The 55,989-nt window shown below is 67.6% G+C and carries 51 protein-coding genes and 1 tRNA gene (2 of these 52 running past the window's edge); 27 read left to right on the top strand and 25 right to left on the bottom strand.

What is annotated here, in order from left to right; all coding sequences use genetic code 11:
- Window positions 1-381, bottom strand: partial view of a ribosome biogenesis factor YjgA gene (gene yjgA, locus AC07UK_RS05980; RefSeq protein WP_316150873.1) — the 5' portion only. 231 nt of this gene lie to the left of the window's left edge; the window shows 381 of its 612 coding nt (coding positions 1-381); its start codon is at window positions 379-381; the stop codon falls past the left edge of the window.
- Between the two features lie 58 nt (window positions 382-439).
- On the opposite strand from yjgA, the gene pmbA reads away from it, so the two are divergent.
- The gene (gene pmbA, locus AC07UK_RS05975; RefSeq protein ID WP_013957507.1) at window positions 440-1,807 is read left to right on the top strand and encodes a metalloprotease PmbA; all 1,368 of its coding nucleotides are present in this window, start codon (window positions 440-442) and stop codon (window positions 1,805-1,807) included.
- A gap of 66 nt (window positions 1,808-1,873) precedes the next feature.
- On the opposite strand, the gene AC07UK_RS05970 is transcribed toward pmbA, so the two are convergent.
- The 3 genes from AC07UK_RS05970 to AC07UK_RS05960 all read right to left on the bottom strand — a co-directional run bounded on the left by AC07UK_RS05970 (window position 1,874) and on the right by AC07UK_RS05960 (window position 4,010).
- On the bottom strand, window positions 1,874-2,374 hold the full coding sequence (locus AC07UK_RS05970; RefSeq protein WP_494685952.1) for a dihydrofolate reductase: 501 nt from the start codon (window positions 2,372-2,374) through the stop codon (window positions 1,874-1,876).
- Window positions 2,371-3,165, bottom strand: coding sequence for a thymidylate synthase (locus tag AC07UK_RS05965; protein WP_494685951.1), 795 nt, complete (start codon window positions 3,163-3,165; stop codon window positions 2,371-2,373). Before AC07UK_RS05965 ends, AC07UK_RS05970 begins: the two co-directional genes overlap by 4 nt.
- A gap of 143 nt (window positions 3,166-3,308) precedes the next feature.
- Window positions 3,309-4,010: a TerC family protein gene (locus AC07UK_RS05960; protein WP_013957504.1), complete on the bottom strand. Its 702-nt coding sequence runs from the start codon at window positions 4,008-4,010 to the stop codon at window positions 3,309-3,311.
- A gap of 520 nt (window positions 4,011-4,530) precedes the next feature.
- Here AC07UK_RS05960 and egtD point away from each other — a divergent pair.
- Together egtD and AC07UK_RS05950 are read left to right on the top strand one after the other, a co-directional pair.
- Window positions 4,531-5,628 carry an L-histidine N(alpha)-methyltransferase gene (gene egtD, locus AC07UK_RS05955; protein WP_494685950.1) on the top strand — a complete coding sequence of 366 codons (1,098 nt, stop codon included), beginning with the start codon at window positions 4,531-4,533 and terminating at the stop codon, window positions 5,626-5,628.
- A gap of 143 nt (window positions 5,629-5,771) precedes the next feature.
- Window positions 5,772-7,028, top strand: coding sequence for an SUMF1/EgtB/PvdO family nonheme iron enzyme (locus AC07UK_RS05950; RefSeq protein WP_494685949.1), 1,257 nt, complete (start codon window positions 5,772-5,774; stop codon window positions 7,026-7,028).
- Between the two features lie 82 nt (window positions 7,029-7,110).
- Here the strand turns inward: AC07UK_RS05950 and AC07UK_RS05945 are convergent, their stop codons facing one another.
- Window positions 7,111-9,054 carry a DEAD/DEAH box helicase gene (locus AC07UK_RS05945; protein WP_494685948.1) on the bottom strand — a complete coding sequence of 648 codons (1,944 nt, stop codon included), beginning with the start codon at window positions 9,052-9,054 and terminating at the stop codon, window positions 7,111-7,113.
- 832 nt (window positions 9,055-9,886) lie between these two features.
- Window positions 9,887-10,129: a hypothetical protein gene (locus AC07UK_RS05940; protein ID WP_494685947.1), complete on the bottom strand. Its 243-nt coding sequence runs from the start codon at window positions 10,127-10,129 to the stop codon at window positions 9,887-9,889.
- Window positions 10,130-10,602: 473 nt separating this feature from the next.
- On the opposite strand from AC07UK_RS05940, the gene AC07UK_RS05935 reads away from it, so the two are divergent.
- Window positions 10,603-12,657, top strand: coding sequence for a serine/threonine protein kinase (locus AC07UK_RS05935; RefSeq protein WP_436223096.1), 2,055 nt, complete (start codon window positions 10,603-10,605; stop codon window positions 12,655-12,657).
- A 38-nt stretch (window positions 12,658-12,695) separates the two neighbouring features.
- On the opposite strand, the gene AC07UK_RS05930 is transcribed toward AC07UK_RS05935, so the two are convergent.
- Window positions 12,696-13,448 (bottom strand): formylglycine-generating enzyme family protein, encoded by a 753-nt coding sequence (locus tag AC07UK_RS05930; RefSeq protein WP_436223095.1) that lies wholly within the window; start codon window positions 13,446-13,448, stop codon window positions 12,696-12,698.
- Between the two features lie 770 nt (window positions 13,449-14,218).
- Between AC07UK_RS05930 and AC07UK_RS05925 the strand changes: the two genes are divergently transcribed.
- The 8 genes from AC07UK_RS05925 to AC07UK_RS05890 all read left to right on the top strand — a co-directional run bounded on the left by AC07UK_RS05925 (window position 14,219) and on the right by AC07UK_RS05890 (window position 26,475).
- Window positions 14,219-14,644, top strand: coding sequence for a DUF4399 domain-containing protein (locus tag AC07UK_RS05925; protein WP_114131787.1), 426 nt, complete (start codon window positions 14,219-14,221; stop codon window positions 14,642-14,644).
- Between the two features lie 59 nt (window positions 14,645-14,703).
- Complete coding sequence (locus tag AC07UK_RS05920) at window positions 14,704-15,132, top strand: DUF4399 domain-containing protein (protein ID WP_013957496.1); 429 nt, start codon at window positions 14,704-14,706, stop codon at window positions 15,130-15,132.
- 357 nt (window positions 15,133-15,489) lie between these two features.
- The gene (locus tag AC07UK_RS05915; RefSeq protein WP_494685946.1) at window positions 15,490-17,010 is read left to right on the top strand and encodes an efflux transporter outer membrane subunit; all 1,521 of its coding nucleotides are present in this window, start codon (window positions 15,490-15,492) and stop codon (window positions 17,008-17,010) included.
- Window positions 17,011-17,237: 227 nt separating this feature from the next.
- On the top strand, window positions 17,238-19,850 hold the full coding sequence (locus tag AC07UK_RS05910) for an FHA domain-containing protein (RefSeq protein ID WP_494685945.1): 2,613 nt from the start codon (window positions 17,238-17,240) through the stop codon (window positions 19,848-19,850).
- Window positions 19,847-21,229, top strand: a complete 1,383-nt coding sequence (locus AC07UK_RS05905; RefSeq protein ID WP_013957493.1) for a beta-barrel domain-containing protein — start codon at window positions 19,847-19,849, stop codon at window positions 21,227-21,229. The genes AC07UK_RS05910 and AC07UK_RS05905 overlap by 4 nt, the downstream gene beginning before the upstream one ends.
- 80 nt (window positions 21,230-21,309) lie before the next feature.
- The gene (locus AC07UK_RS05900; protein WP_013957492.1) at window positions 21,310-22,062 is read left to right on the top strand and encodes a peptidylprolyl isomerase; all 753 of its coding nucleotides are present in this window, start codon (window positions 21,310-21,312) and stop codon (window positions 22,060-22,062) included.
- Window positions 22,043-25,162, top strand: coding sequence for a peptidase domain-containing ABC transporter (locus tag AC07UK_RS05895; protein WP_494685944.1), 3,120 nt, complete (start codon window positions 22,043-22,045; stop codon window positions 25,160-25,162). Before AC07UK_RS05900 ends, AC07UK_RS05895 begins: the two co-directional genes overlap by 20 nt.
- Window positions 25,159-26,475, top strand: coding sequence for a sigma-54 interaction domain-containing protein (locus tag AC07UK_RS05890; RefSeq protein WP_436222284.1), 1,317 nt, complete (start codon window positions 25,159-25,161; stop codon window positions 26,473-26,475). The genes AC07UK_RS05895 and AC07UK_RS05890 overlap by 4 nt, the downstream gene beginning before the upstream one ends.
- Window positions 26,476-26,513: 38 nt before the next feature.
- On the opposite strand, the gene AC07UK_RS05885 is transcribed toward AC07UK_RS05890, so the two are convergent.
- Window positions 26,514-27,290: a PP2C family protein-serine/threonine phosphatase gene (locus AC07UK_RS05885; protein ID WP_494685943.1), complete on the bottom strand. Its 777-nt coding sequence runs from the start codon at window positions 27,288-27,290 to the stop codon at window positions 26,514-26,516.
- Between the two features lie 76 nt (window positions 27,291-27,366).
- Window positions 27,367-27,783, bottom strand: a complete 417-nt coding sequence (locus tag AC07UK_RS05880) for a hypothetical protein (RefSeq protein ID WP_494685942.1) — start codon at window positions 27,781-27,783, stop codon at window positions 27,367-27,369.
- 33 nt (window positions 27,784-27,816) lie between these two features.
- Between AC07UK_RS05880 and AC07UK_RS05875 the strand changes: the two genes are divergently transcribed.
- The 6 genes from AC07UK_RS05875 to AC07UK_RS05850 all read left to right on the top strand — a co-directional run bounded on the left by AC07UK_RS05875 (window position 27,817) and on the right by AC07UK_RS05850 (window position 31,611).
- Window positions 27,817-28,308 carry a lecithin retinol acyltransferase family protein gene (locus AC07UK_RS05875; protein ID WP_494685941.1) on the top strand — a complete coding sequence of 164 codons (492 nt, stop codon included), beginning with the start codon at window positions 27,817-27,819 and terminating at the stop codon, window positions 28,306-28,308.
- Window positions 28,309-28,635: 327 nt separating this feature from the next.
- Window positions 28,636-28,710, top strand: a tRNA-Arg gene (locus AC07UK_RS05870).
- 435 nt (window positions 28,711-29,145) lie between these two features.
- Window positions 29,146-30,327: a glycosyltransferase family 4 protein gene (locus AC07UK_RS05865; RefSeq protein WP_494685940.1), complete on the top strand. Its 1,182-nt coding sequence runs from the start codon at window positions 29,146-29,148 to the stop codon at window positions 30,325-30,327.
- Between the two features lie 18 nt (window positions 30,328-30,345).
- Complete coding sequence (locus AC07UK_RS05860; protein ID WP_013957474.1) at window positions 30,346-31,071, top strand: polysaccharide deacetylase family protein; 726 nt, start codon at window positions 30,346-30,348, stop codon at window positions 31,069-31,071.
- Window positions 31,072-31,127: 56 nt separating this feature from the next.
- Window positions 31,128-31,337: a hypothetical protein gene (locus tag AC07UK_RS05855; RefSeq protein ID WP_018313432.1), complete on the top strand. Its 210-nt coding sequence runs from the start codon at window positions 31,128-31,130 to the stop codon at window positions 31,335-31,337.
- A gap of 37 nt (window positions 31,338-31,374) precedes the next feature.
- Window positions 31,375-31,611, top strand: coding sequence for a hypothetical protein (locus AC07UK_RS05850; RefSeq protein ID WP_494685939.1), 237 nt, complete (start codon window positions 31,375-31,377; stop codon window positions 31,609-31,611).
- 27 nt (window positions 31,612-31,638) lie between these two features.
- Here AC07UK_RS05850 and AC07UK_RS05845 read toward each other — a convergent pair whose 3' ends face one another.
- The 3 genes from AC07UK_RS05845 to AC07UK_RS05835 form a co-directional block, all read right to left on the bottom strand.
- Entirely contained in the window at window positions 31,639-32,010 is a 372-nt protein-coding gene (locus tag AC07UK_RS05845; protein WP_494685938.1) for a helix-turn-helix domain-containing protein, read from the bottom strand.
- Between the two features lie 5 nt (window positions 32,011-32,015).
- Window positions 32,016-32,318 carry a type II toxin-antitoxin system HigB family toxin gene (locus tag AC07UK_RS05840; RefSeq protein WP_494685937.1) on the bottom strand — a complete coding sequence of 101 codons (303 nt, stop codon included), beginning with the start codon at window positions 32,316-32,318 and terminating at the stop codon, window positions 32,016-32,018.
- Window positions 32,319-32,393: 75 nt separating this feature from the next.
- A complete protein-coding gene (locus AC07UK_RS05835; RefSeq protein ID WP_010813574.1) occupies window positions 32,394-32,726 on the bottom strand; it encodes a DMT family transporter in 333 nt (110 codons plus the stop codon).
- A 265-nt stretch (window positions 32,727-32,991) separates the two neighbouring features.
- Here AC07UK_RS05835 and AC07UK_RS05830 point away from each other — a divergent pair, with 265 nt between their 5' ends.
- On the top strand, window positions 32,992-33,501 hold the full coding sequence (locus AC07UK_RS05830; protein WP_494685936.1) for a hypothetical protein: 510 nt from the start codon (window positions 32,992-32,994) through the stop codon (window positions 33,499-33,501).
- Window positions 33,502-33,518: 17 nt separating this feature from the next.
- On the opposite strand, the gene AC07UK_RS05825 is transcribed toward AC07UK_RS05830, so the two are convergent.
- A complete protein-coding gene (locus AC07UK_RS05825; RefSeq protein WP_494685935.1) occupies window positions 33,519-34,697 on the bottom strand; it encodes a benzoate/H(+) symporter BenE family transporter in 1,179 nt (392 codons plus the stop codon).
- A gap of 337 nt (window positions 34,698-35,034) precedes the next feature.
- Between AC07UK_RS05825 and AC07UK_RS05820 the strand changes: the two genes are divergently transcribed.
- Window positions 35,035-36,966, top strand: a complete 1,932-nt coding sequence (locus AC07UK_RS05820; RefSeq protein WP_436222274.1) for an ATP-binding cassette domain-containing protein — start codon at window positions 35,035-35,037, stop codon at window positions 36,964-36,966.
- Window positions 36,967-36,979: 13 nt separating this feature from the next.
- On the opposite strand, the gene AC07UK_RS05815 is transcribed toward AC07UK_RS05820, so the two are convergent.
- Complete coding sequence (locus tag AC07UK_RS05815; RefSeq protein ID WP_153953659.1) at window positions 36,980-37,123, bottom strand: hypothetical protein; 144 nt, start codon at window positions 37,121-37,123, stop codon at window positions 36,980-36,982.
- Window positions 37,120-38,331, bottom strand: a complete 1,212-nt coding sequence (locus tag AC07UK_RS05810) for an MFS transporter (RefSeq protein WP_114131774.1) — start codon at window positions 38,329-38,331, stop codon at window positions 37,120-37,122. The genes AC07UK_RS05815 and AC07UK_RS05810 overlap by 4 nt, the downstream gene beginning before the upstream one ends.
- Window positions 38,332-38,686: 355 nt before the next feature.
- Between AC07UK_RS05810 and AC07UK_RS05805 the strand changes: the two genes are divergently transcribed.
- The 5 genes from AC07UK_RS05805 to AC07UK_RS05785 all read left to right on the top strand — a co-directional run bounded on the left by AC07UK_RS05805 (window position 38,687) and on the right by AC07UK_RS05785 (window position 45,255).
- Window positions 38,687-40,690 carry a DNA topoisomerase IV subunit B gene (locus tag AC07UK_RS05805; RefSeq protein ID WP_494685934.1) on the top strand — a complete coding sequence of 668 codons (2,004 nt, stop codon included), beginning with the start codon at window positions 38,687-38,689 and terminating at the stop codon, window positions 40,688-40,690.
- Between the two features lie 115 nt (window positions 40,691-40,805).
- Window positions 40,806-41,603 (top strand): lytic transglycosylase domain-containing protein, encoded by a 798-nt coding sequence (locus AC07UK_RS05800; protein ID WP_436222271.1) that lies wholly within the window; start codon window positions 40,806-40,808, stop codon window positions 41,601-41,603.
- 72 nt (window positions 41,604-41,675) lie between these two features.
- Complete coding sequence (gene parC, locus AC07UK_RS05795; protein WP_494685933.1) at window positions 41,676-44,015, top strand: DNA topoisomerase IV subunit A; 2,340 nt, start codon at window positions 41,676-41,678, stop codon at window positions 44,013-44,015.
- 140 nt (window positions 44,016-44,155) lie between these two features.
- A complete protein-coding gene (locus AC07UK_RS05790; RefSeq protein WP_494685932.1) occupies window positions 44,156-44,728 on the top strand; it encodes a chromate transporter in 573 nt (190 codons plus the stop codon).
- Window positions 44,725-45,255 carry a chromate transporter gene (locus AC07UK_RS05785; RefSeq protein ID WP_494685931.1) on the top strand — a complete coding sequence of 177 codons (531 nt, stop codon included), beginning with the start codon at window positions 44,725-44,727 and terminating at the stop codon, window positions 45,253-45,255. The genes AC07UK_RS05790 and AC07UK_RS05785 overlap by 4 nt, the downstream gene beginning before the upstream one ends.
- 13 nt (window positions 45,256-45,268) lie before the next feature.
- On the opposite strand, the gene AC07UK_RS05780 is transcribed toward AC07UK_RS05785, so the two are convergent.
- Both AC07UK_RS05780 and AC07UK_RS05775 read right to left on the bottom strand, forming a co-directional pair.
- Window positions 45,269-47,098, bottom strand: coding sequence for an ABC transporter ATP-binding protein (locus tag AC07UK_RS05780; RefSeq protein WP_494685930.1), 1,830 nt, complete (start codon window positions 47,096-47,098; stop codon window positions 45,269-45,271).
- 161 nt (window positions 47,099-47,259) lie between these two features.
- Window positions 47,260-48,942 carry an L-lactate permease gene (locus tag AC07UK_RS05775; protein WP_494685929.1) on the bottom strand — a complete coding sequence of 561 codons (1,683 nt, stop codon included), beginning with the start codon at window positions 48,940-48,942 and terminating at the stop codon, window positions 47,260-47,262.
- Between the two features lie 410 nt (window positions 48,943-49,352).
- On the opposite strand from AC07UK_RS05775, the gene AC07UK_RS05770 reads away from it, so the two are divergent.
- Window positions 49,353-50,006 (top strand): LysE family translocator, encoded by a 654-nt coding sequence (locus AC07UK_RS05770; RefSeq protein WP_494685928.1) that lies wholly within the window; start codon window positions 49,353-49,355, stop codon window positions 50,004-50,006.
- A 34-nt stretch (window positions 50,007-50,040) separates the two neighbouring features.
- On the opposite strand, the gene AC07UK_RS05765 is transcribed toward AC07UK_RS05770, so the two are convergent.
- From AC07UK_RS05765 to AC07UK_RS05730, 8 genes are read right to left on the bottom strand one after another with little or no spacing between them, the layout of a single operon-like run.
- Window positions 50,041-50,685 carry a glutathione S-transferase family protein gene (locus AC07UK_RS05765; protein ID WP_436222265.1) on the bottom strand — a complete coding sequence of 215 codons (645 nt, stop codon included), beginning with the start codon at window positions 50,683-50,685 and terminating at the stop codon, window positions 50,041-50,043.
- A gap of 31 nt (window positions 50,686-50,716) precedes the next feature.
- On the bottom strand, window positions 50,717-51,907 hold the full coding sequence (locus AC07UK_RS05760) for an aminotransferase-like domain-containing protein (RefSeq protein ID WP_013957457.1): 1,191 nt from the start codon (window positions 51,905-51,907) through the stop codon (window positions 50,717-50,719).
- Between the two features lie 53 nt (window positions 51,908-51,960).
- A complete protein-coding gene (locus AC07UK_RS05755) occupies window positions 51,961-52,290 on the bottom strand; it encodes a DHCW motif cupin fold protein (RefSeq protein WP_494685927.1) in 330 nt (109 codons plus the stop codon).
- Window positions 52,291-52,297: 7 nt separating this feature from the next.
- On the bottom strand, window positions 52,298-52,768 hold the full coding sequence (locus AC07UK_RS05750; RefSeq protein ID WP_436222264.1) for a RidA family protein: 471 nt from the start codon (window positions 52,766-52,768) through the stop codon (window positions 52,298-52,300).
- Window positions 52,769-52,779: 11 nt separating this feature from the next.
- Window positions 52,780-53,757 carry a DMT family transporter gene (locus AC07UK_RS05745; RefSeq protein WP_494686007.1) on the bottom strand — a complete coding sequence of 326 codons (978 nt, stop codon included), beginning with the start codon at window positions 53,755-53,757 and terminating at the stop codon, window positions 52,780-52,782.
- A gap of 47 nt (window positions 53,758-53,804) precedes the next feature.
- Window positions 53,805-54,443, bottom strand: coding sequence for a LysE family translocator (locus AC07UK_RS05740; RefSeq protein WP_494685926.1), 639 nt, complete (start codon window positions 54,441-54,443; stop codon window positions 53,805-53,807).
- A complete protein-coding gene (locus AC07UK_RS05735) occupies window positions 54,443-55,156 on the bottom strand; it encodes an alanyl-tRNA editing protein (protein ID WP_436222262.1) in 714 nt (237 codons plus the stop codon). The genes AC07UK_RS05740 and AC07UK_RS05735 overlap by 1 nt, the downstream gene beginning before the upstream one ends.
- Before the next feature lie 34 nt (window positions 55,157-55,190).
- Entirely contained in the window at window positions 55,191-55,868 is a 678-nt protein-coding gene (locus tag AC07UK_RS05730; protein ID WP_494685925.1) for a VOC family protein, read from the bottom strand.
- An 84-nt stretch (window positions 55,869-55,952) separates the two neighbouring features.
- Here AC07UK_RS05730 and AC07UK_RS05725 point away from each other — a divergent pair, with 84 nt between their 5' ends.
- On the top strand, window positions 55,953-55,989 hold the 5' end (the start) of the coding sequence (locus AC07UK_RS05725; protein ID WP_494685924.1) for an aminotransferase-like domain-containing protein. It continues 1,514 nt past the right edge of the window; 37 of the gene's 1,551 nt are visible here — the first part of the coding sequence; it begins with the start codon at window positions 55,953-55,955; its stop codon lies off the right edge, out of view.

The raw sequence follows: 55,989 nt of genomic DNA, 5'->3' as shown, positions 1-55,989 counted from the left end.
CTCGCGCCAGCGCTCGATCAGGTGCATGCGGGCGGTCTCGGCCTTGCTGGTGCCCTTGAAGCCCTCCAGCGCTTGCCGGATCACCTCGACCTCTTCGTCCTCGAGGCCGCGCATGATCTTGCCCACGAACTGCATCTGGCGGCGCTTGCCTTCGTGGCTGTTGATGCGGCGGGCCTGGTGGATGGCGTCGGCCAGTGCTTCGGGCATGGGCACGCGCGCCAGGCGGTCCTTGGCCAGCGCTTCCAGCTCGGCGCCAAGGTCCTGCAGGGCGGTCATGTCGCGCTTGCGCTGCGACTTGCTTTTCGGTTCGTCGTCTTCCGGTTCGGGCGCAAAGCCTCCGGGAAAGCGCGAGCCATTCGGATTACGGGAATTTCGCGTCATGCCCGGCATTTTATCTTGCTATGATTGCCGCTTGGACTTTTGATGACACCCGCCCAGCATGGACCAGATCGCAGAACAGACCGCGCACTTCACCTACACCCAGGCCCAGCTCAGCGAGATGGCCGCCGATGTGCTGCGCGTTGCACGCGAACTTGGGGCGACCGACGCCGCCACCGAGATCTCCGAAGGCAGCGGCCTGTCGGTATCGGTACGCAAGGGGCAGGTGGAAACCATCGAGCAGAACCGCGACAAGGTGGTCGGGGTCACGGTCATGATCGGCAAGCGCCGCGGCAATGCCAGCACCTCGGACTTCTCGCCGGCCGCGCTGCGCGCCACTGCCGAGGCCGCCTACAACATCGCCCGCTTCACGGCCGAGGACGATTGCGCCGGCCTGGCCGAGGAAGAACTGCTGGAACGCGCGCCACAGGACCTGGAACTGTTCCACCCGTGGGCGCTGGACGCCGAGCGCGCCATCGACATCGCCACCCGGGCCGAGGCCGCCGCCTTCGCGGTGTCGCCGCGCATCCGCAACAGCGACGGCGCCAGCGTGTCGGCGCAGCATTCGCAGTTCGTGCTGGCGACCACGCGCGGCTTCTCGGGCGGCTACCCGTATTCGCGCCATTTCATCTCGTGCGCTCCGATCGCCGGCAGCGGCAGCGGCATGCAGCGCGATGACTGGTACTCGTCCAAGCGCTCGCCGCTGGCGCTGGCCGCGCCCGAGGATATCGGCCGCTATGCCGCCGAGCGCGCGCTGGCGCGGCTGCAGGCGCGCCAGCTGTCCACGCGCCGCTGCCCGGTGCTGTTCGAGGCGCCGCTGGCCGCGGGGCTGCTGGGTGCCTTCGTGCAGGCGGTGTCGGGCGGCGCGCTGTACCGTAAATCCACGTTCCTGTGCGATTCGCTGGGCCAGGCCGTGTTTGCGCCGCATATCCAGATCCACGAGCAGCCGCATACCCCCGGCGCCATGGGCAGCGCCCCGTTCGACGAGGAAGGCGTGCGCACCCGTGCCCGCGACGTGGTGCGCGATGGTGTGGTGCAGGGCTATTTCCTGTCGACCTATTCCGCGCGCAAGCTCGGCATGCAGACCACCGGCAATGCCGGCGGCTCGCACAACCTGACGCTGACCAGCTCGCTGACCGAGCCCGGCGACGACTTCCCGGCGATGCTGCGCAAGCTCGGCACCGGCCTGCTGGTGACCGAACTGATGGGGCAGGGCGTCAACTACGTGACCGGCGACTATTCGCGCGGCGCCTCGGGCTACTGGGTCGAGAACGGCGTGATCCAGTACCCGGTGGAGGAAATCACCATCGCCGGCAATATGGCCGAGATGTTCCAGCAGATCGTCGCCATCGGCGCGGATGCGCTGGTGCGCGGCACCAAGGAAACCGGCTCGATCCTGCTTGAGCAGATGACGATTGCCGGCACCTGAGCGGCGCGCGCCGCCCAAAGAAAAAGCAGGCCGGCTGGCCTGCTTTTTTATTGCCCGCGCAACGCCTTACGATTCGTCCGACGGCGGCCGCTCATACGTGACGAAGGCATAGTCGAAGCCATTCGCTTCCGAATGATGCGTTTCGCGCGCGGTTTCAATCCATTGGGTGCGGTCGATCGCCGGGAAGAAGGCATCGCCTTCCACATCCGCGTCGATCTCGGTCACCACCAGCCGGTCCGCGCACGGCATGGCCTCGGCGTAGAGCTGCGCGCCGCCGATCAGGAAGATCTGCTCCGCGCCCACGCACAGGCGCTGGGCGTCTTCCAGCGAGGCCGCCACCTCGGCGCCGTCGATGCGCAGGTCCGGGTTGCGGCTGACCACGATATTGCGGCGCCCCGGCAGCGGGCGGCCGATCGAGTCCCAGGTCTTGCGGCCCATGATCACGGGCGCGCCCATGGTGGTGCGCTTGAAGTGGGCCAGGTCTTCCGGCAGGCGCCACGGCAGCGTGTTGTCGCGGCCGATGGTGTTGTTGCGGGCGCGGGCGACGACCAGTGTCAGCAGTGTCATACGGCCACCGGTGCCTTGATGGCGGCGTGCGACTGGTAGCCAACCAGTTCAAAGTCTTCGTAGCGGTAGTCGAAGATGCTGTCGGGCTTGCGCAGGATCTTCAGCTGCGGAAGCGCCAGCGGCTCGCGCGCCAGCTGGGTCTGCACCTGCTCGAAATGGTTGTTGTACAGATGGCAGTCGCCGCCGGTCCAGACGAAGTCGCCCACTTCCAGCCCGGTCTGCTGCGCCATCATGTGGGTCAGCAGCGCATAGCTGGCAATATTGAACGGCACGCCCAGGAAGATATCGGCGCTGCGCTGGTAGAGCTGGCACGACAGCCGGCCATCGGCCACGTAGAACTGGAAGAACGCGTGGCACGGCGGCAGCTTCATGCGCGGGATGTCGGCCACGTTCCAGGCCGATACGATCAGGCGGCGCGAATCCGGGTTGGCGCGGATCTGCGCCACCAGGTCGGTGATCTGGTCGATATGGCGGCCGTCCGGCGCCGGCCACGAGCGCCACTGCGAGCCGTAGACCGGGCCCAGTTCGCCGTTCTCGTCGGCCCACTCGTCCCAGATGGTGACACCGTGCTCCTGCAGCCAGCGCACGTTGGTCGAGCCCTGCAGGAACCACAGCAGCTCCAGGATGATGGACTTCAGGTGCAGCTTCTTGGTGGTCACCACCGGGAAGCCTTCGCGCAGGTCGAAGCGCATCTGGTAGCCGAACACCGAGCGCGTGCCGGTGCCGGTGCGGTCGGCCTTGTCGGTGCCATGCTCGTACACATGGCGCATGAAGTCGAGGTACTGTTTCATCGGCGCGGGGCGGGATCGGAAGTGACGCGGGCGCTGGTCCCGCAAAGCTGGCATTTTAATGCAAAAGGGCCATCCCTCAGGATGGCCCTTTACCGGCATGGCAGGAGCGGGCGCCCCGGCCATGCCGGGCACGGCTTGCCGCCTTAGTGGCTGCTGGCCGGTTGCTGCACGCGGCGCTTCTGCACCAGGTAGCCTGCGCCCAGCACGCCGCCGACGATCAGCACGTACAGGCCCCAGTTGACCACCGGGTTGGCTTCGAAGAAGGCCTTGATCATCGGCTCGTGCACGATCATCTTGACCGCGGTGAACGCCAGCACGCCCGCGCCCAGGTAGATGATGACCGGGAAGCGGCTCATCAGCTTGAGCACCAGGCTCGAGCCCCATACCACGATGGGGATGCTGATCAGCAGGCCCAGCACCACCAGCAGGAAGCTGCCGTGCGCGGCACCGGCCACGGCCAGCACGTTGTCCACGCCCATCACCGCGTCGGCGATGATGATGGTCTTCATTGCGCCCCACAGGGTCGAGGCGCCCGAGCCGTGCCCTTCGCCATCGCCTTCATCGGACAGCAGCTTGTAGGCAATCCACACCAGCGCCAGGCCGCCAACCAGCATCAGCCCCGGAATCTTCAGCAGCCAGACCACGCCGATCGTCATGGCCGAACGCACCACCACGGCACCGACGGTACCCCAGATGATGGCCTTCTTCTGCAGGTGGGGGGGCAGGTTGCGCGCCGCCAGGGCGATCACGATGGCATTGTCGCCAGCCAGCACCAGGTCAATGACGACGATGGACAGCAGTGCCGTCAGGAACTGCATCGTGAACAGATCGGTAAACCACTCCATGAACTCTCCTCAGGGTACGAATCCGCGCGGGGCGCGTATTGGGTTCGCCTGGATTCCTGGAGCATGGGAGGGTTGGGGCCGCCTTTGCAAACCATGAAAACCAGGTTGCAAAGGTCTTGCTCGACCATAGGCGCGGTATGCGCACCGTTGGTCAGCACAACCGGGGACACAGGTCCCGGAATGACGATTGTGCTAAGGGCATGGGCCCCGGAGCTACTCCCCTTTGAGGGACACGACCCGTTGGGGTCGCGTTGGGCCGCATTATAAACGAACTGCAGCGAATATGGCTCATCAGGAAAGATACTGACTCAAGGTTCTTGATGTGTTGCATACGGCGCAAATGAGGATCGGGCGGTGCGCGAACCCCCGGATGGGCCTATCCTTTAAGCTCGGCTTCGCCCGACGCGTCCCGGACGGCACAGGGAGGTGTTGCGGAGACCGGCGCGCACGACATGCACAGCGCGGCCTTGGGGAATACGCAGTGAAGCAGTGACCATTCGCGACCACACAAGGAAACGACATGCCGGCTGTCCCGAATCCGCCGAATACCCCCTTCCAGAATAAAGCCCCGCAGACACCTCTCCCACCCCTGAACCACCACAACGGCCATGCGGCCGCACCGCCCGCCCTGGTCGCGCTGGCCAATGGCCGCGCGCACCGGCCGCCGCCCCAGCCGGAGTTCGTGCAGCAGTACCGCGAGGACAGCGGCGCGCTGCGCGAGCAGGTGCTGGCCGGACTGCGCGCCGGGCAGGCCGCCATCAGCCCCAAGTTCTTCTACGACGTGCTGGGCTCGCGCCTGTTCGAGGCCATCACCGACCTGCCTGAGTACTATCCGACCCGCACCGAGGCCGCGATCTTTGCCAGCGCGGCGCCGGCCATCGCCGCGCGTGCCGGCAGCGGCTGCGTGCTGGTGGACCTGGGGGCGGGCAATTGCGAAAAGGCTGCCAGGCTCTTCGGCAGCCTGCGCCCGGCGCAGTACGTGGCGCTGGATATCTCGGTGGAGTTCCTGCGCGCGACGCTGTCGTCGCTGCAGCAGCAGCATCCCGAGATTCCGATGCTGGGCCTGGGCGCCGACCTGTGCGCGCCGTTCGATCTGCCCGTCAACGTCAGGCGCGGCAGGCGGCTGTTCTTCTATCCGGGCTCGAGCATCGGCAATTTCGCCCCGGTCGAGGCCCTGGCATTGCTGCAGCGCATGCGCGGCGCGGCCGGGCGCGGCGACGGCGTGCTGATCGGGGTCGACCTGCACAAGGACGAAGCCACGCTGGTGTCGGCCTATGACGATGCGCTGGGCGTCACCGCCGCGTTCAACCGCAACGTGCTGCGCAACGTGAACCGCATCGTCGGCACGGATTTCTCGCTGGACGACTGGCGCCATGTGGCGAGCTTCGACCGCGCGGCATCGCGCATCCAGATGCACCTGCAGGCGTGCCGCGACGTGCGCGTGCAGTGGCAGGGCGGCGCGCGCGAGTTTGCCGCCGGCGAACGGATCCATACCGAGGACTCCTACAAATACCGCCCGGAGGATTTCACGCTCTTGCTGGAAGCCGCCGGGTTTGACGACCCGGTGTACTGGACCGACCCGAGCGGCTGGTTCGCCGTGTTCCACGCGCGCGGCTGATCCGCCCGCGCGGGCGCCATCCGGCAGGGATGGCAGGTGGTGTCATAATGGCCGCAGCCGGCCTGGCGTGCGAGCGCCAGGCCAGCAGTTGCCTGCTTCGGTCACTGCCTGTCCACTGTTCACTCCCTGCCCGGACTTTCCCGATGAGCGGCTTTCCCATGCTTCCCGATCTCTACTTCACCGGCGGCAAGGCGGCCTGGTCCGACCCGCGCCGGCTGCCGCGCGAAGGGCTGGCGCAGGCGCTGGTCGATGCGCGCAACCGCACGCTGGCGTGGCTGGCACCGTTCGGGCAGACGCGCCGCGCGTGGGACGTGCCGCATCAGTACGATGCCGATCCGCCGTTGTGGACGCTCGGGCACGTGGCCTGGCATGCGGAGTGGTGGTGCCTGCGCGGCGTGCGCCAGGTGGACCGCGGCGGCGTGCCGGTGCCGGTGGCGACCGAACCATCGCTGCTGGACGGCGCCGACGAGTGGTTCGACCCGGACCGCATCGGCCCCGACGAGCGCTGGGAAATCGCGCTGCCAGATGTCGCGGTGGTCAAGCGCTATGCCGCCGACGTGCTCGACGGCGTGCTGCGCCGGATTGCGCTGCTGCCCGACGACAACGACCTGACCCTGTACCCATACCGCCGCGCGCTGCTGCATGAGGATGCCCAGGGCGAAGGCGTGGCCGCGCTGTTGCAGGCGCTGGGCATGGCGCCCACGGAGGCCATCGGCGCCGGTCCGGTGCAGCCTGCGGGGCATGGCGGCACCCTGCATTTCCCGGGCGGTCGCTTCACCCTCGGCTGGAGCGATCCCGACGGTTTTGCCTGGCCGGATGAGCTGCCGCCGCAGCCCACCTATGTCCCCGCATTTGAAATGGACATGGCACCGGTCAGCAACGCGCAGTTCCTGGAATTCGTCGAGGACGGCGGCTATGAACACCCGGCGTGGTGGTCGGCAGCGGGGCGCCAGTGGCTGATGACGCAGGAACGCTCGGCACCGCGCTACTGGTCGCGCCATCCGGAATCGCGCGCCTGGATGGTGGAGCGCTTCGGCACGCTGCGCACGCTCAATCCGGACGAGGCGGTGCGCCACGTCACGCTGTACGAGGCGCAGGCGTGGTGCGTGTGGGCGGGGCGGCGTCTGCCGGCGGAATCGGAATGGGAACTCGCCGCGACGCAGAACCGCGGCCTGCAGTGGGGGGTGCTGCGCGAGTGGACTGCCACGCCCTACGAGCCATACGCGGGATTTGCCGCCGCGACGTCCGACAGCGAGGTGGTGGGGCGCTTCGGCACGCACCAGGCGGTGCGCGGTGTGTCGTTCGCCAGCCCCGCGCGGCTGCGCCATGTGCGGGCAAGGTGGGCGCGGTTGCCGGAGGATGATCTTTCCTTTATCGGCTTTCGCACCTGCGCGCTGTAGCGGGCTGTAGGCGATAACAAAAAAAGGGCACCCGAGGGTGCCCTTTCTTCTGCCTGGCAGGTGCGCTTAGCGCACCACCGCATCAACGCTCGTAGCGCGAGCGGCTGTTGCGGTTGCCGTTGCCGCCGCCATTGCCGCCGAAACCGCCGCCAAAGCTGCGATTGCCGTCACGGTTGCCGTCGCGGTTGCCGAAGCTGCGGCCTTCGCCGTTGCCACCGGTGCTGGCACCGGTGTTGCCACGATAGCCGCCGCCGGTGCGGTCGCCGAAGCCACCACGGTTGTTGTCGCCAAAGCTGCGGGGGGCGGCGCCGTCGCGGTTGCCGAAACCACCGCGGTTGTCGTCACCGAAGCTGCGGCCGCCTTCGCGGTTGCCGAAGCCACGCGCACCGTCGCTGGCGCCGCGGTAGCCGGCGCCCTGGCCCTGGCCCTGGCCACGGTAGCCGCCTTCGCGATTGCCGAAGCCGCCGCGGTTGTCGTCACCGAACGGGCGTGCGCCTTCCGGGCGGTTGCCGAAGCCACGGCTTTCGCCGCTGAACTTGCGCTCGCCGAAGCCGGTGCGGCTTTCGCCGCCGCCGAACTTGCGGTCGCCGAAGCTGCGTTCGCCGCCACGGTAGCCGCCGCCATTGCCGCGGAAGTCACCACGGCCGCCACCCGGCTTGCCGCCGAAGTTGGAACGCGGCTTGGGCGAACGGCGCGGCTCCAGGCCTTCGATCACCGAAGCGTCGATGCGCTGGTTGGTGAAGCGCTCGATGCGCTTCCACTGGAACATGTCGTTGTGGTTCACCAGGTTGATGGCGGTGCCCGAGCGGCCCGCGCGGCCGGTACGGCCGATGCGGTGCACGTAGTCCTCGGCCTGCTTGGGCAGGTCGAAGTTGACCACGTGGGTGATATCGGGCACGTCGATGCCGCGCGCGGCCACGTCGGTGGCCACCAGCACGCGCAGGTTGCCGCGGCGCAGCGCGGTCAGGGTGCGGTTGCGCGCGCCCTGGGTCATGTCGCCGTGCAGTGCGCCGGCCGAGAAGCCGGTGTCGGACAGGCGCTCGGCCAGCGAATCGGCATCGCGCTTGGTCGCGGTGAAGACGATGGCTTGCTTGAGCGTCGCGTCGCGCAGCAGGTGGTCCAGCAGGCGTTCCTTGTGCGACATGTCGTCGGTGAAGTGCAGGCGCTGCTCGATATGGCTCTGGTCGGCGCGGGCCGCGGCGATCTCGATGCGTTGCGGGTCGCGCAGCTGGCGCGAGGCCAGTTGGGCAATGCGCGCATCCAGCGTGGCCGAGAACATCAGCGTCTGGCGCGAAGCCGGCGTGGCATTGACGATGGCGTCGATGTCGTCGGCAAAGCCCATGTCGAGCATGCGGTCGGCTTCGTCGAACACCAGCATCTGCAGGGCCGACAGGTCGATGCGGCCAGCGTCGATATGGTCGAGCAGGCGGCCCGGCGTGGCCACCAGGATGTCAGGCATCTTGGCCAGCGCGGCCAGCTGCTTGGGGTAGGGCATGCCGCCCAGGATGCTGGCGCAGACGATGCGGCGCAGGTTGCGGCCGTACTTGGCGGCGGCTTCGGTCACCTGCAGGGCCAGTTCGCGCGTCGGGGTCAGCACCAGCAGTGCGGGCTGGGCCGGCGACGGGCGCGGGCGCTTGCCCTTCATGCGCTTGGCGGGCTCGGTCGCGCGCTGCGGTGCCGGCATTTCGCTGATGCGCTGGATCGCGGGCAGCATGAACGCGGCGGTCTTGCCCGAGCCGGTCTGGCTCGAGACCAGCAGGTCGCGGCCGGCCAGGAAGGCCGGGATAGCCTGGGCCTGCACCGGCGTGGGCGTGTTGTAGTTCAGTTCGGAGAGGGCGCGCAGGATGGCCGCATCGAGGCCAAGCGTGGCGAAACCGCTTTCCACGGCCGGGGCTTCTTCAACTGCCGGGCTGGGGTTGAGCAGGGCGTCGAGCTTGTCGAGCGGGCTCTGGGCAGCGTCGAAAGTGATCGAAGCGTCGGTCGCGGAGGCAATAGCTTGCTCCGCACGAATGTCGTGCTGGGTCATGTCGGAATGGTCAAATAAATGCATGGCACCCCGGCAAAGCAAAATGGGGTGGGCGCAGTGCAAAGTCTTAAAAAGGCTTCGGCGCCAATCGGTGAGGCCGTTACGACAGACACAGCTGGCAGTACGGCGGCAGGCAGGGTGGTGGCTGGTCCCGCTAGGCGGTCCGGCCGTATCCCTGGCAGGCAAACAGCTCAGGTTTCAGGCTGTTCAACAGGATCGGAGACGAGGCGACGTCAGGTGAGCGGTGCGTTCTGCTGGGCGGCTGGGGCCATGAAGTGATGACTAGGCGTCCGGCAGCGAGGAAACAGAGCTTGGGAGGGCAGCGGATTCGCCGCGGCAGGAAGCCGGGCGTTTGGCGGATCTCACAGTTGCGAAACTCACGGCGCGGATTATAGCAGAGTACGGAATTTTTGTTGCACTGCGAAAACGTAACCGGATATGTCAGGCGCCAGTCACCTTCCCGGCAGGCCCGCGCCGCCCCGGCCCCGGCCGGGTTGCAAGGCTGAAACCCCCGCCTATACTGGAGGCGCGAGCTCACAGGATGCCCGCACGGGGCGGACGAAAAACGCTCCCGCTTGACCTCCTACAGCGGCATTGCGCCGCTGTTCGCGGCGAGCACTGCGGTCATTGACTCCACGCGCCAGTCTTCCTGCGACTATCCGGGTGGTCCGGATGGGCGTCCGCGTCATGCTTCATGGGCGGAATCATGGGAAGCCTGCCTGGAACAGAATGACCGAACTGCTGACCGCGTGACCCAGGTGGTCCGGGCCCGTCCGCATCCAAAGCCCGCCAGCGATGGCGGGCTTTTCATTTGGGCGGTTGTGGTTGCCGCTCAGTCGTCTGCATCCTTGCCAGCGGCCTTGCGCGGCAGCCGGCCGAGTGGCTGTTCCCGCGGCATCACGTAGCGGTTGCCCGGCAATCCGCCCGGGTAGTCGACGATGCGCGCGGCGCCCTGGCGCCGCAAGCCATGCCATGTCTGGCCGCCGGCGGTGCGCCCGCCGCCCAGGATGGCGGTCATGGCCTGCCGGTCGAGATCCATGCTGTCGGGCAAATCCTTGATGACGATCACTGCCATGGCTGTCTCCGGTCAAGCGGCGCCACGGCCATGCGGCCGCGGGACGCTTCAGTATAGGCGAGGCGGTCCGCGTTCTTGCCCGCGGGGCCGCCGCGCGGTGCGCTCAGACGGCGGCGAAATTGCCGGCCATCGGGAGGGACTAACGCAGGGAGTGTGCCAATGTCGTTGCCGACCGCGTCCGGGCACGTGCAACTGCCTGAAAACACGGGGCATTTATTTTCGATGCCGGCTCGCGCGCACCGGCTGCGGGGCCTGCCGCCTGCCGCGGGTGACGGGCAGCGGCCAACAGGCGGCGTGCTGGTGTTGGCGCGGCGGCGACAGTGGCGCGCTGCAGGCGATGCGATTGGCAGAGGGCGCCCGCGCGCGCCGATGCACGCCGGCCTCGCATGGTTTGCGCATGCCATGGGTGCGCACTAGTATCCATCTCGAAGGCAGGGCATATCCGCATCGCGGGATGCGCCGTGCCAGCAACCATGTCGGGGCATCCCGTGGCCAGTCTCAAAGAACTGATCCGCAAGTTCCAGAACGGCGGTCTCTCCGACGACGAGTTTGTTGCGTCGTTCGAAACGGCGCTGGCGCAGGACCCCACCACGCCCAGCCAGGCCGCGCGCGTGGTCATCGAAGAGAACACTCGCTTCCCGTTCCCGCCCGCGGTCTATGCCGAAGTCATGCGGCGCATCGAGCGCCGTGGCGCCACGCAGTACGACGGCGCCACCGAAGCCACGCGCCTGGCCGGCGCGACGCAAACGGGCTCGCTGTATGCGACCTCGCCCGAGCCGGGCACGCTGCCGCAGGCGGCGCATACCAAGGGCGTGGGCGATACGCTGAACGGCCGCTTCGTGCTGGAAGAATGCCTGGGCGTAGGCGGCATGGGCACGGTCTACAAGGCGCTCGACCTGCGCAAGCTGGAAGCCTCGGACCGCAAGCCCTATATCGCCATCAAGGTGCTGAACCTGCAGTTCAGCGGGCACCCCAAGTCGCTGATGGCACTGCAGCGCGAGGCGCGCAAGGCGCAGACGCTGGCGCACCGGAACATCGTCACAGTCTATGACTTCGACCGCGACGGGCCGGTGGTCTTCCTGACCATGGAATACCTGTCCGGCTCGTCGCTCAACCATGTGCTCAAGGCCCCGGGCTTCACCGGCATGCCGATGGCGCGCGCCATGTCGATCGTCAACGGCATGGGCAATGCGCTGGCGTATGCACACGAGCGCGGCTTCGTGCACTGCGACTTCAAGCCCGCCAACGTCTTCCTGACCGCCAACGGCGAGGTCAAGGTGATCGACTTCGGCATCGCGCGCGGCTTCCTGCCGCCGGCCGACGAATCCGACCGGACGGTGTTCGATGCCGGCTCGCTGGGCGGCATGACGCCGGCCTACGCCAGCCCGGAGATGTTCGACCATTGCGAGCCCGACCCGCGCGACGACATCTTTGCGCTGGCCTGCGTGACCTATGAATTGCTGACCGGCAAGCATCCCTACCAGCGGCTCTCGGCTAACCAGGCGCGCGACGCCGGGCTCAAGCCGGCGCAGCCGCCGCAGTTGAGCCGCACGCAATGGAAGACCCTGCGCGAGGCCCTGTCGCTCAACCGCGAAACGCGCACACCCACCGTCGCGCGCTTCCTGCATGGCATGAGCGCGGTGCCGGTGGTGTCCACGCGGCGCCCCTTGCCGCTGATGGCTGGCGGCGTGCTGGCCGTGCTGGCGGGCGTGTCGGCGATCGGCTACTACGCGTGGCATTCGCAGCGCCAGGCAGAAGCGCCGGCCGGCGACACGCGCGTCGAGGCCCCGGCCACACCTGTGCCCGCGGCGCCGGTTACCCCGCCCGCACCGGCTGCCCGTCCGGCAGTACTGTCGATGGCCGACGTCACGAAGATGCTGGCCGGCGTGCCGTGCTCGCTGCTCGCCGCCACCCAGCAGGCGCAGACCTTGCGCGTGCGCGGCTTCCTGGCCGATAGCGTGGGCGCCGCGCGGCTGCGCGAGCAGCTCAGCGCGTTGCCGGGCGTCAAGGAGCTCAAGAGCGTGTCGATCGACACCCAGCCGCTGGCCACCGACAAATGCGACGTGGCCACCCTGATCGCGCCGTACTGGTCGGGCTACCGCGAAGGGGGCACGGCTTCGTCGCTGCGGCTGCGCGGCCAGGGCACCCAGCTGACCGAGGGGTCACCGCTGGTGCTGGATCTGCGCACGCCGGCGCGCGACTCTTATGTCTATGTCGATTACTTCGCAGCCGACGGCAAGGTGGCGCACATGGTGCCGAGCGCGCGTGTGCCCGCCCACCAGGCGCCGCCCAGCCACAGCGCCACGGTTGGCGACGGTGGCGACTGGATCATCTCCAGGCCCTTCGGCACCGAGCTGGTGGTGTTGCTGACCACGCCCGTGCCGCTGTTCGAGGGCCGGCGCGCCGAGGTCGAGTCGCACAAGGACTACCTGAAGGCACTGGAGAAACCGCTGGCGCAGATGGCACGCACCTATGGGCGGGACCGCATCAGCGCGGACCTGGTGCAGATCAACACGCGCGCGCGCTGATTGCCGCCACCTGGCCGGCTTGCCAATTCCGCCAGCCGCTACTTCAGGTCGCGCGCCACGCGAAAGCCGTTCTGCGACTGCCGCACGCTGGGGCTGTACTTGAAGCGCGTGGACGACACCATGTAGCTCGCCCCTTCGCGCCAGGAGCCACCGCGGATCACGCGTGCGCCGCAGGCGTTCTCGTTCCACACGCGCCCGTCGGCGGGCGCGCCCTTGTAGGTGCTGTGCCAGCAATCGGCCACCCATTCCCACACGCTGCCGTTGACGTCGTGCAGGCCGTACGGGTTGGCCGCGAACGTCCCGACCGCGGCCGGTGCATCCTGGCTCCACGGGTCGCCGCAGTCCTTGCAGTTGGCATTGCCCTTGCGCATCTGGTCGCCCCACCAGTAGGCACTGGCGGTGCCGCCGCGCGCTGCGTATTCCCATTCCGCCTCGGTGGGCAGCCGGTAGGTCTTGCCGGTGGTCTTGCTGAGCCAGGCCACGTACTGCTGCGCGTCGTCCCAGCTGACATCACGCGCCGGCGCGGTCTTCGGGCTGTCGGCGATGGTGGGGACGCGCTGGCAGCCGCCGGCGTCGGCGCAGGCATTCCATTGCTCGACCGTGACCTCATAGCGGCCGATGGCAAACGGCTGGCCGATGGTGACATGATGCGGGGGCTTCTCGGCGGGATCGCTGGCACTGCTGCCCATGGTGAAGCTGCCCGCCGGCAAGGAGACCAGCACCGGGCAGGTCGGGCAATCGCGGATCTCGCCGGTGCGCAGTGTGGTGCTGACCGCGCCGCCCGCCGCCATGCCCGCGCGCGGCGATGCCGTTGCCGGTGGTGCAGCCGGTGGTGCAGCCGGTGGCGCGGCAGGCGGCGATGCCGGACGCGCTGCCGCGGCGGGTGCCGGGGCGGGCGGGGGTCGCGTGACCTGGCCCCCGGCAGTGGCGCCGGAGCGGGGCGGCGGGGCGGGCGCGGGCGCCTGGGCCTTGGGTGCGGAGGCGGACGCCGCCAGCCGCTCCAGGCGCGCCCTGGCCAGCACCGCGAAGCGTCCGTTGGGGTACTGCTTCAGGTAGGCTTCGTAGTCGCCGGCGTAATTACTGTTCTTGATCGATTCCCAGAAGCTCAGCTCGTACTGCTCGTCGGTGTTCTTGGGCATGATGCCGGCGAGCAGCAGCGGTTCCGTGGCCGCGGGGCCAGCGGCAGCGGTGGCCGGCTGCGCAGGCAGCGGCGCGGCGGCGAGCATCGCGGCCATGGCCGCGCATACGACTGGTAGATTGCGCCACATCTTCACACCTCGCTGGAGCCGCGGCGATCCCGCTGCATGCCGGTGGCTGCCGGCACCTGCGTCGGGGGCGCATTGTGGTGTTGCCGAGACGTCGACCGGCTTGCTTCAAGATAGCACAGCGCTTGTGTCTCCGGCGAGGCATTGCCATGCCGCCGCGGCGCGCCGGGTTCGCTTTTTCCGGGCTTGCGACCTAACCTGAATGACGAATCGCCGAGCGCTGACCAACAAGCAACAAGAATGGGCTTTCGGGACAACGTGATCGGGTTTCGGACTGTTTCCGGGAGGCGCCGCGTATGTCCAGACGATTCCTGTTCCGCCTGCTGGCGGCTGCCACCCTGGCCGCTGCGCCGTCGCTTTCGCTGTCGACGGCAGCCCCGCCCAATGCCGAGGCCTACATCATCTGGCCGCACGATGGCACAGTCATCAGCGGCGGCAAGTTCTGGGTGCGCATGGGCCTGCGCAATATGGGCGTCTGCCCCAAGGGCGTCGAGTCGCCGCGCTGCGGGCACCACCACCTGCTGGTCGACACCGAGCTGCCGCCGTTGGACAAGGAAATCCCTTCGGACAAGAACCACTTGCACTTCGGCGCGGGCGAGACCGACGCGCGCATTGAGTTGCCGCCCGGCAAGCACACGCTGCAGTTGCTGATGGGCGATGCCAAGCACGTGCCGTTCGAGCCGCCGATCTATTCGAAGAAGATCACGGTCACGGTGAAATAGCGGTGCCACGCGCGCCGCGGATGCCGAACCAGGCCGATCAGCAAACAGGGGAGAGCACCATGTCCAGACTACTTGCCGCGGCTGTCTTCGCCGCCAGCCTGCTGCTGTCCGCGGTGGTGCAGGGTGGCTCGACGCCGGCGCCGCCCAACGCCTACCTGTATATCGGCTGGCCCAACGACGGGCAGACCATGCCCGCGGGCAAGCCATTCAAGGTGTGGTTCGGGCTGCGCAATATGGGGGTGGCGCCGAAGGACGTGAAGTATCCCAATACCGGGCACCATCACCTGCTTGTCGATGCGGATCTGCCGCCGATGGACAAGGAAATCCCCAATGACCGCAATCACCTGCATTTCGGGGCGGGGGAGACCGAGACCATGATCGAGCTGCCACCCGGCAAGCATACGCTGCAGCTTTTGATGGGCGATGACAAGCACATTCCCACCAACCCGCCGGTCTATTCGAAGAAGATCACGATCTACGTGAAGTGACCGGACCTTGCGGTGACGGCGGCGCGCGTGCGCCGCCGTTTTTTTGCGTCGGCTCTCCAAGTGTCGCGCGCCATCCAACACCGACGCGCAATCTGTTGGCTGCGCCCCGCCAGTACGCCGTGACTCCGCGCATCCGTGGCCGGCGCCGGCGGCAATGAAAAACCCCCGTGTTTACAGGCACTTCCGTGATCCGTGCGGGCATGGCGCTGGAGCTGGCACGCTCCCTGCGGTTGTCTCTTCCAACCCGATGCTCGAGACCAACCCCCTAGACAACACCTTCCGCTGACCCCATGCATATCGGGGTTGGTGCGCGCGTCCGCGCGCACCACAATACAAACAGACTTCGCGGCCCCCGGCATGCCATGGATAACTCAAGTGCATGCCGCCGGCCGTCGTCGCACGCAGGAACCCATCGTGCCCGAATCCATCATTGCCTCGCCCGGGGTTACGTCAACCGCCGCGCCGCACCGTACTGCCTGGCTGACCGCGCTGGCTGCCTGCACGGCGCTGCTGGCAGGCTGCGCCGACTTCCGGCCGCCGGTGTACCAGCGCCCGGAAACCCCGGCCAAGGCCGAATGGACGCGCCAGGGTTCGATCACGGTGTCGCCGGCCGAAGCGGTGCAGCCCAACTGGTGGCACGGCTTCAAGGATCCCTACCTGAACAAGCTGATCGAACAGGCACTGGGCGGCAACTACGACATCAAGGTGCTGGCGGCGCGCATCCGCGTGGCCAACGCGCAGATCGGCGAGGCCCGCGCGGGAGCGCTGCCCGTGATTGGTATCGGCGCCAGCGCGAATTTCCAGAAGACCTCGGGGCAGAAGTCCATCACGACCTATAACGCCGCCGCACAGCTGAACTGGGACATCGATATCTGGGGCAAGGTCGAGAAGGGCGTGCAGGCGCAGACCGCCGAGTTCAACGCGACCGAGGCCGACTGGCGTGCCGGCTACCTGACGCTGGTGTCCAATGTATCGACCACTTACTTCCAGATCATGCAGTTCGACGAGCAGATCGAACAGCAAGCGCGCACCGTCGCCAAGAACGGACAGATCCTGTCCACCTTCCAGGCGATGTACCAGAACGGCCTGGTGCCCAAGATCCGCGTGATGCAGCAACAGGCGGAAATCAACCGTCTCAACAAGGACCTGCTCGAACTGCGCCGCTCGCGCGATGTGGCCGAAAACGCGCTGGCGACGCTGGTCGGCGTGCCTGCGGGCAATCTCAAGGTTCCGCCTGGGCGCCTGCAGGACCGCGTGCAGCCGCCCGCGGTGCCGGCCGGGCTGCCGTCGCAGCTGCTGGCGCGCCGTCCGGATGTGGTGGCCGCTGAATACCGCGTGCTGGCGGCCTACAACATCGTCGGCCAGGCACGCCTGGCGCAGTTGCCCACCATCAGCCTGACCGCGAGCGGCGGCGCCGCCAGCATTGCGCTGAACTCCCTGCTCAAGTCCTTCACCTTTGGTCTGATGCCCAGCATCAACCTGCCGATGCTCGATCCCAACGTGCGGGCGCGCGTGAAGACCACCGAGGCGCAGGTGGGTGTGGTGGAAAACGAATATGGCCGCACCGTGATGACCGCGTTCGAAGAGGTGGAGAGCGCACTGGTCAACGTCGACGCGCACAAGAAGCAGCGCATCGAGTTGCAGCAGCAGGTTGAGCAACTGCGCGTCGTGTCCGCGCAGATCGAGGCGCAACTGAAAGAGGGCGTGGTCTCGCAGCTGGAAGTGTTTGAGACCGAGCGCTCGCTGCTGGCCGCGCAACTGCAGTTGTTGGCGGTCCACCAACAGATCCTGGCCGACACCGTCACCCTGTACAAGGCGCTTGGCGGCGGCTGGCCCGATACCGATGTGCGCAACGCGGCCTCGAATCCAGTGCAATAAGTGCTGCCAGAGGTTCCGTGGCGGTGTTCATGTGACGCCGGCGTAAGCAACGCGTTGCGCAACGCGTCCGTAGCCCTGGCCGCTTGCCCCGCTGCATGTGCCGCTCCCGTGCCAACCGCGCGTTCCGCGCCCGATTGACTAGCCTTAGCCGTCGCCTACTATGTTCTTAGTCGCTTCACCCCCCTGGCCTGCCGCCGCGGCAGCCGCGCTGTTGGCTCGCTGGAAACATGGCTCCTGACGAAGCACTGATCATGGAAATGCCGGTGAAAATGGCCCAGGGATTCGCTCGGGAGTTCTCTCAGGATCTGGCACAGGAATTCGATGTATTCCTGACGCCCGTCGCGCGCCCCGAGCTGGGCGAGATCCGCATCGACGAAGACCTGTTCGCCGTCGGCCGCAGCGAACTGCCGTTCGCCGCCTACCCGGAAGACCTGGCCGCGCCGCTGTCGCGCCGGCATGCGCGCATCTTTGCCGAGCATGGCGCGGTCTATGTGGCGGATCTCGGCAGCAAGAACGGCACGCGCGTGAACGGCGCGGCGGTGGCGCGCCAGCCGGCGCAGCTCAGCGATGGCGATGAGGTGGCCTTCGGGCCTGCGCTGTCGTTCCGGGTCCGGCTGTCGCCGCGCGCGCCGCAGCCCGAGCCGCCGCGGGTGGCGGTGACGCTGGTGCCCGAACGCGGCGATGTCGGACTGCAGCCGCTGCACGTGGACGGCTTCCCGTACCTGATCAGCAAGGCCGACGATGCCTTCGCGCGCTACCGCGACAGTTATCCGCAGCAGGTCAACTACCTGTCGCGGCGCCACGCGCACGTGTACCTCAAGGGTGGCGTGCCGTTCGTGGAAGACCTGGGCAGCACCAACGGCACCTTCGTCAACGGCAAGCGCCTGGCAGACCACGGCGTGCCGCTGGACGACGGCGACCTGATCGCCTTCGGCGGCAACCACTTTGTCTACCAGGCGCAGGTCCAGCGCACGGGCGATGGCGATGCCACCGCGACGCGCTCGATGCTGCAGCCCGTCGCCGCGGCACCGGACACGCCGGCCGCGTCCCCGGCGCCGGCCGCACGCGACGAGGATGACCGCACCACCTTTGTCGGTGCGGCCGATTCCTTCCTCGACATCTTCTGCGTCGACTACGCCGCGCAGCAGGACGACGAGGTCAACGCCGAGGCCGAGGCACAGGCCGCGGCGGCCACGGCGGCGCACGACGGCGCGCAGGCACGCCGCAAGCGCGGACGTGCCGCGCTGCTGCTGGCGGAAGGCGCCAGGCTGTTCGGCCTGGACGATCCCGCACGCACGCGGCGCGCGGGGCGATGGGGCGGCGCGTTGCTGTTGCTCGCAATAGTGGCGGGCGCGGCCGTGTACTGGCGCGGTGCGGCGGAGCGCGAAGTGCAGGCCTTGTTTGCCGCCGGCGATCACGCGCGCGCGGCGCAGGCCGCCGACGACTACCTGGCGCGTCATCCCGACGATGCCCAGGTGCAGGCCCTCGGCGCCGAGGCACTGATGCGCGCTTACGTACCCGATTTTGCAGCCAGGCTGAAAGCCGGTGATGTCAGCGGCGCCGATGCCGCGCTGGCCCGGATGCGCAAGCCCAGTGCGCACAACGCCGATGCGCGGCCGCTGGTGGCCGAGCTCGACTGGATCGGCCGGCTCGAACGCTTCACCGCGCAGCGCGGCGCCGATGCGCCGATCCGCCTCTACACCGACGAGGCCCCGATCCGGCAACTGCTGGCGTACTGGAACCAGGATACTACCGCGCACCAGCGCGCACTCGGGCGCATCGCGGCCGATGTGCCGGCGTTCCGCGATCTCTATGCCGATGCGCTCAGTGATGTGCGCCGCCTGCAGAACGATGCCTCGGTCTACCTGGCGGCGATCGACCGGCTGAACGCCACCATCGCTGCCGAACTCGGCCGCGACCGCCCGGAGGCGTTGCAGCCGGTCATCGCCGAGTACCGCGAGAAGTATCCGCGCCTGGCCGGGCTGGACCGGGTGCAGTCAGACCTGGACCGCTACACCGCGCTGATGCAGGCACTGCGCGCGCGCCGGCCCGGGCCGCTGGTGGCGCGGCTGGCCGACAGCCGCTTCGCCACGCCGCCGTTCCAGGCGCAGTTTGACCACCTGGCCGCGCGCCTGCCGCCGCCGGAGATGGTGCGCCAGTATGCCAGCGCGGCCAGGGCGTGGCAGCAGGGCGACAGCGCCGCGGCGCTCGCGGGGATCAAGCAGATCAGCGGCGGCCCCTGGGCCGACGACCTCGCGCGCGACCTGTCGCACAAGCAGAAGGTGGCGGCGCAGTACGCCGAGTTGCAATCCGCGCGCGGCAGCAAGGACTATGAGGACCGGCTGCTGGGCTTCTACGCCATGCTCGATGCCGACGAAGACGGCCATTTCGCCAAGGCGGTGGAGGCCGACGTCAACGGCGTGCGCGACAGCGCCCTGCGGCGCGCGCGGGAGCTGATGGGCAGCGCCGTCGCCGCATGGAAGCAATACCGCAGCAATGGCGTGATCGGCAGCGAGCAGCGGCTCGAGGCCGGCATCTCGCCCAAATTCCGCGCGCAGGCCCGGTTGCTGTCGCAGGCGCAGACAGACGCGCGCCAGGGCATGCGTATCTTCACGCAACTGCGCGCGGGGGAAAGCGCCGACCTGGCGCAGCTCGCCAAGATCGAGGAAGAGATCCGCGCCGAGGCCGACCAGCAGCGGCACGCGCTGCGCGAGCTGCGCACCGTGCTCGATCCCGCGGTGCTCAAGACCAAGCTGGAACTGATCGGCGGTGAAGACACCGGCAAGGCGCCGGAACCAGCCGCGGCCGCCGCGGCGCCACAACAAGCGGGGCAGCCATGAAGGACGATGCCCGCCAGGGCGGCCTCAAGCCACTCTCCGAGGCGCTGGAAGACCACAGCGCCGAGGGCATTGGCCTGTTGAGTGCCGAGCCGTCGCGCCTGGGACTGCTGACCATCGTCACGACCTTTGCGCTGGTGCTGTGCGGGCTGGTGTGGTCCTTCGTCGGGCATGCCGATGTCATTGTCACGGCGCAGGGAACGCTGGCGCCGGAATCCGAGGTGCGCCGCTTCTATGCCCCGGTGGACGGCGAGCTGGCCGACCTCTACGTGGCCGAAGGGCAACCCGTGTCCAAGGACGACGTGCTGGCGCGCCTGAATGCGCGCGGCGCGATCGAGGCCGCGGCCAATGCGCTGGAAGCGCAGCTCAAGCTGGAAGACTCAGAGCGCGAATGGAAGCAGTTTCCCGACAAAAAGGCGCTGATGGAACGCCGCGCGGCGGCGCTCAAGCAGCAGATCGACGTGGCCACGCGCCAGCACGAGACCCGGATCGCCGAAGGCACCACGCGGCTTGCCGAACAGCAGCGCGCGCAGTTGCAGGAAGCGCGCAGCAACCTCGAGAACGCCCGGCGCGCGCGTGAGTTCGCGCGCCAGGAGCAGGACCGCTACGCGCGCCTGCTGGCGTTGCCGGGTGGCGGTGGCGTTTCGCAGTCGCAGGTGGATGCCAAGCGCGCCGCGGCGCAGGACGCCGAGAACAACCTGCGCGTGGCGCAGTCGCGGCTGGCAGAGCTGGACGCACGCCTGGGCCGCGAGCTTACCCAGGCCAGTTCCCAGCTCGAAAGCAGCGGCCAGGACCTGGCCGGGCTGCGCGTGCAGTACGACGCGGCGCTGCGTGAGATCGCCAACACCGAGGACAAGCTGCGCCTGCAGGTGCAGACCGCCCGCCTGGTGGCGGACGCGGCAGCGCGCATCCGTTTCGAGAATATCGACAAGGACAACTTCCTGCTGATCCTGGCGCCGGTGTCGGGCGTGATCACCGATGTCACTTCCACCCAGCGCGGCGACAAGGTACAGGCCAACACGCCGCTGGGCGGCATTGCCCCCAAGGATGCGCGCCCGGTGGTGAAGATCGTCATCGCCGAGCGCGACCGTGCTTTCCTGCGCGAGGGCCTGCCGGTCAAGCTCAAGTTCAGTGCCTTCCCGTACCAGCGCTACGGGATCATCGAGGGCACGCTGGAATTCATCTCGCCAGCCACCAAGCCGGGCGGGCCCGACAAGCAGCCGGTCTACGAGGGCCGCGTGCGCCTGGCACGCGACTACTACGCCGTGGCCGACAACAAGTATCCATTGCGTTACGGCATGACCGCGACTGCGGAGATCGTGGTGCGCGAACGCCGCCTGATCGACCTGGGACTGGACCCCTTCCGAGAGGTGGCCGGCTAGCGTTGCCGGGGCAGTCGGGGGAAACACAAGTACAGCAGCCTGGCGCGCAAGCGCGCGGGGCCGCCAAAGGAGCCGAGAAAATGACTGGCATTGTGCGTATCGACGACGAGGTGCTCGGCGTCGAGGAGTTCGTGCGGCTGCTCAAGCTGACCGGGCAGTTCGAAGGGCTGATCGAGCAGATCGTGCGCGACAAACTGACGGTGCACGCGGCGAAGCGGCAAGGCATGGTGGTCACGCCCGAGGAGATCCAGGAACGCGCGGACCAGTTCCGCCGCGTGCAGGGCCTGCATCGCGCTGCCGACATGAACCACTACCTGGATGCGCTGAACATCAGCCTGGATGAGTTCGAGGCCTTTGTCACCGACAGCCTCTACCAGGAGCGGATGATGGAGCAGGTCTGCAGCGAGGCCGCGGTGCAGGCGTACTTTGCGCTCAACTCGCCGCGCTTCGACAGCATCGAGGTCAGCCATATCGTGGTCGACAGCGAGGGCAAGGCCAAGGAGCTGATCTCGTACCTGCAGGATGATCCGGAGGCCTTCGCCGAGATGGCGCGCGAGCATTCCATTGCCGACACGCGCGAGCGCGGTGGCGAGATCGGCAAGGTGCTGCGCGGCTCGCTCAAGACCGATATCGAGGCCAAGGTCTTCAACGCCGAGCCGGGCGACCTGCTGGGGCCGTTCCCGGCGGCGGACCGTTCCTTCTTCGAGGTCTTCCTGGTGCGCAGCAAGCACCCGGCCACGCTGGACAGCGAGGTGGCGGTGGAAGTGCGCCGCCTGCTGCGCGAAGACTGGCTGATGGCCAGGGCGCAGGAACATGTCATCGAAGCCCGCTAGCGAGTCCGGCCAGGCCGGTGATCGCGCCGCCGCGGCTGCCCCGGACCAGCCGGAGGCAGGATCGGCGCTGGCCGCCTTTCTCGCCTCTGTCGAGATCCTGTCAGTGCTGACGCCGCAGGAGCTGGCACGCCTGGCGGAAGCCGCGCAGGTGCTGACCTTCGGTTTTGGCGACACCGTCTGCAATGCCGGCGAAGCGGCGCCGGGCTTGTTTGTCGTCAAGTCCGGCTCGGTGCGCGTGTTCAACGAGGAGCACGGCAAGGAAATCAGCATGGGCGTGCGCAAGGCCGGCGAGGTCTTTGCCGATATTGCGCTGCTGCGCGACTACCGGCATGAGTCGTCAGTGCGCGCCTCGGGCAAGACCGAGCTGCTGATGATCCCGCGCAGCGTGGGCGAGCCCGTGGTGGCGGGCAACCCGGCCGCGCTTGCGTTTATCACCAGCTATGTCGCGATCAGTTCGGCCGGCGGCTTTGTCGCGCGGCTCTTCGACCTGCGCGGCAAGCTCGACAAGCAGGAGCTGGAAGACGCCGTGCGCAGCGTCGGCGTCAAGCGCGTGGCGGCTGGCAAGGAGATCCTGAAGCAGGACGGGCGCGAGGACCGCCGCCTCTATGTGGTGCGCCAGGGCACGGTGCGCATCGTGCGTAGCGAGGAGGGCAGCGAGTTCCCGCTGGCCACGCTGGGACAGGGCGATATCTTCGGCGAGCGCGCCTGCGTGATGCGGCAGGAGCAGCTGGCCTCGGCCATCGCCGAGACCGACGTGCGCCTGCTGGTGATTCCCGAGAAGACGGTGCAGCTGATCCTGGAGCGGAACCCGCGCCTGCGCGAGGTGCTGGAAGAGCGCATCCGCGTGCTGGACCGCGAGCTGCATCGGCAGAAGAAGCTGGCCGAACGGCGCAAGCGCCCGGTGCTGCTCGACCTGCATTCCAAACCGGAGTTGGGCGAAAAGCTGATCCGCCGCTTCGCGCTGGTGGAGCAGGCCGAGGAGATGGATTGCGGCGCCGCCTGCCTCGCGATGATCTGCCGGCACTACGGCATCCCGATGACGCTGGGCAAGCTGCGCGAGCTGGCCAACGTGACCACCCAGGGCGCCACGCTGGACAGCCTGGCACGCGCCGGCGAATCGCTCGGCTTCACCACGCGCGGGGTGCAGTGCACGCGGGATTCGCTGATGGGCTTCGAGCTGCCCTTTATCGTGCACTGGGAGGGTTACCACTACGTGGTGGTGTACGGGATCTCGTCGCGCTGGGTGTGGGTGGCCGACCCGGCCATCGGCTTCCGCAAGATGAGCGCCGAGGAGTTCGAGCGCGGCTGGAGCGGCACCTGCCTGCTGTTCAGGCCGGGCGAGAGCATGACGCAACTGTCGGTGTCGCGCTCGCCGTGGCTGCGCTTTATCGGCTACCTGGCACCGTACCGGAAGATCCTGGCGCACCTGTTCCTGGCCACGTTCGTGATCCAGATGCTCGGGGTAGTGCCGCCGCTGATCATCCAGAACATCCTGGACGGCGTGGTGGTGCACCAGAACGTTGGGCTGCTGCACCTGCTGATCGTGGGGCTGATCATCTCCAGCGTGTTCTCGCAGCTGATGGCGACCATTCGCGCGTATCTCGCCAACTTCATGGTGCGCAACATGGACTTCGCCATGATGTCGCACTTCTTCAAGCACACGCTGGCGCTGCCGCTGTCGTTTTTTGCCAAGCGCAAGACCGGCGACATCTTCGCGCGCTTCCAGGAGAACCAGACTATCCGCGCCTTCCTGACCGAATCGACGGTGACCACGGCGCTGAACATGCTCATGGTGTTTATCTACTTCACCATCATGTTCCTCTACAACGTCAAGCTCACGCTGCTGCTGATCGCCTTCGTGATTCCGATCGCGGCGCTGACGGTGGTGGTGACGCCGAAGGTCAAGACCTATGCGCGCGAGGTTTTTTCGGCGTCGACCGATGCCAAGGCCTACCTGATGGAGACGCTGGGCGGCGCCGAGACCGTCAAGGGCATGGGCATCGAGCGCCCGGTGCGGCTGCGCTGGGAGCGCAAGTACGCCAAGGCGCTGGACGCCCAATACCGGGCACAGGCCTTCCATATCCTGGTGGGGCTGGTGAGCCAGCTGCTCAACGCCGCCACCACCATCGCGGTGCTGTGGGTGGGCGCGACGCTGGTGCTGGAGCGTGAGCTCACCATCGGCCAGCTGATTGCCTTCAACGCCTTCATGGGCAGCGTGCTGGCGCCGCTGATGGGGCTGGTGGCGTTATGGGGCCAGCTCAACGATGCCGCCGTGGCGATGGAGCGCCTGGGCGACGTGCTCGACCTGGAGCCCGAGCAGAAGCCGCAGGACGTACTGTCGCGCGTGATGCTGCCCGACCTGCAGGGCGAGATCGTGATGAAGGACCTGTACTTCCGCTACGGCGGCGAAGACACGCCCTACGTGCTGGAGAACATCAGCTTTGCCATCCGGCCGGGCGAGATGGTGGCCATCGTCGGGCGCAGCGGCTCCGGCAAGACCACGCTGGCCAAGTTGCTGGTGGGCTTCTACAAGCCCACCGAGGGCTCGATGTCGGTGGACGGCTACGACCTGAACGTGATCGACGCGGCCTTCTACCGCGCGCAGGTGGGCTACGTGATGCAGTCCAACCTGCTGTTCTCGGGCACCATCGCCGAGAACATCGCCTGCGGCGACGACAGCCCCGACCGGCGCCGCATCGAGGAGGTGGCGCGCATGGCCGACGCCCATGCCTTTATCAGCAAGCTGCCGCTGGGCTACGAGCAGGTGGTGGGCGAGCGCGGCATCGGGCTTTCCGGCGGGCAGATCCAGCGCCTGTGCATTGCCCGCGCGCTGTACCACGACCCGCGTCTGCTGGTGTTCGACGAGGCCACCTCGGCGCTCGACACGCAGTCAGAGAGCAACATCCTGGCCAATATGCAGGAGATCCTGCGCGGGCGCACCGCGGTCATCATCGCGCACCGCCTCAGCACCATCATGCAGGCCGACAAGATCCTGGTGCTGTATGAGGGCGCCATCGTCGAGCAGGGCCGGCATGAGGAGCTGATCGAGCGCAAGGGCATGTATTTCCAACTGGTGCAGAAGCAACTGAGCGCAGCATGAAGCTATACAACCAGGGTGCCACCCCCGCCTCGGCCACCTCGCCGGTGTCGTTCGCCGGCCTGATCGAGAAGATCGAGATCCTGCGCTCGACACTGCGCTGGTCGTCGCGGCTTGACCGGCCGGAGATCGAGAAGCTGCTCAAGCAGGCCACCACGCTGCGCGACGAGGTGATGGGGCTGTCGCACAAGGAGCGCTTCGTGCAGGCGGCGTCGGCCGAGGCCGCCCCGCCGCAGGAAGAAGTCGAGCGCATGCCGCGCGAGCGCCGTCAGGCATTGATGGAGCGCAGCTTTATTTTCGAAGGCACCTTCGGCGACAACCCCAAGTTGCTGGAGGCGCTGGAGATCGCCGAGAAGGCGGCGCCGACCGACCTGCCGGTGCTGATCGATGGCGAGAGCGGCACCGGCAAGGAGCTGATGGCCAAGGTGATCCATGCCAACGGCTCACGCACCGACAAGCCGTTTATCTCGGTCAATTGCGGCGCCATCCCCGACAGCCTGCTCGAATCCGAGCTGTTCGGCCACAAGAAGGGCGCTTTCACCGGCGCCAGCAACGACCGCCGCGGCAAGTTCGAGAGCGCGCATACCGGCACCATCTTCCTGGACGAGATCGGCGAACTGCCGCTGACCGGGCAGGTCAAGCTGCTGCGCGTGCTGGAAGCGCATGAAATCCAGCGCGTGGGCTCGGACGAGGCGATCTCGGTCGATACGCGCATCGTCGCGGCGACCAACAAGGACCTGCGCCGCATGAGCCAGGCTGGCACCTTCCGCGAGGACCTGTTCTACCGCCTGAGCGTGATCCACGTCAGCCTGCCGCCGCTGCGCGAGCGGCGCGACGAGATCCCGCTGCTGGTGTCGTACTTCAGTGACGAGGCCGCCGGCATGCTCAAGCGGCGCCCGCTCAAGCTGACGCCGCGGCTGCGCGACTTCCTGCTGCACTACGACTACCCGGGCAATATCCGCGAGCTGCGCAACCTGCTGTACCGGCTGAGCTGCCTGGCCGGCGATACCGCCGACCTGGCCCATCTGCCGCAGGATATCAGGCCGAGACCCGCCGCGCTGGCGGTGGTCGGCGCGGGCACGGCAGCCGCGGACATCACCATGGCGACGTCGCTGAGCGAGGCCAAGCGCGCCGCCAGCGACGAGGCCGAGCGGGCCTTCCTCGAGCGGGGCTTGCAGGAAGTCGGCGGCACCGTCGCCGAACTGGCGCGGCGCTTCGACATGAACCGCTCGCACTTGCAGATGCTGCTGAAGAAGCACGGCATCCACTCGAAGGACTTCCGCGCCAGCCGGCAGGCCGAAGGCGGCAAGGGGTAGCAAGGCGCAGGGGGCCGAGGCTGCCGGCGGTCGTGCCTTCAGGCGTCCAGCTCGGGATTGACCAGCGTCTTGTCTGAGCCGTAGGGGTCCGCCGCACGCAGCACCACCACCGACACGTTGTCGCGGCCGCCGGCATCAAGCGCCATCTGCACCAGCGTCGGCGCGGCCTGCGCAACATCCTGCTGTGCCAGCACCGCCGCGATGTCGTCATCGTCGACCTCGTTGCTCAGGCCATCGCTGCACAGCAGGTAGATGTCGCTATCGGCCACCTCGGTCAGCAGCTGCTCCGGCGCCAGCGTCGGGGCCGCGCCGACGGCGCGTGTGATGGTGTTCTGCGCGGGATGGTGGCGCGCTTCTTCCGGGGTGATCAGCCCGCGCGCCAGCAGGCGCTCGACCTGGTTATGGTCGCGCGTGAGGCGGGCGAACTGGCCGCCACGCAGCCGGTACAGGCGGCTGTCGCCGGCCCACACGCAGGCGCATCGGCGATCGCCCGCCAGCAGCACCACCACCGTGCTGCCGATGCAGCGCACGCCCAAGCGCGCCGCTTCATCGACCAGAGCCAGGTTCACGCCCTGCAGCGCCGCGCGCGTGGCGTCGACCCGGTCTTCCAGCCGGGGGTGCGGCGGCAACGTGGCCAGCGCCTGGACCACTGCCTGGCTGGCGAAGTCCCCCACGGCATGGCCGCCCATGCCGTCGGCCACCGCCCACAGGCCCTGGCTGGGCAGATCCAGGCAAGCGTCCTCGTTGCGTTCGCGCACGCGCCCGACGTCCGTGCATGCGGCCGAGGTCCACTGGAAGTGCGAGTCGAAACCCAATCTTGTCTCCGGTCCGCGTGAAGCCCCGGACTAGCCGGGACGCTGCCACGGCGGGGCGCTGGCCTTCAGATCAGCATCAGATCAGCCGGCCGTCGTTCCTCGCGCCCTGGTCGCCCTGGACATTGATATGCGCGTTTGGCGCGTAGTTGCGGATATCGATGTTCTGGAACTGCTTGTTCATCTGATCAGCATAGAAGCTGTAGTTGATCTCGTAAAAGTTGATCACTGTCCCGAGCGGCTGCCCGCCGGCGCCGCGCACACCGGCCATGGCGGTACCGGTATTGAGCAAGGCGCGTGCCACAGCATGGGTGCGGCAGGCCTCGCCGCGCGCGGCGAATGGTGGCTGCCAGCCAACAGATCGGCCGCCATGCAGTTGGCTGTCATCCGACAGTCCATCCCCTCCAAAACCCTCGGATTCCCGCCAAACCGTTGCCCTGCCGTGGCTTCCTGGTTTTGGCATGGTTGATGCAGTTGGTCTGGCATGAAGCAGCATTGCCTGCAGCAACCAGACAGACCGAGGCCAGCCATGAACATCCAGGAACAACAAGAACGCGCTACCGGCGGCGACGATCGTTTCGCCGACCCGCTGCCGCTCGGCGCCCACCTGGTCACCGAACGCCACGGCTACGCCCATCATGGGATCTATGCCGGCGCCGGCCGCGTCATCCACTACGCCGGCTTCGCCCGCTCCCTGCAAGCCGCGCCGGTTGAAGAAACTACCCTCGAATCGTTCGCCGCCGGTTTCGGCATCGCCGTCAGGCCGGAACCCTGCGCCCGCTTCGCCGGCCGCCAGGCCGTCGAACGCGCCCGTTCCCGCGTGGGCGAAAACGCCTACCACTTGCTGACCAACAACTGTGAGCATTTCTGCTCCTGGTGCCTGTCCGGCGAAAGCCGCAGCGAGCAAGTGGAAACATGCATGCGCCGCCCGCGCGCCGCGCTGCATATCGGCTGGCTGCTGCTGGGCGCGCTGCTGCAAGCCCAACTGGGCGGCCTGAACCTGGGCCTGAGCCTCGCCTGAAGCGCGCGGCCATCACCGAATCAAGGAGACTGCCATGTCCGGACTGATCGACTGGGAACTGCGTTGCAACCTGCGCGGACAAGCCTGCCACCGCAGTTGCGCCACTGCCGCCGCCAGTTGCGCCCGCGGCCGCCACCGGCCGGGGCGCCGCGCCATGCGCCATGCCGGCCGGCCGACGCGCCTGCCATCGTCCGGCCGCCTTGCCGGGCGAGGCCGCCGGGACGGGTCCACCCCCGCCGGCGAGCCAGGCGGGTGCGGATTTTGATATACTCCGGGCCGTCTCCAGGATCACCGCGCTCGCGGCTCCCGATCCTGACAGTCCTGTCCCTCGCCGTAGTTCAATGGATAGAACGAGCGCCTCCTAAGCGCTAGATACAGGTTCGATTCCTGTCGGCGGGACCACAGCCAGGGCTTTCCCCCAAACCCCTCGAACACGGCAGCCCAAGCTCCCGATCTTTGCCAGGCGGTTCCGTTTTTTCCCGCGACATACCGCCGTACAAGATCTGGGGCCGACCTGCGCGAAGCGCAAGCTGATAGCGCTCCCCTTCGCGGCCGGTATCTGCCGCCCGCTGCCTTGACAGACGCTGTCAACGAGAAGCATTCTCAACACGTTACGGAATCTTACGACAGTGGCACGATCGATAGCTGTGCGATGATGGCAGCTGCCGATCCCAAAGCAATGTGATGGCTAACCTGCCGCTGTTTTAGCGAATTTTTGCAGAAGAAGGCGGAAAATGTGAGCCAAAGCGGGCCCGCCCGCCGGGGGCTTCGGGCGAACCCTCATGGGTGGTTCTGTAATTTGCTGTAATGATTGCGTGCTAGTCTGGCAACAAAGGAATGCCGGCGGTGGAGAAAGAATTGCGAGTGCTGTTCACGAACTTCCACCGTGGAAACGGTGGGGGGCACGATACGTATGTCATCAACCTGCTGGCAGGTTTGGCGCCGTCGCATGAAGTGACGGTGGCGGCGCCGCGGACCAGCCGTCTGTTCCGGCTCGCCAGCGGCCGCGCAGGCGTCGAGGTGGCGGCGGTCGACTACGCGCCACGAGGCCTGCGCTGGCTGCGCGAGTTGTGGGCGCTCTGGCGGCTCATCACCCTTGGGCGCTTCGATATCATCCATGTCAACGGTTCTGCCGACCACAAGCTGGTCATGCTCGTGCGCCTTGTTGCCTTGCGCCGGCCGCGCGTCGTCTATACAAAGCACAATGATCACCGCAGCAACAGTGTCGGCAACTGGCTGCGCGCGTGGCTTGGTACCCACCATGTGATTGCGGTCAGCGACTATGTCGCCCGGAAGCTGCGTACCTCCCCGTACAGCCGTGTGCCGGTGACCACCGTGTCCCATGGCATCGACATGGGTCATTTTGCACCGCCGGCGCCGGCGGAGGCCGATGCGCTGCGCGCGCGATACTTCGGTGCCGGCTCGGCATGCACGGTCTTCGTCAGTACCGCGGGTACCCGCTACGAGAAGGGCTGGACGGACCTGCTGGAAGCCGTTGCACAATTGCCCGCCCACTTGCGTAGCGGTGTGCGCGTGATCCTGGCTGGCGAAGCGCCCTTGCCATGCATGACCGGGAAGGTCGCGGCGCTGGGACTCGGCGATCAGGTCGTTTTTACTGGCTTGCTGGATGATGTTCGCCCCACCCTGGCGGCAGGGCACACCGCCTTTGTGCTGTCGCGGAGCGAGACGTTGTCGTTTGCCTGCCGCGAAGCCATGGCGATGGGCCTGCCGGCACTGGTTTCCGATGCCGGCGGCCTGCCCGAGAACGTGACCGACGGGCAGGACGGCTGGGTGGTGCCATGCGCCAACATCGCGGCACTACGGGCGCGGCTGGAGCAAATCCTGTCGGCGCCCGAGCGGCTGGCCGAAATGGGCGAGGCTGCCCTTTCAAAGAGTCGGGCGTACTTTGGCATGGATACCTTCGTCGCCGGCACACTCGCCGTGTACCACGCGGTTCTCGAGCCGGGAGCGCGGTCTCAACCCCTGCCAGCCGCGCTGACCCAGAGCCCCAGCCAGTAAACGCGCGCTTCGCCCGTCATGTCGATCCCGATCCTGACCTATCACCAGATTGATATCGTGCCGCCCCACGGCGCGCCGTTTCGTGGCCTGACCGTCAGTCCCGCGCAGTTCCGCCAGCAGATCGCCTGGATGCGCCGGCTGGGCTATCGCGGCCTGTCGATGCGCGAACTCATGCCCTATGTTCGGGGCGAGTCTACCGGCAAAGTGTTCGGGATCACGTTTGACGACGGCTTCCGCAATGTCCACCGGCATGCGCTGCCCGTCCTGGCGGAGTTCGGCTTTAGTGCCACCAATTACTTTGTGTCCGGCCAGATCGACGGCAGCAATGTCTGGGACGCCAGCCAAGGCGTGCCGCCTGCTCCGCTGATGAACGCCGAAGAGGTGCGGGAATGGGCCCGCCTCGGCCAGGAGGTTGGCGCCCATACGGTCGACCACGTGCACCTGCCGGCATTGCCGCCGGCGGAAGCCCGCCGGCAGATTGAAACCTCCAAGGCAGCGCTGGAGGACTTGGTGGCGATGCCGGTCACGGCGTTTTGCTACCCTTATGGCGAACAGCAGGCGGTGCACCGGGAAATGGTGCGCGAGGCCGGCTACGACAACGCCACGCTGACGCAGCGCGGGCTGGCGCGTGCCGATGACAACCCTTTCGGCCTGCCGCGGGTCCATGTGCATTGCGGCACCAACCTGTTCCGCTTCCTGCAAAAATGCCTGACGCGGCATGAGGACAAGCGGCGGGGCGACTGATCTGCCGGGACAACATTCCGTTGCCCATCAATCCTCCAATCTCCGGAGAGCTCGCCATGGAACTGAAATACAAAGGCCGAGAGATTTCAATCCAGGCCAAAAAGGACGCGAGCGGCCAGTGGGACTGGTCATATGGCATCCGCGGTCACGGACACCGGCACAACACCGGGGCGCTTGCTCCTTCGGAGTCGGTGGCGATCGATAACGCCTATGCGTCCGCGAAACGGGAGATTGACCAGGCCACTTCAGGCGACGCCAACGACTGACCCTTCCTGAACTCTCACTAGACTAGTGGAGAAAGACATGGATCTCCAAGGGTTCACGTATTACCGCGGCCACTGGTATGAAGCATCGGCAACGTCCCTTGGCGTTGGCGGGCCCTGGCAAGGTGAGGTGACCATCTGCGCGAAAGCGGCAGATGGAGCGCCACTCAAAGTCTTCGATCACCATCATGTTCCGGGCCAGTTCTTCAGCGAAGGCGAGGCATGGCAGCATGCCTCGGACTGGGCCAGGACGCAGATCGATGCGCGCTTTGGCTAGCACGCGCACCAGCCGCTGCGCCAGTGCTCACGCCGCACTGCGCTCGGCGATCAGGACGTTGGCAGGAATCTTCAGGTCACGGTGCAGCCGCCGGATCATGGCCAGACTCAGGGCGCGCTTGCCATTGAGCACTTCATATACGCGGTTGAGGTTACCCAGGTACGGTTGCATGTCGCGTGGCGTGAGGCCGGCTTGTTCCATGCGAAAGCGGATCGCGGCGATTGGATCTGGCAGATCCATCGGAAAGTGCCCGGCTTCATACCGTTCCACCAGCATGGAGAGGATTTCCAGCTTGTCGCCCTCAGGCGTGTCGGGCGCAGGGTCTGTGTCGATGAGGGCGGAGACCGCGGCCAGCGCTTCCTGGTAGTCGGCTTCGGTGTGCAGGGGGCGGATATCCATGGTGATCACTCCGTTTCCACGGTGGCGGCGTCAATGCGGTCATAGTCGAGATGGGTGCCGATGAACTTCACGTAGACGACGCCCAACCGGTATGCGACAGCGACGATAAGCCGGTACTTGTTCCCGCCGAGATTGAAGACCACGCGGTTGTTGCCAACGAAGCTGGCACTGGCGTAGCGCGCCTTGATGTCCCTAGGCGCGGTCCAGGCCGCGCAGCGGGCTTCTTCATGCCAGGCAAGCAACGGTTGCCTGGCCTCGGGGTGAAACTCGCTGAATTGCAGCAAAGACCTCTTCGCTATGATTCGCATGTGGGCAATGCTAGTCCCAAAATGGGACTGCGGCAAGAGTGGGTGGGTGTCATCCACTGCCGAGCATACCCACGATCAATGCGCGCTCGTCTTCGAAAACAGCTGAATGACGGCGACGCCGGCAATAATCAGACCAATCCCAGCACAAGCCGCCAGATCCGGCACCTGCCGGTACAGCACCACCGCGATCAGCGACACCAGCACGATGCCGGCCCCGCTCCAGATCGCATAGGCAATCCCCACCGGCACTGTCCGCATCACCAGCATCAGCAAGTAGAACGCCGCCACATAGCCGGTCACGACCAGCACGCTGGGGACCAGCCGCGTAAAGCCCTGTGACGCCTTCAGGCTGCTGGTGGCGATGACTTCGGCGACGATGGCAAGGGCGAGGAGCAGGTATCCGTTCATGGGAGCGCACAAGTGGGTGGGCCGAAATGGGCCGAAGCCGGCATCTTAGCGTCCCCGCATGTTGCGCCAAAGCCGCGTCCCTCCCTTGCGGTGGTTGTGCAAAGCGGCGATGGGGGATTGAATGTGGCTATAAAGGCAAAAACAAGCGGGCGCATGGCCGGCCCGCGGCACAAGAAAGTCCTATAAAGCAGTCGCGGTAGTTAGCCCGACCAAGCCGGCACGAATTTCACGATGCCGGCGGCGGGCAAGGGGTAAGGGGAGCGGTATGCATCACAATGGCATCGACGGCATGGCCGCCTGGACGTCTTCGCAGCCCGGGGACGGAGAGCCCGCGCCGGACGCGAATCCGTGGCAGGACACCATCGCCGCGGCGGACTACGCGCTGGAAGAGGCCTCGCGCATCCAACGCGGCGTGCAGCACAACCTGAAGCTGTTGCAGGAAGTGCGGTCGCTGCGCGAGGAGTTGCGCAAGGCCCATGCGGAGGTCGATCGCTACCGGGGCATGCATGCCCGGGTGGTGGTCAGCATGCGTCAGCTGGACGACGACCATATGGGGGAAATGAGCCGGCTCCAGGCGGCGGGCGAGATGTTGCAGGTGCGCCATCGCGTCTACAAGCTGATGGCCGAGCACTACGCGCGCGTGGCTTTGAACCTGGATCCGGAAACCTTCGCGGCCCATCGCGACCGCGTGCTGCAGCATGTCTTGTTCCAGCGCCGCAGGGGCGTGCCGCCCGACGATATCGGCTACGCAGACGTGGCTTTCCTGATGCTCTAGCGCCTGAAGGGCGATGCTCAGGCGGAGCGCTGGCGCAGCACGTGGAACGCCAGCATGCCGCCCACCACGCCCCAGAACGCAGAGCCAACACCCGCCAGGGTCATGCCGGACGCCGTGATCATGAAGGTCAGCAGCGCGGCTTCGCGCTCGGCCGGGATTTGCATGGCCACGGTCAGGCCGTTGGCGATCGAGCCCATCAGCGCGAACGCGGTCACGCCCACCACCAGCGCTTGTGGAAAGGCCGCAAACAGCGCCGCGATGCTGGCGGCCAGCGTGCCCGCGACCAGGTAGCCAACGCCGCAGACCACGGCCGCGGTATAGCGGCGGTTGCGGTCGGGGTCGGCCTGCGGGCCGGTGCAGATGGCGGCGGTGATCGCCGCCAGGTTGACGCCGTGCGAGCCGAACGGCGCCAGCACGGCCGAGGTCAGGCCGGTGATCGAGATCAGGCGCGAGGCCGGCACGTGGTAGCCGTCGGCTTGCAGCACGGCCAGCCCGGGGATGTTCTGCGAGGCCAGCGCCACGATAAACAGCGGAACCGCCATGCTGACCAAGGCCGACAACGAGAACGCCGGCGTGGTCCATACCGGCACCGCCAACGCGAGCCGCACGCCCGAGAAATCTAGCTGGCCGAGCACGCCGGCGATCACCGCCCCGGTCAGCAGCACCCCTGGCACCGCATAGGCCGGCCACAGCCGCCGCCCGAGCAGGTAGGCGGCGAACATCGCCAGCAGCAGCACGGTCTGGTGCTGCGCCTGCACGAACACATCCACGCTGATGCGGAACAGGATGCCGGCCAGCAGGGCTGAGGCGATGCTGGCGGGCAGGGCGCGCATCAGCTTGTCGAACCAGCCGGTCATGCCGGCCGCGGCCATCATCAGCCCGGCCAGCAGGAAGGCGCCGATGGCTTCCGCGTAGGGCACGCCGGGCAGGCTGGCGATCAGCAGCGCGGCGCCGGGAGTGGACCAGGCCACCACGATCGGCACGCGCAGCGCCAGCGACAGGCCGATGGTGGTGATCCCCATGCCCATCGACAGCGCCCAGATCCAGGACGAGATCTGGGCATCGGTCAGGTGGGCGGCCTGGCCGGCCTGGATCATCAGCACCAGCGAACTGGTATAGCCGGTAAGCGTGGCGACCAGCCCGGCGACGAGCGCGGACACGGACAGGTCGGAGAATTTCAGTGAAGCGGTGGTCATCGGAAGGGACGGCGGCAGGCCATTGGCACGGCCGACATCTTCGCATGAGTGCCTTGGCCGTACCTATTTGCCGCGGCGGCATCCCGAAATCGCGGTTGACGGGGCTTTCCCTTACGGACTTTTCCGACTGGAGCGGGCACGGGGGCGTTGTTATGCTGGCTTCGTGCCTTGCGAGCAGGGCACCGAGGAGAGACTCTTGGGCCCGCAGTGCGCGGGCCCTTCTTTTTTGGGGCCAGCCTTGGCCCGGCCCCGGTCGTCTACAATGCGGGCTGCCGTGCCACGCCAGCCCTTGCTGCCAGGCCGTCCCTCCTTTCTCTCGTCGTCTTGTCTTTCTCCCATGGCCCTGTTTTCCATTACCGACGCCCAGCTTGCCTTCGGGCACGTGGCCCTGCTCGATCACACCGATTTTTCGCTGGAGGCCGGCGAGCGCGTGGGTTTGATCGGGCGCAACGGCTCGGGCAAGTCCTCGCTGCTGAAGATCGTGGCGGGGCTGTCGGCGCCGGACGATGGGCTGATCGCGCGCCAGAGCGGCGTGACCAGCGCCTACGTGCCGCAGGAGCCGCAGTTCGAGGCGGGCATCACCGTGTTCGATGCCGTCTCCCAGGGCATGGGCGATGCGCACGACCTGCTGGTGCGCTACGAGGCCGCCGCCGACCGCGTGGCCGAGAACCATGACGACGAAGCCGCGCTGGCCGAATTGCACCGGCTGCAGTCCGAGCTGGACGCCGCCGGCGCCTGGCAGCTGCGCACCCGCGTCGAAACCACGCTGGCACGGCTTGGGCTGGATTCGCACACGCGCGTCGAGGCACTGTCCGGCGGCCTGCAGAAACGCGTGGCGCTAGCGCAGGCGCTGGTGGCCGAGCCCGACATCCTGCTGCTGGACGAGCCCACCAACCACCTCGATGTGGAAGCGATCCGCTGGCTGGAAGACCTGCTGCTGGGCTTCCGCGGCAGCGTGCTGCTGATCACCCACGACCGCGCCTTCCTGGACCGCGTCGCGACCCGCATCATCGAACTGGACCGTGGCCGGCTGGTGTCCTTCCCCGGCAACTTCGCCGCCTACCAGGCGCGCAAGGAAGAGATGCTGGCGGCCGAGCAGGTCGAGCAGGCCAAGTTCGACAAGCTGCTGGCGCAGGAGGAAGTGTGGATCCGCAAGGGGGTGGAGGCGCGCCGCACGCGCAGCGTGTCGCGCATCCAGCGGCTGGTGGCGATGCGCAATGAGCGCGCCGCGCGGCGCGAGGTACAAGGCAACGTCAAGCTGGAAGTGTCGCAGGCCGACCGCTCCGGCAAGATCGTGTCGGAGCTGACCGGCGTCAGCAAGGCCTATGGCGACAAGGTGGTGGTGCGCGACTTCACCGCCACCATCATGCGCGGCGACAAGGTCGGCCTGATCGGCCCCAACGGCGCCGGCAAGACCACGCTGCTGCGGCTGATCCTGGGCGAACTGGCGCCGGACAGCGGCACCGTGCGCAATGGCAGCAACCTGCAGGTGGCGTACTTCGACCAGATGCGCACCGCGCTGGACCTGGAGCGCTCGCTGGCCGACACCATCAGCCCGGGCAGCGACTGGGTCGAGGTCAACGGCCAACGCAAGCATGTGATGAGCTACCTGGGCGACTTCCTGTTCGCGCCGGAACGCGCGCGCTCGCCGGTCAAGTCGCTGTCTGGCGGCGAGCGCAACCGGCTGCTGCTGGCGCGCCTGTTTGCGCGCCCGGCCAATGTGCTGGTGCTGGACGAGCCCACCAACGATCTTGATATTGACACGCTGGAACTGCTGGAAGAACTGCTGCAGGACTACAGCGGCACCGTGTTCCTGGTCTCGCACGACCGCGCCTTCCTGGACAACGTGGTGACCTCGACCCTGGCCGCCGAGGGCGACGGCGTGTGGCGCGAGTCGGTAGGCGGGTACTCAGACTGGGTCGAGCAGTCGGCCCGCAGCGCCGCGCTGCAGGTCGCGCGCAAGCCGGAGCAGAAGGCGGCGGAGCCGGTAAAGGGCAAGGACTCGCGCGAGGCGCGCGGCGCCAACCGGACCGTCAAGCTGTCGTACAAGGAGCAGCGCGAGCTGGACGGCCTGCCGGAGCGCATTGCCGCGCTGGAAACGGAGCAGAAGGCGATCTCGGCGCAGCTGGAAGACGGTTCGCTCTATGTCAGCGATGCGCCCAAGGCCGTGCAGCTGGGCACCCGGCACGACGAGATCGAGATGGAACTGCTGGAAGCGCTGGAGCGCTGGGAAGTGCTGGAAGCGAAGTCAAAGGGCGAGGGCGTGTGAGCGCCTGGCTGCGTCACCCGCACCACGCCAATACCATATTGGTCAGATCGACCATAAAACCCGGCCGCAGGTAGCCCACGAACCCCAGCGCCAGCAGCCCGGCCAGCACCGCCAGCCCGGCTGCCTTCGCCACGCGGACGCGGGCCGCTGTCATCATGCCGCCGCCGGCTGCGCGCGCACCAGCGCCTGCTCGCGGATCGGCAGGTTCACCAGCGCGGCCACCACGCCCAGCGCGATCGAGATCAGCCACACCGTGTTGTAGCCGCCGGTGCGATCATAGAGGTAGCCGCCCAGCCAGGCCCCCAGGAAGCTGCCGATCTGGTGCGAGAAGAACACCACGCCCGACAGCATCGACAGGTATTTCACGCCGAACACCTGGGCGATGATGCCGTTGGTCAGCGGCACCGTGGACAGCCACAGGAAGCCCATCAGCGCGGCGAACACCCAGGTGCTGGCCACCGTCAGCGGCAGCAGCAGGTAGCCGGCGATCACCACCGAGCGCGTCACGTAGATGGCGGACAGCAGGTAGCGCTTGGGCAGGCGCTGGCCCAGCGCGCCGGCGGTATAGGTGCCGAACACATTGAACAGCCCGATCAGCGCCAGCGCCACGACGGCGACTTTCGGGTCGGTCAGGCCCTGGTCCTTCAGGTACGGTGCCAGGTGCACGCCGATAAACACCACCTGGAAGCCGCACACGAAGTAGCCCAGCGTCAGCAGCTGGAAGTTGCGGTTGCCGAAGGCTTCGTGCACGGCCTGGCCGATGGTCTGGTGGTGGCCGCCGGTGTGGGCCGCTTCGCGCGGCTCGCGCAGCGTCAGCGCCAGCGGCAGCATCACGCAGGCCATCAGCGCCATCACGTACAGCGCGTTCTGCCAGCCCAGGCCGGAGATCAGGCTCTGTTCCACCGGAATCATCAGGAACTGGCCGAACGAGCCGGCGGCGGCGGCGATGCCCATGGCCCAGACCCGCTTCTCGGGGCTGGCCACGCGGCCGATCACGCCGTAGACGATGCTGTAGGTGGTGCCGGACTGGGCGATGCCGATCATCACGCCGGCACCGGTGGCAAAGGCGGTGCCGCTGGTGGCCAGTGCCATCACCACCAGCCCGGCCACGTACAGCGCCACACCGACCAGCATGATGCGCAGCGCGCCGAACTTGTCGGCCAGCGCCCCGGCAAAGGGCTGGCTGGCGCCCCACATCAGGTTCTGCAGCGCCAGGGCAAAGGCGAAGGTCTCGCGGTTCCAGCCGTGGGCCTGCGTGATCGGCAGGTTGAACAGGCCGAAGCCGTGCCGGATGCCCATCGAAAGCGTGACCAGCAGCCCACCGCACACGAGGACGGTGGTCAGGGAGAGTTGTCGGTTCTGCATGTCTTGGCTCGGTGTGCGGCAGTCCCGCCGGGTAGGGCGGCGCCGACAGGGATTGTGTGCTTGTTATTGTCCGTGCCGGGATGGCAATCAGGCTTGCCGGGGCCGGGTGGTGGCGAGTTTACTCCGGCTCGGGAAAACGCGTACTGCGCTGCCCGCGAGGCCGGCCGGGTTGGGGCGCCCTGGCAAAAAGTGGCGGCGGCCCGGCAAAGCAGCGCCGGCGCGGGCTGGCAGGGTGAGCGTCTTTTTGGCGGGATTGCCGTCGCCCGCTTCCATTACAATGCAGTGCCCGGTGCCCCGGCGCGTGCACAGTTGTGCGCCTCGTGGCAGCCGGGACCATCACTTTCGTAGCGACTCCATGGCGAGCAAAACCAGTCAGTACAGCGAATCTTCCATCCGGGTCCTGAAGGGCCTGGAGCCGGTCAAGCAGCGTCCCGGCATGTACACCCGGACCGACAACCCCCTGCATATCGTGCAGGAGGTGATCGACAACGCCTCGGACGAGGCCCTCGGCGGCCACGGCTCCGAGATCCTGGTGACCCTGCATCGCGACGGCAGCCTCAGCGTGGAGGATGACGGCCGCGGCATCCCGGTGGGCATCCACCCGGAAGAAGGCGTGCCGGTGGTCGAGATCGTCTTCACCCGGCTGCACGCCGGCGGCAAGTTCGACAAGGGCAAGGGTGGTGCCTATGCCTTCTCGGGCGGCCTGCACGGCGTGGGCGTGTCGGTGACCAATGCCTTGTCGACGCAGATGGACGTGACCGTGTGGCGCGACAGCATGTGCTCGACGCTGACCTTCTCCGGCGGCGACGTGACCGTGCCGCTGGCCTCGCGCAAGATCGAGCGTGGCGAGAAGAAAAGCGGCACCCGCGTGCAGGTGTGGCCGGATGCCAAGTATTTCGACTCGGCCGCGATCCCGCTGGCCGAGCTGCAACGCCTGCTGCGCAGCAAGGCGGTGCTGCTGCCGGGCGTCAAGGTCACGCTGGTGACCGAGAAGACCGGCGAGCGCCAGACCTGGCAGTACGACCAGGGCCTGAAGGGCTACCTGGTCGAGGCGCTGGCGCAGGGCAGCGCTCAGGGGCCAGATCGCGAGCTGGTGATCCCGATGTTCGAGGGCGAGCATTTCGCCGACCCCGACGCCAATCCCGGCGAAGAAGGCTTTGCCGACGGCGAGGGCGCCTCCTGGGTGGTGGCATGGACCGAAGACGGCGCGCCGGTGCGCGAGTCCTACGTCAACCTGATCCCGACGCCGGCCGGTGGCACGCATGAATCCGGCCTGCGCGAAGGGCTGTTCCAGGCGGTCAAGAGCTTTATCGAGATGCATGCGCTGCAGCCCAAGGGCGTCAAGCTGATGAGCGAAGACGTGTTTGCGCGCGCCTCGTTCGTGCTCTCGGCCAAGGTGCTGGACCCGCAGTTCCAGGGCCAGATCAAGGAACGCCTGAACAGCCGCGACGCGGTGCGGCTGGTGTCCACTTTCAGCCGCCCGGCGCTGGAGCTGTGGCTGAACCACCATGTCGAGTACGGCAAGAAGCTGGCCGAGCTGGTGATCCGCCAGGCCCAGGCGCGCACGCGCGCGGCGCAGAAGGTCGAGAAGAAAAAGGGCTCCGGCGTGGCCGTGCTGCCCGGCAAGCTGACCGACTGCGAGTCCACCGACGTGACCCGCAACGAACTGTTCCTGGTCGAGGGCGACTCCGCCGGCGGCTCGGCCAAGATGGGCCGCGACAAGGAATTCCAGGCCATCCTGCCGCTGCGCGGCAAGGTGCTCAACACCTGGGAGACCGAGCGCGACCGCCTCTTTGCCAACAACGAAGTGCACGACATCGCGGTGGCGATCGGCGTGGACCCGCACGGCGCCAACGACGAGCCCGACCTGTCCAACCTGCGCTACGGCAAGATCTGCATCCTGTCCGACGCGGACGTGGACGGCGCGCATATCCAGGTGCTGCTGCTGACGTTGTTCTTCCGGCACTTCCCCAAGCTGATCGATACCGGCAACGTCTGTGTGGCGCGTCCGCCGCTGTTCCGCGTCGACGCGCCCGCGCGCGGCAAGAAGCCGGCGCAGAAGCTGTACGCGCTGGACGAAGGCGAGCTGCTGGCGATCCAGGACAAGCTGCTCAAGGATGGCGTCAAGGAGAACTCGTGGCAGATTTCCCGCTTCAAGGGCCTGGGCGAAATGAGCGCCGAGCAGCTCTGGGAAACCACCATGAACCCCGACACGCGGCGCTTGCTGCCCGTGTCGCTGGGCGAATTCGACCTGCCGCAGACCGTCGAGATGATGAATATGCTGATGGGCAAGGGCGAGGCCGCGCAACGCCGCAGCTGGCTGGAAGAGAAGGGCAACGAGGTCGAGGCCGATATCTGAGGGAAGTGAGCGGCACCTGGACGGTAAGCGTCGGCCGGGGATTGGGTAGATAATCCCCAGTCTCCCTGGCCGTCATTCCCGATGGTCGCCAACTGACAGCAATCCGGAACGCACGATGACGAAGAGAACTCCCGGCAAACCATGGCGCAAGGCGGCGGCAGCCGTCGTGGCGCTGGCCGGGCTCGCCTTCGTGCCGGCGGCGCATGCCGAGCTGTGGGGCTTTATCGATGACGACGGCGTGGCGCACTTTGCCGACCAGAAGCTCGATGCGCGCTACAAGCTGTTCATGAAGGACGGTGGCAAGCTGGATACCGGGCGCCTGGCGGCGCGGCAGTCGCAGGCGGCCGCTGGCGCGGACATCGACCTGGAGCAGCACAAGCTGTACCGCTACGTCGTCAACCATCCCAATATCAAGACCGTCGAGCCGCTGATCCACCAGATCGCCGGCAAGCAGGACGTCGACCCGGCGCTGGTCAAGGCGGTGATGGCGGTGGAGTCGGGTTTCAACCCGGGCGCGGTGTCGCCCAAGGGCGCGATCGGCCTGATGCAGGTGATCCCCGACACCGGCGCGCGCTTCGGCGTGAGCGCCGATGCGCGCCGCACCGTCGAGCAGAAGCTGGCCGATCCACGCACCAATATCACCGCGGGCGTGCGCTACCTGAGCTGGCTGATGCAGCTGTTCCCGAACAACCTGGAGCTGGTGCTGGCTGCCTATAACGCCGGCGAGGGCGCGGTGCAGCGTTACAACAACCGCATTCCGCCTTACCCGGAGACCCGGCAGTATGTCAGCACCGTGCTGCAGTTTTACCGGCTGTACCAGCCGCAGCAGGGCGCGGTGCTCAAGCGCGCCAGCGCCAGCGCGGACGGCCCGCGCGTGAAGATGGTCATCGGCGGGCGTCGCCCCATGCCCTGACCGGCATACCCGAACAACAAGCAACCCGGCGCGCCGGCAGTTCAACGTGGCGCGCCGAATTCTTGCCTACCCATGGAACAACAAGACATCACGTTTCAACCTGAAGAGCCGGCCGATTCGCTGACGCTGGCGCGCTACGCCGAGCGCGCCTACCTTGACTACGCCGTCAGCGTGGTCAAGGGCCGCGCGCTGCCCGAGGTGGCCGACGGCCAGAAGCCGGTGCAGCGGCGCATCCTGTTCTCGATGCATGAGATGGGCCTGCGCGCCGACGCCAAGCCGGTCAAGTCCGCGCGCGTGGTCGGCGATGTGCTGGGCAAGTTCCACCCGCATGGCGACCAGTCCGCCTATGACGCGCTGGTGCGCCTGGCGCAGGACTTCTCGCTGCGCTACCCGCTGATCGACGGCCAGGGCAACTTCGGCTCGCGCGATGGCGACGGCGCGGCGGCGATGCGCTACACCGAAGCGCGCCTGACGCCGATCTCGCGGCTGCTGCTCGATGAGATCGACGAAGGCACGGTCGATTTCGCGCCCAACTACGACGGCTCGATGCAGGAGCCCAGGCTGCTGCCGGCGCGGCTGCCGTTCGTCCTGCTCAACGGCGCCTCGGGCATCGCGGTGGGCATGGCGACCGAGGTCCCGCCGCACAACCTGCGCGAAGTCGCCGCGGCCACCGTGGCGATGATCCGCAATCCCAATATCACGCTGGCCGAGCTGCTGGCGCTGATGCCGGGCCCGGACTATCCGGGCGGCGGCCAGATCATCTCGCCGGCGTCCGATATCGCCCAGATCTACGAGGGCGGCCGCGGCAGCCTGAAGGTGCGCGCGCGCTGGACCATCGAGGAGATGGCGCGCGGCCAGTGGCAGCTGGTGGTGACCGAGCTGCCACCGAGCACCTCGGCGCAGAAGGTGCTGGAAGAGATCGAGGAAATCACCAACCCCAAGATCAAGACCGGCAAGAAGGCGCTGACGCAGGACCAGCAGCAGCTCAAGGCCACCGTACTGGCAGTGCTGGATGCGGTGCGCGATGAATCCGGCAAGGATGCGCCGGTGCGGCTGGTGTTCGAGCCCAAGAGCAAGAACGTCGGCCAGCAGGAGTTCATCCATACGCTGCTGGCGCATACCAGCCTGGAATCCGGCGCGCCGATCAACCTGGTCATGATCGGCACCGACGGGCGCCCGCGGCAGAAGGGCCTGCGCGAGATCCTGTCGGAGTGGATCGCGTTCCGCTTCGACACCGTCACGCGCCGCACGCGCCACCGCCTGGGCAAGGTCGAGGACCGCATCCATATCCTCGAAGGCCGGATGCTGGTGCTGCTCAATATCGACGAGGTGATCCGCATCATCCGCGAGAGCGACGAGCCCAAGCCGGCCCTGATCGAGGCCTTCGGCCTGAGCGACCGCCAGGCCGAGGACATCCTGGAAATCCGCCTGCGCCAGCTGGCGCGCCTGGAAGCGATCCGCATCGAGAAGGAACTGAAGGAGCTGCGCGAGGAGCAGGCCGACCTGGACGTGCTGCTCAAGTCCGAGACCATGATGCGCCGCCGCATCATCAAGGAGATCGAGACCGACGCCAAGCAGTACAGCCCGGAAGACAAGGACCCGCGCCGCACCCTGATCCAGGAAGAACGCCGCGCCGCGGCCGAAGTGCGCGTGGTCGACGAACCGGTGACGGTGGTGATGTCGCAGAAGGGCTGGGTGCGTACGCGCCAGGGCCATGGCCACGATGCGCAGCAGTTCACCTTCAAGGCCGGCGACGCGCTCTACGGCACCTTCGAATGCCGCACCGTCGACGTGCTGCTGGCCTTCGGCACCAACGGCCGGGTTTATTCCGTGCCGGTCGCCAGCCTGCCTGGCGGGCGCGGCGATGGGGTGCCCATCACCACGCTGATCGAGCTGCAGTCCGGCAGCCAGGTCGCGCATACCTTCGCGGGCGCTGCCGAGCAGCGCATGCTGATTGCCACCGCGGGCGGCAATGGCTTCCAGACCAAGGTGGGCGACATGATCAGCCGGCAGAAGGGCGGCAAGTCGTTCCTGACGCTCGATAACGGCGACACGCCGCTGGTGCCGGCGCCGCTGGGCGACGAGGCGACGCATGCGGCCTGCCTGTCCGGCAACGGCCGCCTGCTGCTGGTGGCGCTCGATGAAGTGAAGGTGCTGTCCGCCGGCGGGCGCGGCGTGATCCTGATGGAGCTGGAGCCCAAGGAGAAGCTGCTGCAGGCAGTGGGCGTCGGCGCGCCGGGGCTGATGCTTTCGGGCGCTGGGCGCGGCGGCAAGCCGACTTCGCAGAAGCTGGCAGGCGTGGCCTTGCAGGCCTACGTGGGCAAGCGCGCGCGCAAGGGCAAGGCCATCGAGGCCAAGCTCAAGGAGCCGCGCATCGATCCGGTGCGCGTGGAGCCGCCGGCCGGCAACTGAGTTCCCTGTTGGTTTGCTCCCTATCCCGCTTGCGGGAGAGGGAGCAAACCGCTGGCAGGTGCTGCGCCTGTAATTCCCGGCATAAGGGAATGTAGCCGGTCCGAAATAACAAGAATCAAACAGCGCTCGCTTCGTCCCGCATGTCCGTCCCCCCGCTTTCCGATCTCGCCCCCGCGCCCGGTCCGCGCAAACTCTTCATCGAGTTTGCCCGCATGGGCCTGTCCGGCTTCGGCGGCGTACTGCCCTTCGTGCGGCGCGCGGTGGTCGACCGCAACCGCTGGCTGGACGACCGCGACTTCGTCGAACTGCTCAGCCTGGGACAGGTGCTGCCCGGACCCAACGTGATCAACCTGGCGCTGATGCTGGGCCTGCGCTTTGCCGGCTGGCGCGGCGCGCTGGCCGCATTCAGCGGGCTGGTGATGGTGCCGATGGGGGTGGTGCTGGGTTTGATGCTGCTGTACCAGCACTACCAGGACGTCGCCGCGGTGCGGCGCATGCTGACCGGCATGACGGCGGTGTCGGCCGGACTGATGCTGGCCACCGGCTTCCGGCTGGCGCAGAGCCTGTCGATGACCGTGCGCAACGTGCTGATCGGCGCTGTCGCCTTTGGCACCATCGGCCTGCTGCGCTGGCCACTGGTGCCGGTGATGGCCGTGCTGGTGCCACTGGCGCTGGTGTGGGAGTGGTGCACCGGCAAGGGCGCGCAGGCATGAGTCCGGGCGAAATCCTGGGCAGCCTGCTGGCCCATTTCGGCGTGCTGTCGCTGCTGGCGATCGGTGGCGCCAGCACCACGCTGCCCGACATGCATCGCTATCTGGTGGAGGCCAATGGCTGGCTGACCGATGCGCAGTTCTCGGCGATGTACGCGATCTCGCAGGCGGCGCCGGGGCCGAACATCCTGTTCGTATCGCTGTTCGGCTGGCAGGTGGCGGGGCTGGCCGGGGCGCTGACATCCATGCTCGGCATCTGCGGGCCGTCGAGCCTGATCGCCTTGTGTTTCGAGTATTTCTCCGGGCGCTCGCCGCACGCACGCTGGCCGGGGCTGATCCGGCGCGCTCTGGCGGCACTGACCATCGGCCTGATGTTCGCGTCGGGCTGGGTGCTGGCGCGCAGCGTCGACCTGCACTGGGCGGCGATGCTGGTTACCGCCGCCACGGTGCTGCTGATGCTGAAGACGCGGGTGCATCCGCTGGTGCTGGTGGCGCTTGGCGGCGCGGCCGGCCTGCTGGGGCTGGTCTAGCCCCGCCTTCCGGTCAGTCGACGCCGACGAAGCCCCCGGTCTGGTGCGCCCACAGCCGCGCATACAGCCCGCCATGCGCCAGCAATTGCGCATGCGTGCCGCTTTCCACGATATGGCCGTTGTCCAGCACCACCAGCCGGTCCATGCGCGCGATCGTCGACAGCCGGTGCGCGATGGCGATCACCGTCTTGCCCTGCATCAGCGTTTCCAGGCTCTCCTGGATCGCCGCTTCCACTTCCGAATCCAGGGCCGAGGTGGCTTCGTCCAGGATCAGGATCGGCGCATTCTTGAGCAGCACGCGCGCGATGGCAATGCGCTGGCGCTGCCCGCCTGACAATTTCACGCCGCGCTCGCCGACCTGCGCCTCCAGCCCGGTATTGCCGTGGGCGTCGACCAGGTGCGGGGTGAATTCGTCGGCGCGGGCGCGGTGCAGGGCTTCGGCCAGTTCAGCCTCGGTGCTGGCGGGCTTGCCGTAGCGCAGGTTGTCGCGGATCGACCGGTGCAGCAGCGAGGTGTCCTGCGTGACCATGCCGATCTGTGCGCGCAGGCTTTCCTGCGTGACCGCGGCGATGTCCTGGCCGTCGATCAGGATGCGGCCGCGCTCGACGTCGTAAAGACGCAGCAGCAGGTTGACCAGCGTCGACTTGCCGGCGCCGGAAGGACCGACCAGCCCGATCTTCTCGCCAGGGCGCACCGTCAGGTCCACGCCTTCGATGACGCCTGAGCCCTTGCCGTAGTGGAATCCCACCTGCTCGAAGCGGACCTCGCCATGGGTGACGCGCAACGGCTTTGCGTCGGCGCGGTCGGTGACCACGCGCGGCACGGCAATTGTCTTCATGCCGTCCTGCACCTGCCCGACGTTTTCGAAGATGCCGTTGACCACCCACATGATCCAGCCCGACATATTGTTGATGCGGATCACCAGCCCGGTGGTGAGCGCAATCGCGCCGGTGGTGACGTGCCCCTCGCTCCACAGCCACAGGGCCAGCCCCGTGGTGCTGGCAATCAGCGCGCCGTTCATGGCGGTGATGGTGATGTCCATGCCGCTGATCATGCGTCCGGCCAGCCGCGACTTCTCGGTCTGCTCGGCCATGGCGTCGCGCGCATAGTCTTCCTCGTGACGGGTGTGGGCGAACAGCTTGAGTGTGGTGATATTGGTGTAGCCATCGACGATACGCCCCATCAGCCGGGAACGCGATTCCGTGGCGACTACCGAACGCTGCTTCACGCGCGGCACGAAATGGAGCAGGGCAGCCACGTAGCAGACGATCCACAGCAGCAGCGGGATCATCAGCCGCCAGTCCGCCTGCGCGAACAGCACCAGCGAGCTGACCGCATAGATCACCACGTGCCAGATCGCGTCCACCGCCTGCACGGCCGAGTCGCGCAGCGAAAAGCCGGTCTGCATGATGCGCTGCGCGATGCGCCCGGCAAAATCGTTCTGGAAGAACGACAGGCTCTGCTTGAGCACGTAGCGGTGGTTCTGCCAGCGGATCAGGTTGGCCAGGCCGGGGTTGATGACCTGGTGCACCAGCACGTCGTGCAGGCCGAAGAAGATCGGGCGCAGCAGCAGCGCCACCGCCGCCATCCACAGCAGTTCATTGCGATGCCGGCTGAAGAACTCCGCGCCGGGCGTGGTCTGGGCCATGTCGACCAGGCGGCCGAGGAAGCTGAACAGCGCCACCTCGATCAGCGCGCCGACCAGGCCCACCAGCAACAGCAACGCGAACACGCCCCAGACTTCGCGCAGGTACCAGGCATAGAAGCGCCAGACCTGGCCGGGCGGCTCGTGGTCGGGCATGCCCCGGAAGGGGTCGATCAGTCTTTCCAGGCGACGCAACATGGCAGGGTTCCCGTTGTGCCCGGCGCGCCCCGGCGTCTTCGTGGGAGGTGGGGGCGCGCGTGCGGCGGATCAGACACAACATAATACGCGCCTTGCACAATGGAAAAGCCCCGCCAGGGGCGGGGCCTTGTCTGAACCGCAGTGCGGAAACTGCTGAACGGTCAGGGGTGGTGGATCACCATATGCGTGAACGGCGGGACATACGCCTGCAGCGTCACGAACAGGCCCACCAGGATCGCCAGCACGATCGAGTGGAAGAACACATAGCGCAGGATGTCGCCCTCGTGCCCGTACCACTTGGTGGCGGTCGAGGCCACCACGATGGACTGCGCGTCGATCATCTTGCCCATCACGCCGCCCGAGCTGTTGGCCGAGGCCATCAGCACCGGCGACAGGCCCAGCTGCTCCGCCGTGGTCTTCTGCAGGCCGCCGAACAGCACGTTCGAGGCCGTGTCCGAACCGGTCAGCGCCACGCCCAGCCAGCCCAGCATGGTGCCGAACAGCGGATAGAACACGCCGGTATGGGCGAAGGCCAGGCCCAGCGTGGCATCCAGGCCCGAATAGCGGGTCAGGTAGCCGATGCCGAACATCGCGCAGATGGTCAGGAGCGAGTAGCGCACCAGCTTGATGGTTTCCCAGTACTCCTTGAACAGGCGCGGCAGCGAGTAGCCCATCAGCAGGCCGCCGGCGATGGCCGAGACAAAGATGCCGGTGCCGGCCATCGACAGCACGTTGAAGTTGAAGACCGCGCCTTCGATGACGTCCTTGGGCACGACCGGCGGTACCTTGACGACAGCCTTGTCCAGCCCCGGGATCGGGAATTTCCACGCCCACAGGCTGTCCATCAGCTTCTTGAACTCGGGCACGCCCCAGACGAAGACGAACACCGTCAGGATCACCCACGGCATCCAGGCCTTGGCCACCGAGATGCCGACCGAGGCGGCGCTGGCGCGCGCATCGGCTTCGAGCGCTTCGGGATGGTCGACCTTGGAGTCATCGTGGCGGCCCAGGATCCTGGTCGAGGTCCAGATCTCCTTCGGATGCCAGACCTTCAGGAACAGCGTCAGCGAGCCCATCGACACCAGCGCGGCGATCACGTCCACCAGCCACGGGCCGTGGAAGTTCGACACCAGGAACTGCGGCACCGCAAAGCTCACGCCCGCCACCAGGATTGCCGGCCAGATCGCCAGCATGCCGCGGAAGCCGGCAAAGGCCCAGATCAGCCAGAACGGCACGATCACCGAGAAGAACGGCAGCTGGCGGCCGATCATGGCCGACAGGTCGAGCAGGTCAAGCCCGGTCACCGACGCCAGGCCGATGATCGGGGCGCCCAGCGCGCCATAGGCCACCGGCGCGGTGTTGGCGATCAGCGCCAGGCCCGAGGCGGCCAGCGGCGAGAAGCCCAGGCCGATCAGGATGGCGCCGGTCACGGCCACCGGCGTGCCGAAGCCGGCCGCGCCCTCGAAGAAGGCGCCGAAGCTGAACGCCACCAGCAGCAGTTGCAGGCGGCGGTCCTCGGTGATGCCGGAGATCGAGTTCTGCAAGACCTTGAATGACCCATTAAGGGTTGTCAGCCGGTGCAGGAAGATGATGTTCAGCACGATCCAGCCGATCGGGAACAGCCCGGACACGATGCCCAGCCCCGCCGCCTTGCCGGCCATCGCCGCCGGCATGCCGAACACCGTCGAGGCGACCACCATGCCGATCAGCAACGCCAGTCCGGCCGCCAGGTGGGCCTGCATATGAAAGAACGCCAGCGCTGCCAGCAGCACGGCGACGGGAACGCCCGCGGCAATGGTCGACAGCGCCATATTGCCTAGCGGGTCATAGACTTGACTCCACACGATCGATGTCCTCCTCAGGTTGGCTCAGGCGCCGGGACGATCTGCGTGCCCTCGGCGCCATGCATGCGCTTTGCACCGGCGAGCGGCATCCGCCGCGCGCGGGAAAGAACCAGCGATTGTAGAAACGGGTTCCGTATTCGCTGCCGTACATTGCGTCATGCCTGGCATGAGCCACATTCAGGGATCAGGGTTTCCCTGGGGGCATTGCGGCGCACGTGGTGCCTTCCAGGCACATCGGCCAGAGTACTCTAAACGGCGCCTGTTGCAAAAGTCTGCGTGCCTGCCACCGGCTCGCATGACTGGCCCGGCAGCCATGCCGGCACTGGCGCAAGCGCCGGCGGTCGGCGCATACTGGCGGGCGTCATGCCGCGGGCGCGCTGCCCGCATCCAACCATTGAATGAGGCTGCCCATGACCGAATTCCTTCCCCCCTGGCCTTTACTGACCGCATTCGTGCTCGCCAGCCTGGCGCTGGCCATCACGCCCGGCCCGGCCGTGGTCTATATCGTCACGCGCACGCTGGCGCAGGGCCGGCGGGCCGGGCTGGCCTCGATCGGCGCGGTGGCGCTGGGCAACCTGGGCAACGCGATCGGCGCCTCGCTGGGGCTGGCGGTGCTGTTCTCGGTGTCGGCGCTGGCGTTTTCGGTGGTCAAGTACGCGGGGGCGGCCTACCTGATCTGGCTGGGCATCCGCGCGTTGCGCGGCGCCGGCGCGGCGGCAGACGGCGGCACGGCGGAAGTGGCGCCGCGCAGCCTGCGCCAGGTTGTGCGCGACGGCTTCGTGGTGGCGTTGCTCAATCCCAAGACCGCGATCTTCTTTGCCGCCTTCCTGCCGCAGTTCATGAACCCGGCAGGCTCGGCGCTGACGCAGAGCCTGGCGCTGGGCGTGGCCTTCGTGCTGATTGCCGCGACCACCGATGCCTGCTACGTGATGGCCGCCGCCGCGGTGATGCCGGCACTGCGCCGCGCCGGCAGGGCGCGCGCGTTCGGCCGCTACCTGACCGGCGCGGCGTTTATCGGGCTGGGGGTATTTACCGCGGCGTCGGGCTCGCGCGCGGCGAAGTAAGGCAGAACCGCAGCAAAGAAAAAACTTCCGCGGCTCAGCGCAGCGGCAGTTCCAGGATGCCGTCCGCGGCGGGGCGGGCGCGCATCGCGCTCAACCAGCGCTCCAGGTCGGGGCGCGGCTGGTGCTTGTGCGGCAGCCCCATCCAGCGGTGCGCGGCGCAGGCCAGCGAGATGTCGGCCATGGTGAAGCGGTCGCCGCCAATGAACTCGCGCCCGGCCAACGCCTTGTCCAGCAGCGCGGCCAGCGGCTCGGTGCGCTCGCACGATGCCTTGATGGCGGCCTCGTCGCGCTCTGCTTTTGGCTTGCGCACCAGGTTCAGGAACGCGGTCACCATGGCCGGGCTGAAGGCGGTGGTCTGCCAGTCCATCCAGCGGTCGGCCGAGGCGCGTGCCTTGACGTCCTCGGGCCACAGCGTGCCTTCGCCATACCGCGCGCACAGGTACCGCACGATCGCATTGGATTCCCACAGCACGAAGGGCTCGCCGCCGACATCGGTACCGCGGAAATCCTCGATCACGGGGATCTGGCGGTTCGGGTTCAGGCGCACATAGGCCTCGGTGTCGAGGTCGCCCTTGGTCACGCCGATATCCACGCGCTCATGGTCCAGGTGCAGCTCGCGCGCGCACCAGACCACTTTCTGCACGTTAATGGAGGAGAGTCGGCCCCAGATACGCAACATGTCGGCTCCAGTGGTGATGCGCGCCCGGGCTTCAGGCCGCGCGCGGTTGCTTGGCGGCGGCCGCGGCGATGGCTTCGCGGAACAGCTCGCCAAGGATCGCCACGCCCTGCTCGATGCGCTCGGCCGACACCGTGACAAAGGCCAGGCGCAGCGCGTTGCGCTTCGGGTTGCTGGCGTAGAACGGCGCGCCCGGCACATAGGCTACGTTGCGCTTCACGGCTTCTTCCAGGATCACCATGCTGTCCAGGCCCTCGGGCAGCTCCATCCAGATGAACATGCCGCCTTCGGGCGCGTTCCAGGTCACGCCCTCGGGCATATGGCGCTTGAGCGCGTCCAGCATGTACTGGCACTGCTTGCCGTAGAGCTCGCGGATGGTCGGGATATGCGTGTCGAGCAGGCCGTCGCGGATGGTCTCGTAGGCCACGCGCTGGGTGAAGGTCGGCGTGTGCAGGTCAGACGCCTGCTTGGCCTGGCACAGCTTGAAGTGCAGCTCGGGCGGGGCGATCACGTAGCCCAGGCGCATGCCCGGGGCCAGGATCTTCGAGAACGAGCCCATGTAGATCACGCCGTCCGGGTTCATCGACAGCAGGCTGGGCAGCTGGTCGCCGGTGTAGCTGAGCGCGCCGTAGGGATCGTCCTCGACCAGCAGCACGCCCTGTTCCTTTGCGCGGGCCACCAGCGCCTCGCGGCGTTCCAGCGGCAGGCGGCGCCCGGTCGGGTTCTGGAAGTTGGGCAGGGCGTACAGGAAGCGCGCGCCGGCGGTCAGCTCGGGCGTCAGCGCCTCGGGCAGGAGGCCCTTGTCGTCGCTGGGGATCGAGACGAACTCAGGTTCGAACAGCGAGAACGCCTGCAGCGCGCCGAGGTAGCTTGGGGTTTCCACCAGCACCTTGCTGCCCGGGTCGATCATCACCTTGGCGATCAGGTCCAGTGCCTGTTGCGAGCCGGTGGTGATCAGCACGCGCTCGACCGGCGCGCCATGGCGCCTGGCGACGAACTCGCGCAGCGGCAGGTAGCCTTCGGTCGCGGCGTATTGCAGCGCCGCCTGCGGGTTGTCGGCGAATACGCGGGCCGTCGCTGCCTCCATGGCCGCTACCGGGAACGAAGCCGGCGACGGCAGGCCGCCGGCGAACGAAATGACTTCCGGACGCTCGGTGACCTTCAGGATTTCGCGGATGGCCGAGCTGGTCAGTTGCTGTGCCCGGCGGGAGATGGCCCATTTCATGATGTGTCTCTTGTCGTCTGGGGGAGTTCTGGGCTGAGCGGCAAGCCTGCCGCTCAGTCAACGATAAATAGTCGTGCGCCCTTCGGCGAGGACGAACGGTGCACTTCCGCCTGGTCGGCTACCTGGTAGCTTGTGCCCGCGCCGAGCACGAACTGCCGGCCGTCTTCCAGCTCGGTATGGAGCTCGCCGTCCAGCACGAACAGGATATGGCCCTTGCTGCACCAGTGGTCGGCCAGGTAGCCGGGCGAATATTCGACCATGCGCACGCGGATGTCGCCGAACTGGCGCGTGCGCCAGGTGGCCTCGCCCTGCTCCCCGGGGTGGCGGGTCGGCGCGATGGCCGACCAATCGGTGGTGCCGAAGGGCAGGTTGTCGATGCGCATGCGGGCCTCAGGCCGCCTTGACTTCGGCGATCATCTCGATCTCGACGCAGGCGCCCAGCGGGATCTGCGCCACGCCGAAAGCGCTGCGGGCATGCTTGCCCTTGTCGCCGAACACTTCGGCCAGCAGCTCGGAGGCACCGTTGGTGACCAGGTGCTGCTCGGTGAATTCGGGGGTCGAGTTGACCAGGCTCATCACCTTGACGATGCGGGTGACGCGGTTCAGGTCGCCCACGTGCGCGTGCAGCGTGGCCAGCAGGTCGATAGCGATCGCGCGCGCGGCGGCCTTGCCGGACTCGGTATCGATGTCCTTGCCCAGCTTGCCGGTCCATACCTTGCCGTCCTTGCGGGCGATATGGCCGGACAGGAACACGGTGTTGCCGGTTTGCGCGGCCATCACATAGGCGGCGGCGGGGGCGTTGACGGCCGGCAGTTCGATGCCGAGGCGGGCAAGGGTGTCGTAGACCGAGGTTTGGGACATGTAGGCTCCAGTCAGTGAATGCGTCCAGGGAGGATCGGTGGTGTTTCCGCGGCAGGTGCGCTTTGCTGCACGGCGGCGCGGCGGCCAAGGGCCACGACGGCGATCACCGCCACGGCGAAGGCGATGGTGGGGGCGTCAAGCGGCTCGGCCAGGATCAGCGCGCCGCCCGCCAGCGTCAGGAACGGCTGCAGCAATTGTATCTGGCCGACGCGCGCCACGCCGCCTTTTGCGAGGCCGGCGTACCAGAAAAGGAAGCCGACAAACATCGAGAACACCGACACATAGGCCATGCCGCCCCAGGCGCGCGGCGACGCCGCGGCAATCGCCGGCAGGTCGCGCAGGGTCAGCCAGGCCACCACCGGCACCAGCACCGGCAGCGACACCACCAGCGCCCAGCTGATGGTTTCCAGCCCGCCCAGCTCGCGCGACAGCTTGCCGCCCTCGGCATAGCCCAGCGCGCCCAGCACCACGGCGGCGAACAGGTACCAGTCCGCATGCTGCAGGCCGCCGGCACCCTGCCAGACGGCAAAGCCCACCACCAGTGCGCTGCCGGCCAATGCCGACAGCCAGAACGCCGGCGACGGCCGCTCACGCCCGAACCAGGCGGCGAATACCGCGGTCGCCAGCGGCAGCAGGCCGGTCACGATGGCGCCGTGGCTGGCCGGCACCTCGCGCATCGCCAGCGAAGAAAACAGCGGGAAACCCGCCACCACGCCCAGCGCGGTCACGGCCAGCCGCGGCCACTGGCTGCCGCGCGGGCGGCGGCTGGCGGACAGCGCGCCGCGCCAGGCCAGCAGCGCCAGCGCCAGCAGCGCGGCCAGGACGGCGCGCCCCATTGCGACAAAGATCGGGTCCAGCTCGGCCACCGCCATGCGCGTGAACGGCAGCGTCTGGCTGAAGATCGCCACACCGACAAAGCCGAGCAGCATGCCGCCGGAGGCCGGTGGGGCAGACGTCAATGGCGGCGAAGCGGGCCGGCTGGCGGGCATGGTCGGGGTCTTGGTTGTCATTGGCTCGGAATCGGAATCGCCGGGTTTCAGTGCACGCCCGGGCTGGCACTGACCGCAATCCACAGCGCGGTCAGCGCCAGCGCCGCGCCCATGGCGCGGTTGAACCAGCGCACGCGCTGGCCTTGCTGCAGCCATTGCCGCAGCGATGCGCCCAGCACGCCGTACACGCCGTTGCTAACAAAGCCCAGCACGGCGAACACGCCGCACACCAGCAGCACGCGCTGCGCCGGCGAGGGCGCGCCCGTCATGTAAGAGGCCGCGACCGCCAGCGCCAGCATCCACGCCTTGATGTTGGCGTACTGCAGCACCGCCGACTGCCACACGCTCAGCGGGCGCAGCACCTGCTTCTGTGCCAGCACCGTGCTGCGCGCGATCTTCCACGCCAGCCACAGCAGGTAGGCCACGCCGGCCAGGTGCACGCCGGCGGCCAGCGCGGGCTGGCCCAGGATCAGCGCGCCCACGCCCAGCGCGCACAGCGCCAGGATGCTGGCAAAGCCGAAGGCCACGCCCACGCAGTGCGGCAGCGTGGCGCGCAGCCCGAAGTTGGCGCCAGTGACCGCGGCGATGGTGGTGTTGGGCCCGGGCGTGAACAGGCCCACCGTCAGCAGGGTCAGCAGGGCCAGGAACTGCGCGGCCGTCAGGCCGGTGAGCAAGCCGGAGGCCATCACGCGAACGCGACCACCACGCGCCGGTTGGTGCGGCTTTTCTTCTCGATCTTGGTCACCACCACCGCGCCGATCTCGCTGGTGTTGGCCACGTGCGTGCCGCCGCAGGGCTGGCGGTCCACGCCGGGGATCTCGATGATGCGGATGCTGGCCGTGCCCGCCGGCGGCGCGGCGCCGATGGTGCGCACCAGCTCTGGCTGGGCGGCCAGTTCCTGCGGCGTGATCAGCGTGGTGCGCACCGCGGTGTTGGCGTGGATCAGCGCGTTCAGGCGCTCGGTCAGGTCGGCCTTGTCCAGGGTCGATTCCGGCAGGTCGAAGTCGACCCGCGCCGACTCCGGCGAGATGCCGCAGCCGGTCACCGGCGCCGGGATCAGCGAGCCCAGCAGGTGCAGGCAGGTATGCAGCCGCATCAGCTTGTGGCGGCGCGCCCAGTCGATGGTCACGGTGACGCGCTCGCCCACGCGCGGCAGCGGCGCATCCGGTGCGGGCACATGCAGGATGCGGCTGCGGTCGTCGGCGTAGACAGTGTCGGCGATGGCCACCGTGCGCCCGTCAGCCAGCGCCAGCGTGGCGGTGTCGCCGGCCTGGCCGCCGCTGCGCGCGTAGCACACGGTTTCGTCGAGTTCGATCCCTTCGGCGCCGGCCGCCACCACGGTGGCGGTGCAGTGGTCGAGGTAGGGGTCTTCGTCGAAGCGCTTGCGGGTGGCGGACATCGGGGGTCTCCTGGTGGGCTTGTTCTGGGTGTGGCTAGCGCAGGGTGCGGATGCCCTGCGCGGTTTCGATTTCGGCGCTCAGTTCGGGCGGGCCGTCGGCCTGCTCGATGGCGATGAGGGGGTCGGCGCCCAGCCAGGCCAGCCCCTGGCGCAGCAGCTCGGCGCGCGGGTGGCGCCCGGACAGCCTGCGCAGCGCCAGGTCCTGCCGCGGCAGGCTGACGCCGGGGTAGGTGGCCACGTCCCACTGGATCAGGCTGGGCAGCAGGCCGTCGCCGGCGCTGTCGGCTTCGCCCGGCCAGGTGGGCAGGCTGCCGTCCTCGGGCACGGTGATGCGCCAGTGCAGGCCGCCGCGGGTCATCGGGATGACCGGGGCGATGCGCTCCGGGTACTGCGCCTGCCACCGGCCCAGGTCGGCGGGGCGTTCCACGCGCGCGGCCCAGTGCAGCAGGAACGGGCCGTCGCGCAGACGCTGCTGCACGGCCTCGGTGTCCAGGCCGAACCAGCGCGGGCGTGCCGGCGCGGCGGCGGCCGGATCGACCGCGATCACTTCCAGGTAGACGCCGCCGAACATGCCCAACACGCGGTTGTGCGTGGCCATGGCCGTGTGCGCGCCGCCGCCCTGGGGCGCAATGCCCAGCAGGCCGGCAACGTAGTCCGTGCCGGCGTCCAGGTCGGGCGCGGCGATGACGAGGTGATCGAGGGCGAGCTTCATCGTGGCTTGATGGTAGACAAGGTAGTCGGTACAGTACCGGTACAGTTGAGCGGATCGTATTCAGTACAGTTGCAGGAGCAGCACATGGATGCCAACAGCAGGGACGGCGACGCCGGCGGTG

The organism is Cupriavidus sp. GW821-FHT07C08 (assembly GCF_059419025.1).
This window is presented reverse-complemented; position numbering and strand designations above follow the sequence as displayed.

Coding starts and splice junctions, on each gene's coding strand:
- pmbA (WP_013957507.1), top strand. CDS start 440: ATGGACCAGATCGCAGAACAGACCGCGCACTTCACCTACACCCAGGCC.
- AC07UK_RS05970 (WP_494685952.1), bottom strand. CDS start 2,374: ATGACACTGCTGACACTGGTCGTCGCCCGCGCCCGCAACAACACCATC.
- AC07UK_RS05965 (WP_494685951.1), bottom strand. CDS start 3,165: ATGAAACAGTACCTCGACTTCATGCGCCATGTGTACGAGCATGGCACC.
- AC07UK_RS05960 (WP_013957504.1), bottom strand. CDS start 4,010: ATGGAGTGGTTTACCGATCTGTTCACGATGCAGTTCCTGACGGCACTG.
- egtD (WP_494685950.1), top strand. CDS start 4,531: ATGCCGGCTGTCCCGAATCCGCCGAATACCCCCTTCCAGAATAAAGCC.
- AC07UK_RS05950 (WP_494685949.1), top strand. CDS start 5,772: ATGAGCGGCTTTCCCATGCTTCCCGATCTCTACTTCACCGGCGGCAAG.
- AC07UK_RS05945 (WP_494685948.1), bottom strand. CDS start 9,054: ATGACCCAGCACGACATTCGTGCGGAGCAAGCTATTGCCTCCGCGACC.
- AC07UK_RS05940 (WP_494685947.1), bottom strand. CDS start 10,129: ATGGCAGTGATCGTCATCAAGGATTTGCCCGACAGCATGGATCTCGAC.
- AC07UK_RS05935 (WP_436223096.1), top strand. CDS start 10,603: ATGTCGGGGCATCCCGTGGCCAGTCTCAAAGAACTGATCCGCAAGTTC.
- AC07UK_RS05930 (WP_436223095.1), bottom strand. CDS start 13,448: ATGGCGGCGGGCGGCGCGGTCAGCACCACACTGCGCACCGGCGAGATC.
- AC07UK_RS05925 (WP_114131787.1), top strand. CDS start 14,219: ATGTCCAGACGATTCCTGTTCCGCCTGCTGGCGGCTGCCACCCTGGCC.
- AC07UK_RS05920 (WP_013957496.1), top strand. CDS start 14,704: ATGTCCAGACTACTTGCCGCGGCTGTCTTCGCCGCCAGCCTGCTGCTG.
- AC07UK_RS05915 (WP_494685946.1), top strand. CDS start 15,490: ATGCCATGGATAACTCAAGTGCATGCCGCCGGCCGTCGTCGCACGCAG.
- AC07UK_RS05910 (WP_494685945.1), top strand. CDS start 17,238: ATGGCTCCTGACGAAGCACTGATCATGGAAATGCCGGTGAAAATGGCC.
- AC07UK_RS05905 (WP_013957493.1), top strand. CDS start 19,847: ATGAAGGACGATGCCCGCCAGGGCGGCCTCAAGCCACTCTCCGAGGCG.
- AC07UK_RS05900 (WP_013957492.1), top strand. CDS start 21,310: ATGACTGGCATTGTGCGTATCGACGACGAGGTGCTCGGCGTCGAGGAG.
- AC07UK_RS05895 (WP_494685944.1), top strand. CDS start 22,043: ATGTCATCGAAGCCCGCTAGCGAGTCCGGCCAGGCCGGTGATCGCGCC.
- AC07UK_RS05890 (WP_436222284.1), top strand. CDS start 25,159: ATGAAGCTATACAACCAGGGTGCCACCCCCGCCTCGGCCACCTCGCCG.
- AC07UK_RS05880 (WP_494685942.1), bottom strand. CDS start 27,783: ATGCTGCTTCATGCCAGACCAACTGCATCAACCATGCCAAAACCAGGA.
- AC07UK_RS05875 (WP_494685941.1), top strand. CDS start 27,817: ATGAACATCCAGGAACAACAAGAACGCGCTACCGGCGGCGACGATCGT.
- AC07UK_RS05865 (WP_494685940.1), top strand. CDS start 29,146: ATGCCGGCGGTGGAGAAAGAATTGCGAGTGCTGTTCACGAACTTCCAC.
- AC07UK_RS05860 (WP_013957474.1), top strand. CDS start 30,346: ATGTCGATCCCGATCCTGACCTATCACCAGATTGATATCGTGCCGCCC.
- AC07UK_RS05855 (WP_018313432.1), top strand. CDS start 31,128: ATGGAACTGAAATACAAAGGCCGAGAGATTTCAATCCAGGCCAAAAAG.
- AC07UK_RS05850 (WP_494685939.1), top strand. CDS start 31,375: ATGGATCTCCAAGGGTTCACGTATTACCGCGGCCACTGGTATGAAGCA.
- AC07UK_RS05845 (WP_494685938.1), bottom strand. CDS start 32,010: ATGGATATCCGCCCCCTGCACACCGAAGCCGACTACCAGGAAGCGCTG.
- AC07UK_RS05840 (WP_494685937.1), bottom strand. CDS start 32,318: ATGCGAATCATAGCGAAGAGGTCTTTGCTGCAATTCAGCGAGTTTCAC.
- AC07UK_RS05835 (WP_010813574.1), bottom strand. CDS start 32,726: ATGAACGGATACCTGCTCCTCGCCCTTGCCATCGTCGCCGAAGTCATC.
- AC07UK_RS05830 (WP_494685936.1), top strand. CDS start 32,992: ATGCATCACAATGGCATCGACGGCATGGCCGCCTGGACGTCTTCGCAG.
- AC07UK_RS05825 (WP_494685935.1), bottom strand. CDS start 34,697: ATGACCACCGCTTCACTGAAATTCTCCGACCTGTCCGTGTCCGCGCTC.
- AC07UK_RS05820 (WP_436222274.1), top strand. CDS start 35,035: ATGGCCCTGTTTTCCATTACCGACGCCCAGCTTGCCTTCGGGCACGTG.
- AC07UK_RS05815 (WP_153953659.1), bottom strand. CDS start 37,123: ATGATGACAGCGGCCCGCGTCCGCGTGGCGAAGGCAGCCGGGCTGGCG.
- AC07UK_RS05810 (WP_114131774.1), bottom strand. CDS start 38,331: ATGCAGAACCGACAACTCTCCCTGACCACCGTCCTCGTGTGCGGTGGG.
- AC07UK_RS05805 (WP_494685934.1), top strand. CDS start 38,687: ATGGCGAGCAAAACCAGTCAGTACAGCGAATCTTCCATCCGGGTCCTG.
- AC07UK_RS05800 (WP_436222271.1), top strand. CDS start 40,806: ATGACGAAGAGAACTCCCGGCAAACCATGGCGCAAGGCGGCGGCAGCC.
- parC (WP_494685933.1), top strand. CDS start 41,676: ATGGAACAACAAGACATCACGTTTCAACCTGAAGAGCCGGCCGATTCG.
- AC07UK_RS05790 (WP_494685932.1), top strand. CDS start 44,156: ATGTCCGTCCCCCCGCTTTCCGATCTCGCCCCCGCGCCCGGTCCGCGC.
- AC07UK_RS05785 (WP_494685931.1), top strand. CDS start 44,725: ATGAGTCCGGGCGAAATCCTGGGCAGCCTGCTGGCCCATTTCGGCGTG.
- AC07UK_RS05780 (WP_494685930.1), bottom strand. CDS start 47,098: ATGTTGCGTCGCCTGGAAAGACTGATCGACCCCTTCCGGGGCATGCCC.
- AC07UK_RS05770 (WP_494685928.1), top strand. CDS start 49,353: ATGACCGAATTCCTTCCCCCCTGGCCTTTACTGACCGCATTCGTGCTC.
- AC07UK_RS05765 (WP_436222265.1), bottom strand. CDS start 50,685: ATGTTGCGTATCTGGGGCCGACTCTCCTCCATTAACGTGCAGAAAGTG.
- AC07UK_RS05760 (WP_013957457.1), bottom strand. CDS start 51,907: ATGAAATGGGCCATCTCCCGCCGGGCACAGCAACTGACCAGCTCGGCC.
- AC07UK_RS05755 (WP_494685927.1), bottom strand. CDS start 52,290: ATGCGCATCGACAACCTGCCCTTCGGCACCACCGATTGGTCGGCCATC.
- AC07UK_RS05750 (WP_436222264.1), bottom strand. CDS start 52,768: ATGTCCCAAACCTCGGTCTACGACACCCTTGCCCGCCTCGGCATCGAA.
- AC07UK_RS05745 (WP_494686007.1), bottom strand. CDS start 53,757: ATGCCCGCCAGCCGGCCCGCTTCGCCGCCATTGACGTCTGCCCCACCG.
- AC07UK_RS05740 (WP_494685926.1), bottom strand. CDS start 54,443: ATGGCCTCCGGCTTGCTCACCGGCCTGACGGCCGCGCAGTTCCTGGCC.
- AC07UK_RS05735 (WP_436222262.1), bottom strand. CDS start 55,156: ATGTCCGCCACCCGCAAGCGCTTCGACGAAGACCCCTACCTCGACCAC.
- AC07UK_RS05730 (WP_494685925.1), bottom strand. CDS start 55,868: ATGAAGCTCGCCCTCGATCACCTCGTCATCGCCGCGCCCGACCTGGAC.